At 63.6% G+C, this 50,064-nt stretch carries 44 protein-coding genes and 1 pseudogene; 29 read left to right on the plus strand and 16 right to left on the minus strand.

Annotated elements, in window-relative coordinates; all coding sequences use genetic code 11:
• A partial coding sequence (gene lonB / locus FYC77_RS16085) for an ATP-dependent protease LonB (protein ID WP_394349028.1) occupies positions 1-1,409 on the minus strand: 1,409 nt, incomplete at its 3' end.
• Positions 1,410-2,417: 1,008 nt separating this feature from the next.
• Here lonB and FYC77_RS16090 point away from each other — a divergent pair.
• The 5 genes from FYC77_RS16090 to FYC77_RS16110 all read left to right on the plus strand — a co-directional run bounded on the left by FYC77_RS16090 (position 2,418) and on the right by FYC77_RS16110 (position 7,952).
• The gene (locus FYC77_RS16090) at positions 2,418-2,792 is read left to right on the plus strand and encodes a hypothetical protein (RefSeq protein ID WP_149082517.1); all 375 of its coding nucleotides are present in this window, start codon (positions 2,418-2,420) and stop codon (positions 2,790-2,792) included.
• A 590-nt stretch (positions 2,793-3,382) separates the two neighbouring features.
• Positions 3,383-4,702, plus strand: coding sequence for an ABC transporter substrate-binding protein (locus tag FYC77_RS16095; protein WP_149082518.1), 1,320 nt, complete (start codon positions 3,383-3,385; stop codon positions 4,700-4,702).
• Positions 4,703-4,715: 13 nt separating this feature from the next.
• Positions 4,716-5,765 (plus strand): carbohydrate ABC transporter permease, encoded by a 1,050-nt coding sequence (locus tag FYC77_RS16100; protein ID WP_149082519.1) that lies wholly within the window; start codon positions 4,716-4,718, stop codon positions 5,763-5,765.
• A gap of 83 nt (positions 5,766-5,848) precedes the next feature.
• Positions 5,849-6,760, plus strand: coding sequence for a carbohydrate ABC transporter permease (locus FYC77_RS16105; protein WP_149082520.1), 912 nt, complete (start codon positions 5,849-5,851; stop codon positions 6,758-6,760).
• A 52-nt stretch (positions 6,761-6,812) separates the two neighbouring features.
• Complete coding sequence (locus tag FYC77_RS16110; RefSeq protein WP_149082521.1) at positions 6,813-7,952, plus strand: ABC transporter ATP-binding protein; 1,140 nt, start codon at positions 6,813-6,815, stop codon at positions 7,950-7,952.
• Positions 7,953-8,479: 527 nt separating this feature from the next.
• On the opposite strand, the gene FYC77_RS16115 is transcribed toward FYC77_RS16110, so the two are convergent.
• From FYC77_RS16115 to FYC77_RS16135, 5 genes are all read right to left on the minus strand, one after another.
• On the minus strand, positions 8,480-10,783 hold the full coding sequence (locus FYC77_RS16115; RefSeq protein ID WP_149082522.1) for a methyl-accepting chemotaxis protein: 2,304 nt from the start codon (positions 10,781-10,783) through the stop codon (positions 8,480-8,482).
• A 53-nt stretch (positions 10,784-10,836) separates the two neighbouring features.
• The gene (locus FYC77_RS16120) at positions 10,837-12,156 is read right to left on the minus strand and encodes an ABC transporter substrate-binding protein (RefSeq protein WP_149082523.1); all 1,320 of its coding nucleotides are present in this window, start codon (positions 12,154-12,156) and stop codon (positions 10,837-10,839) included.
• A gap of 78 nt (positions 12,157-12,234) precedes the next feature.
• On the minus strand, positions 12,235-13,128 hold the full coding sequence (locus FYC77_RS16125; RefSeq protein ID WP_149082524.1) for a VOC family protein: 894 nt from the start codon (positions 13,126-13,128) through the stop codon (positions 12,235-12,237).
• Positions 13,129-13,192: 64 nt separating this feature from the next.
• Positions 13,193-13,717 carry an aromatic-ring-hydroxylating dioxygenase subunit beta gene (locus FYC77_RS16130; RefSeq protein ID WP_149082525.1) on the minus strand — a complete coding sequence of 175 codons (525 nt, stop codon included), beginning with the start codon at positions 13,715-13,717 and terminating at the stop codon, positions 13,193-13,195.
• A 2-nt stretch (positions 13,718-13,719) separates the two neighbouring features.
• Positions 13,720-15,153 (minus strand): aromatic ring-hydroxylating oxygenase subunit alpha, encoded by a 1,434-nt coding sequence (locus tag FYC77_RS16135; RefSeq protein ID WP_238387001.1) that lies wholly within the window; start codon positions 15,151-15,153, stop codon positions 13,720-13,722.
• A 104-nt stretch (positions 15,154-15,257) separates the two neighbouring features.
• On the opposite strand from FYC77_RS16135, the gene FYC77_RS16140 reads away from it, so the two are divergent.
• Entirely contained in the window at positions 15,258-15,911 is a 654-nt protein-coding gene (locus FYC77_RS16140; RefSeq protein ID WP_149082526.1) for a helix-turn-helix domain-containing protein, read from the plus strand.
• A gap of 77 nt (positions 15,912-15,988) precedes the next feature.
• On the opposite strand, the gene FYC77_RS16145 is transcribed toward FYC77_RS16140, so the two are convergent.
• Entirely contained in the window at positions 15,989-17,995 is a 2,007-nt protein-coding gene (locus FYC77_RS16145) for a NosD domain-containing protein (protein WP_149082527.1), read from the minus strand.
• 146 nt (positions 17,996-18,141) lie between these two features.
• On the opposite strand from FYC77_RS16145, the gene FYC77_RS16150 reads away from it, so the two are divergent.
• Positions 18,142-18,756 carry a nitrous oxide reductase accessory protein NosL gene (locus tag FYC77_RS16150; protein WP_149082528.1) on the plus strand — a complete coding sequence of 205 codons (615 nt, stop codon included), beginning with the start codon at positions 18,142-18,144 and terminating at the stop codon, positions 18,754-18,756.
• A 52-nt stretch (positions 18,757-18,808) separates the two neighbouring features.
• Here the strand turns inward: FYC77_RS16150 and FYC77_RS16155 are convergent, their stop codons facing one another.
• The gene (locus FYC77_RS16155; RefSeq protein ID WP_149082529.1) at positions 18,809-19,681 is read right to left on the minus strand and encodes a sulfite exporter TauE/SafE family protein; all 873 of its coding nucleotides are present in this window, start codon (positions 19,679-19,681) and stop codon (positions 18,809-18,811) included.
• A 3-nt stretch (positions 19,682-19,684) separates the two neighbouring features.
• On the minus strand, positions 19,685-20,356 hold the full coding sequence (locus FYC77_RS16160; protein WP_149082530.1) for an SCO family protein: 672 nt from the start codon (positions 20,354-20,356) through the stop codon (positions 19,685-19,687).
• A gap of 147 nt (positions 20,357-20,503) precedes the next feature.
• On the opposite strand from FYC77_RS16160, the gene FYC77_RS16165 reads away from it, so the two are divergent.
• Positions 20,504-21,124 carry a nitrous oxide reductase accessory protein NosL gene (locus FYC77_RS16165; RefSeq protein WP_149082531.1) on the plus strand — a complete coding sequence of 207 codons (621 nt, stop codon included), beginning with the start codon at positions 20,504-20,506 and terminating at the stop codon, positions 21,122-21,124.
• Positions 21,125-21,282: 158 nt separating this feature from the next.
• On the opposite strand, the gene FYC77_RS16170 is transcribed toward FYC77_RS16165, so the two are convergent.
• From FYC77_RS16170 to FYC77_RS16190, 5 genes are all read right to left on the minus strand, one after another.
• Positions 21,283-22,176 carry an ABC transporter permease gene (locus FYC77_RS16170; RefSeq protein WP_202911857.1) on the minus strand — a complete coding sequence of 298 codons (894 nt, stop codon included), beginning with the start codon at positions 22,174-22,176 and terminating at the stop codon, positions 21,283-21,285.
• Entirely contained in the window at positions 22,173-23,000 is an 828-nt protein-coding gene (locus FYC77_RS16175; RefSeq protein WP_149082556.1) for an ABC transporter ATP-binding protein, read from the minus strand. The genes FYC77_RS16170 and FYC77_RS16175 overlap by 4 nt, the downstream gene beginning before the upstream one ends.
• Before the next feature lie 146 nt (positions 23,001-23,146).
• Positions 23,147-24,967, minus strand: a complete 1,821-nt coding sequence (locus FYC77_RS16180) for a NosD domain-containing protein (RefSeq protein ID WP_238387008.1) — start codon at positions 24,965-24,967, stop codon at positions 23,147-23,149.
• A 341-nt stretch (positions 24,968-25,308) separates the two neighbouring features.
• Complete coding sequence (locus tag FYC77_RS16185; protein ID WP_149082533.1) at positions 25,309-25,593, minus strand: hypothetical protein; 285 nt, start codon at positions 25,591-25,593, stop codon at positions 25,309-25,311.
• A gap of 223 nt (positions 25,594-25,816) precedes the next feature.
• Positions 25,817-28,063: a VWA domain-containing protein gene (locus FYC77_RS16190; RefSeq protein ID WP_149082534.1), complete on the minus strand. Its 2,247-nt coding sequence runs from the start codon at positions 28,061-28,063 to the stop codon at positions 25,817-25,819.
• A 34-nt stretch (positions 28,064-28,097) separates the two neighbouring features.
• Here FYC77_RS16190 and FYC77_RS16195 point away from each other — a divergent pair, with 34 nt between their 5' ends.
• The 20 genes and pseudogenes from FYC77_RS16195 to FYC77_RS16280 all read left to right on the plus strand — a co-directional run bounded on the left by FYC77_RS16195 (position 28,098) and on the right by FYC77_RS16280 (position 47,196).
• On the plus strand, positions 28,098-32,003 hold the full coding sequence (locus FYC77_RS16195) for a cobaltochelatase subunit CobN (RefSeq protein WP_149082535.1): 3,906 nt from the start codon (positions 28,098-28,100) through the stop codon (positions 32,001-32,003).
• A 69-nt stretch (positions 32,004-32,072) separates the two neighbouring features.
• Positions 32,073-32,837 (plus strand): precorrin-8X methylmutase, encoded by a 765-nt coding sequence (locus FYC77_RS16200; protein WP_149082536.1) that lies wholly within the window; start codon positions 32,073-32,075, stop codon positions 32,835-32,837.
• A gap of 314 nt (positions 32,838-33,151) precedes the next feature.
• Positions 33,152-33,307 carry a hypothetical protein gene (locus FYC77_RS20215; RefSeq protein WP_162354548.1) on the plus strand — a complete coding sequence of 52 codons (156 nt, stop codon included), beginning with the start codon at positions 33,152-33,154 and terminating at the stop codon, positions 33,305-33,307.
• 217 nt (positions 33,308-33,524) lie between these two features.
• Positions 33,525-34,037 (plus strand): winged helix-turn-helix domain-containing protein, encoded by a 513-nt coding sequence (locus FYC77_RS16205; RefSeq protein WP_149082537.1) that lies wholly within the window; start codon positions 33,525-33,527, stop codon positions 34,035-34,037.
• Positions 34,034-34,486: a hypothetical protein gene (locus tag FYC77_RS16210; protein WP_149082538.1), complete on the plus strand. Its 453-nt coding sequence runs from the start codon at positions 34,034-34,036 to the stop codon at positions 34,484-34,486. The genes FYC77_RS16205 and FYC77_RS16210 overlap by 4 nt, the downstream gene beginning before the upstream one ends.
• A 319-nt stretch (positions 34,487-34,805) precedes the next feature.
• Positions 34,806-35,333, plus strand: a complete 528-nt coding sequence (locus tag FYC77_RS16215; protein ID WP_149082539.1) for a DUF7342 family protein — start codon at positions 34,806-34,808, stop codon at positions 35,331-35,333.
• Positions 35,334-35,783 carry a hypothetical protein gene (locus tag FYC77_RS21080; RefSeq protein ID WP_149082540.1) on the plus strand — a complete coding sequence of 150 codons (450 nt, stop codon included), beginning with the start codon at positions 35,334-35,336 and terminating at the stop codon, positions 35,781-35,783.
• A 373-nt stretch (positions 35,784-36,156) separates the two neighbouring features.
• Positions 36,157-36,381, plus strand: a pseudogene (locus FYC77_RS16225) (DUF6735 family protein); the annotation flags it as partial.
• 331 nt (positions 36,382-36,712) lie between these two features.
• Positions 36,713-37,399: a precorrin-6Y C5,15-methyltransferase (decarboxylating) subunit CbiT gene (cbiT, locus tag FYC77_RS16230; RefSeq protein WP_149082541.1), complete on the plus strand. Its 687-nt coding sequence runs from the start codon at positions 36,713-36,715 to the stop codon at positions 37,397-37,399.
• A complete protein-coding gene (locus FYC77_RS16235; RefSeq protein ID WP_149082542.1) occupies positions 37,396-38,256 on the plus strand; it encodes a cobalt-precorrin-4/precorrin-4 C(11)-methyltransferase in 861 nt (286 codons plus the stop codon). Before cbiT ends, FYC77_RS16235 begins: the two co-directional genes overlap by 4 nt.
• Positions 38,257-38,891: 635 nt before the next feature.
• Positions 38,892-39,965, plus strand: a complete 1,074-nt coding sequence (locus FYC77_RS16240; RefSeq protein ID WP_149082543.1) for an ATP-binding protein — start codon at positions 38,892-38,894, stop codon at positions 39,963-39,965.
• A 121-nt stretch (positions 39,966-40,086) separates the two neighbouring features.
• The gene (locus tag FYC77_RS20220) at positions 40,087-40,236 is read left to right on the plus strand and encodes a hypothetical protein (protein ID WP_162354549.1); all 150 of its coding nucleotides are present in this window, start codon (positions 40,087-40,089) and stop codon (positions 40,234-40,236) included.
• 203 nt (positions 40,237-40,439) lie between these two features.
• On the plus strand, positions 40,440-41,408 hold the full coding sequence (cbiG, locus tag FYC77_RS16245) for a cobalt-precorrin 5A hydrolase (protein ID WP_149082544.1): 969 nt from the start codon (positions 40,440-40,442) through the stop codon (positions 41,406-41,408).
• Positions 41,405-42,313, plus strand: a complete 909-nt coding sequence (locus FYC77_RS16250; protein ID WP_149082545.1) for a precorrin-3B C(17)-methyltransferase — start codon at positions 41,405-41,407, stop codon at positions 42,311-42,313. Before cbiG ends, FYC77_RS16250 begins: the two co-directional genes overlap by 4 nt.
• Positions 42,314-42,327: 14 nt before the next feature.
• Positions 42,328-43,263 (plus strand): precorrin-3B C(17)-methyltransferase, encoded by a 936-nt coding sequence (gene cobJ / locus FYC77_RS16255; RefSeq protein ID WP_149082546.1) that lies wholly within the window; start codon positions 42,328-42,330, stop codon positions 43,261-43,263.
• 16 nt (positions 43,264-43,279) lie between these two features.
• Positions 43,280-43,546: a ferredoxin gene (locus FYC77_RS16260; RefSeq protein WP_149082547.1), complete on the plus strand. Its 267-nt coding sequence runs from the start codon at positions 43,280-43,282 to the stop codon at positions 43,544-43,546.
• Positions 43,543-44,262: a cobalamin biosynthesis protein gene (locus FYC77_RS16265; protein WP_149082548.1), complete on the plus strand. Its 720-nt coding sequence runs from the start codon at positions 43,543-43,545 to the stop codon at positions 44,260-44,262. Before FYC77_RS16260 ends, FYC77_RS16265 begins: the two co-directional genes overlap by 4 nt.
• A 97-nt stretch (positions 44,263-44,359) precedes the next feature.
• Complete coding sequence (locus tag FYC77_RS16270) at positions 44,360-45,580, plus strand: CbiX/SirB N-terminal domain-containing protein (protein ID WP_149082549.1); 1,221 nt, start codon at positions 44,360-44,362, stop codon at positions 45,578-45,580.
• A 15-nt stretch (positions 45,581-45,595) separates the two neighbouring features.
• Positions 45,596-45,964 (plus strand): DUF3209 family protein, encoded by a 369-nt coding sequence (locus FYC77_RS16275; RefSeq protein WP_149082550.1) that lies wholly within the window; start codon positions 45,596-45,598, stop codon positions 45,962-45,964.
• 2 nt (positions 45,965-45,966) lie between these two features.
• Positions 45,967-47,196, plus strand: a complete 1,230-nt coding sequence (locus tag FYC77_RS16280; protein WP_238387003.1) for an outer membrane protein assembly factor BamB family protein — start codon at positions 45,967-45,969, stop codon at positions 47,194-47,196.
• A 63-nt stretch (positions 47,197-47,259) separates the two neighbouring features.
• On the opposite strand, the gene FYC77_RS16285 is transcribed toward FYC77_RS16280, so the two are convergent.
• On the minus strand, positions 47,260-48,603 hold the full coding sequence (locus FYC77_RS16285) for a glycerate kinase type-2 family protein (protein ID WP_149082551.1): 1,344 nt from the start codon (positions 48,601-48,603) through the stop codon (positions 47,260-47,262).
• A 121-nt stretch (positions 48,604-48,724) separates the two neighbouring features.
• Positions 48,725-49,210, minus strand: coding sequence for a flavin reductase family protein (locus FYC77_RS16290; RefSeq protein ID WP_149082552.1), 486 nt, complete (start codon positions 49,208-49,210; stop codon positions 48,725-48,727).
• 247 nt (positions 49,211-49,457) lie between these two features.
• Here FYC77_RS16290 and FYC77_RS16295 point away from each other — a divergent pair, with 247 nt between their 5' ends.
• Positions 49,458-49,856 carry a universal stress protein gene (locus FYC77_RS16295; RefSeq protein ID WP_149082553.1) on the plus strand — a complete coding sequence of 133 codons (399 nt, stop codon included), beginning with the start codon at positions 49,458-49,460 and terminating at the stop codon, positions 49,854-49,856.
• Positions 49,857-50,064 lie beyond the last annotated feature (208 nt).

Here is a 50,064-nt window from a genome sequence, read left to right on the forward strand (position 1 = left end):
TCGTAGTCTTTGCGCCGCTCGATGTAGTCGTCGGCGAGCTGTTGTTCGATCGAGCGCGAGCGCTCTTTGGCTTGCAGAACGTCCTCGCGAGTCGTGAACTCGCGATCTTCTGCCCGGGCGATGTCGCCGGCGACGCGAATCAGGCCACCGAGATCCCGGAAGTGTAACGTGAGGTGTTTCTTCCGACCGGCACGGCGTTTCGCTTCGAGAATGAGCTCCTCGACGGCGTCGCGGGTGAAATGGGGCAGACGGCCGTCGCGTTCGACCTCTTGGGCGATAAAACGGACGTACTTCCGGCGCATCTCGGGTGTGGATTCGATGGTATCGTCCATGTAGACCTCGTAGCCGTAGCCTTTGATCCGCGAGCGCAGCGCAGGATGCATATTCTCCATCGCGTCCATATTTCCGGCGGCGATCATGACGAAGTTACAGGGGACGGGTTCGGTCTGGACCATCGCGCCCGAGGAACGTTCGGACTGGCCGGTGATCGAGAACTCGCCTTCCTGGATCGCCGTCATCAGCTTCTGTTGGGTCCGGACGTCGAGGGTGTTGATCTCGTCGACGAACAGCACACCCGTGTGGGACTGGTGGATCGAGCCCGGTTCGACACGCTCGTGACTCGGCGTGCCCATCCCACCGGACTGGAACGGGTCGTGGCGGACGTCACCCAGCAGTGCACCGGCGTGAGCGCCGGTGGCGTCCTCGAAGGGAGCGACGCGCTGTTCGGCGTTGTTGACCAGCAGGTTCGGCACCTGCGCGTCCGATCCCTGTTTCAGGGTCCGGAAGATAAACCAGATAACCGCGGCCGCGAAGATTCCGAGCAGGATGGACGATCCCGACAGAATCGTATAGATGAGAATCGCCGCGATGATGACCCACATCAGGATCGTTTTCCACCGGTTCTCCTTGTTGGCTTCCTCCCTGTGGGCGGCGACGATCTGTTCGCCCTTTCCGGCGGGAACGGTTCGGACCTTCGGCTCGTTCTCGTCGTCCGGATTGTGGTAGAGCAAGACGTCCTGGAGCGTCTCCTGGGGCAACAACTGACTCATCGCCTTGGCCAGCATCGACTTCCCCGTTCCGGGCGAGCCGATCATCATGACGTGGCGACGCTGCTCGGCCGCCTTGATGATGATGTCTCGAGCCTCGTCCTGACCGATGACCTGATCGACGAGTCGGTCGGGGACCTCGATGTCCGCCGTCGAGTCGATCTTCAACCCACCGAGGAGGTCGTCCTCGGCGATGTCTTCGTCGATTTCGACGCCGGGATCGACAGCCACTTCGCTCCCGAGATCGGATTCGGATTCCGTATCGGGATCGGCATGTCCAGTATTTTCGAGAGAATCGTCGCCAGTGGTACTGTCAGTCATTTCGTTCGATTCAATACCTCGTTCGAGGGGATCGTAACGGATATACTTTCTCCATTGTCCATCGACCGAATTCGGAGATAACGGGGGTTACGACGGTGATTCTGGCCAATCGTATAGCGGGCGTTCGTTCTATCCGCTCGTCGTCCGAGCCGTCGATGGTCGTCGTTGCGTTCGTCGTGGATGCGGGAACTTCCTGGCCCAATCACGTGACTGATCGTCCAGTCATACGGACCGCAATAGGTCGGTACCGGTCGATCGCAGACCAGCGGGCAATCGACCGGCAATCGGTCGTCACAGACCGTCCCAGCCCGATCGCTCGAACGACTGGGGTTGAGTTACACTGGTATGAGTGTAAAGTCGCAGCAATATCTCTCTAGTCACCTAGTTAGTCATCAGCCCGTATAAGCCTTACTGACCGTTCAGTCAACTCCGGTTGGGAGGGATAGCGTTGCAGGTCTACAGCAGCTGTGCAAGTCGCGGCTCTTTTCTTTCTCGAAAAGTATTACTGAACGGTGGGTAATAGCAATTCCACATGGATACTTGATAGTATGTCAGGGGCGGTTACCGCCGTGTCGAAACGACTGCCTGTTCGGAGAGTGTATTTTTTAGGGCCGATCAACGAACGACAACAGATACCAGGAGATATCGTACGAACTGGACGGTATAACTGCCACTATAGACCGGATATAGCGTCCACTCCAGGGTTCTGGGAGTGGGTCGTGGTTAACGCTTCCCCGTCGAGGTCAGTTCAGTACTTACCAATTACTATATTAATACTATTATTTGATAATGGTCCGTTGATATTCGTTATATCTATTCGATACGACTATCCTGGGATCGACACCGAGTTTCCGGTGAACTCTCGTCTCCGGTCACTGCGTGTGTCCTCGAGGTATTCCTCACGCCATCTACCCCCGCGTACGAATCGGACGGGATCCAAACAGTTATGATCGAGTCGGACACAGATGCTATCCATGAAAGCATTACGAGTACCGTTCGGGGAGTATCCGACCGGACAGCGATCGACGGATCGATCACGAGGGGAGACCGATGGCTGATGGATCGGAGTCCGACGGCGCTAACGAAGGAGCTGACGACGGCGGTAGCGTCGACCCGGTATTGCCAGGCGTCGATGACACCTCCGGGGACGACGAACCGGAAATCACCTACGACCTCGACGATCTCGGGAACGTCAAAGAAGAGTGGGAGGGGGTAACGATCTATCTGCCGTCGGACCTGCACAACGCGCTCAACCTCTCCTATCGGGAGTTGAGCTACGAGTCAGCACGGACGACGTCCTACGACCTCCAGAAACTACAGGACTTCTATCCGCTTCTCGTCGCCGTCGGATTGAACAATCTCAACCAGTCCGATACCGACGACCTCCTCTCGATGCTCGAATACTTACAAGAGGAGTACGGCTGATCGACCGTCGTGCCGGTTTGGGTTGTCGGTGACGGTCGCTCGCTGTCGCTTCCGTTTGAGCCCATCGGTGGAAAGTTAAACTAGTATTACTAGCAATCCATAGTTGCTGCGGGAGATTCGGGTGAACGAGCTACGCACGCTCGACTCACTCGATCGACTCGACTGACGGAGCAGTCGCTGCGAACGGCTGCTGACGGTCATATTTACAGTCATACTGCCGTAATTTCTCTTCATGGAGACGGGATGAGTCGGTATGGATGGGTGTTGCCTCCCACAATTTACCGGCGTATTTCCCGCCGCCACCGGCCCGTCGTCGCTGGTGTACTGTTAGTAATACTAACGACAGCGAATTCAGTAATTCGAGTAATGCCTTCTAGACTGGTGAGTACCGCGTTCGGAGCGACCGGTTACGACCGACGGTTGAATACCCGTTCCCGCGCGTCAGGCAGCGATAGCCGCAATTTCGGCAGTGTATCTGCACCCATCGCACACCAAATTAGGTCCCGGATTTCGTTCTCCGGCCCCCACGCTCAGCAACACAACGACAAATTTATATAATTGTAATTCTTCACTCGGACTGTCGTAAAGCCATGAGAGAAGACAGCTCAGTATCTCGAAGACGGTACGTTCAGCTCGCCGGAGGGGTCGGCGTGCTAGCGCTCGCAGGGTGTACAGAGGACGAAGATCCGGACGAGATCGATACAGGAAACGGAGCAGACGACGCCGACGACACGGGTGATTCGGATTCCGAGGGTGATCTCGAGATCGTCCACTGGTGGACTGCCGGAGGAGAGGAACAGGCGCTGAACGCCTTGCTCGACGGCTTCGAAGAGGCGTATCCCGAACACAGCGTCGAGAACAATCCAGCACCCGGCGGTGCTGGTGCGGCGATCGATGCGGCGATCCAGACGCGCGTTATCGATCAGGATCCGCCGAGTACGTTCCAGATCTGGCCCGGCGAGGCGGTTCGCCCGTATCTCGAGGCCGACGCGCTGGAATCGATCGACGACGTTTGGGAGGACGAGGATGCCTACGTCGACGGCGTCATCGACGCCGCCGCGCCGGACGGCGACCTCGTCGTGGCACCGATCAACATTCACCGATTGAACAACCTCTTTTACAACGTCGATGTCGTCGAGGACGCAGGTATCGACCCGACCGACGCCGAGAATCCCGAGGATCTTCTCGACTTGCTCGAGGCGGCGGACGACGCGGGCTACGTTGGCCTCGCCCAGCAGACCCAGGAGCCGTGGGGAATTCTCCAGTTCTGGGAGATGGTGTTTCTCGGACAGTACGGGGCCGACACGTACGAGCAGTTCCTCGCGGGCGACGCCGAATCGCTCGAGAGCGAGATCGCCGACTCGCTCGAGCTCGTCGAACGCATAAGCGAGTTCCACAACGAGGACGCCGGGACGGTCGCCTGGGACGAAGCCAACGCCGACGTCATCACCGGTGACGCCGCGTTTCACCACAACGGCGACTGGGCTGCCGGCGAGTATCAAGGTGCCGACGGCTTCGAGTACGGCGAGAACTGGGAGTACATCCCCTTCCCCGGAACCGAAGGGATCTACACGATGGTGATGGATGGCTTCGTCTACCCGGCGAACAATCCGACGCCCGAAGCCACCGAAGCGTTCGTCAGTTACTGTACGACGGCCGACGCCCAGGAACGGTTCAACCCCCACAAGGGCTCGATCCCGCCGCGAACCGACGTGGAGACGGACGGCTTCCCGCCGTTCCTGCAGGATCAGATGGCGGACTTCGAGGCGTCCGACGAACAGACGGTTACGATCTCCCACGGAAGCGGCCTCGAGCCGGCCAGGGCCGACCAGGTCCAGGAAGCGTTCGCCGTCTTCACCGACAACTGGGACGTCGACGAGACGACCCAGGAACTGATCGGTATCTTCTAACTACTACTCCTCTATGGGATTCATCGATCGATTACGTTCCCGCACAGGCCGACGTGACCGTGAGGACCGAAGCGAGCGATCACGGACCGACGGCCAAAGCGAGGAGCCACAGACCGACGGCCAACGCGGGGAACTACGGACCGATGGCGGGAGTGACGTGAGGACACGCGGCGGCCTCTCCAGACTCAAACACAGCGACGCGGTCCAGGCAGTGCCGTTCTGGCTGCCGCCGGCGCTGTTAATGGGGTGGTTCGTCTACGGCGCGGTCGGCTGGAATCTCCTCATCTCGCTGACCGACTGGAGCGGCCTGAGCCAGCCGGATTACACGAATCTCACGCTCGAGATGTACACCCAGATGCCGAACGACCCGTCGTTCGTCGCGGCATTTCGAAACACGGTGGTCCTGCTGGTCGCCTTCACCGTGGTCTCGCTGGTGATCGGGCTCGTACTCGCGATTCTGGTCGACCAGAACATCCGCTTCGAGAACACGCTCCGGACGATTTACCTGTTGCCGATGGCGCTGTCGTTCGTCGTGACGGCGATTTTCTGGTCGTGGATGTACAATCCGAGTACGGGGACGATCAACGTCGTTCTGAGCACGATCGGGCTGGATTTCCTCACGATGGACTGGATCGGCGATCCGCGGACGAGACTGGCGGCGATCATCTTCGCGCTCACGTGGCAGTTCAGCGGCTACGCGATGGTCGTCTATCTCGCGGGTCTGCGGGCGATCCCCGACTCGCACTACGAGGCGGCGAAAGTCGACGGCGCGGGTTCGCTGCGGATGTACTGGCGGGTAATCGTCCCGCAGTTGAGCGCGTCGACGACCTCCGCTGCGGTCGTGTTGATGGTGTTCGCGCTGAAGGCGTTCGACTTCATCTTCATCATGTTCGGGGACAACCCCGGCCGCTCGGCCGACATCCTCGCGGTGATGATGTTCCGCGTCGCCTTCTCGCGAACCCAGTGGGCCTACGGGGCCGCGGTGGCGACCATTCTCTTCCTGATGGCGCTCTCGGTCGTCGCCCCCTACCTGTACCTGCAGTACAAACGAGGTGATCTCTGATGATGGACACGACGGACGAACCGGCCGACGAACCGACAGCTCCTATCCCCATCGGGCCGACGCTGGCCGGAGGTGATCGATAGATGGCGACCGCAGACGGAACCGGACGATCGGTCGGCGATCGGATCGCCGAGCACCGAGCGGAACTCGACACCCAGCGCGTCGTGCTGTACGCCGTCCTCGTCGGGCTCGTCGGCTTCTACCTCTCGCCGCTGTGGGCCGGGCTGACGACGGCGTTTAAGTCCCAGGCCGGGTTCATCAACACGTCGCCACTCGAGCCGCCGACGCCCGCCTGGTTCACCGTCGAGCCGTGGGAACTCGCGTTCGCGACGCTCCAGGGTGGGCTAGTCAACAGCGTGATGTTCGTCGTTCCGGCGACGATCCTCTCGGCGTTGTTCGGCAGTTTCGCCGCCTACGGGCTGACGAAGCTGTCCTGGCGCGGCCAGGTCGGTATTCTCGTGATCTTCCTCGCGGGAGTATTCTTGCCGTACCAGTCGGTGCTCGTCCCACTGCGCCAGTTCTGGTCGATTGTCGACCTCGCCGGATTGCTCGCGTTCGCGCCGGTTCTCGCGAACCGTGCGGACCTGCTCGAGTTGACGATCACCCACACCGCCTACGGGATCCCGATCTGTACGATCCTCTTTCGGTCGTACTACAAGACGTTGGGCGACGAGATGATCGAGGCAGCGAAGATAGACGGTGCCAACGCGTTCGGCATCTACAAACGGATCGTACTCCCGTTATCGTTGCCGATGTTCGCGGTAACGCTGATCTACCAGTTCACGCAGGTCTGGAACGACCTGCTGTTCGCGCTGGTGTTGGTCACGTCCCGATCGAACTACGTCGTCACCCAGTCGTTAAACGAGTTACAGGGGTCGATGGCACAGGAGTACAACATCCAGATGGCCGGCGCGTTCATCGCCGCCTTGCCGACGATCATCATCTACATCGTCTTCGGTCGACAGTTCGCGAAAGGAATCACCGGTGCATCGTAATGGAACAGAGACAACCCAACCCTTCGAAACCGCAGATACTGAGGACATACGTATGGCTGAACTCACGCTCGGAAACGTAACGAAACGCTTCGACGACGTCGTCGCCGTCGACGACGTCTCGATCGAGATCGACGACGGCGAATTTCTCGTCCTCGTGGGCCCCTCGGGGTGTGGCAAGTCGACCACACTCCGGATGATCGCCGGCCTCGAGACGATCTCGGACGGACGGATCGCGATCGACGGCGACGTCGTCAACGACGCGCCAGCCCAGCAGCGGGACATCGCGATGGTGTTCCAGAGCTACGCGCTGTACCCGCACATGACCGTCCGTGAGAACATGCGCTTCGGTCTCGAGGAGTCGACGACTCTCGAGAAAGCAGAGATGGACAGTCGCGTCGAAGACGCCGCAGAGACACTCGAGATCGACGACCTCCTCGAGCGCAAGCCGGGGGAGCTCTCGGGCGGCCAGCAACAGCGCGTCGCGCTGGGGCGAGCAATCGTTCGCGATCCAGCCGTCTTCCTGATGGACGAGCCGCTGTCGAATCTCGACGCCAAACTCCGTTCGGGTATGCGGACCGAACTCCAGCGCCTCCAGGAGGAACTCGGCGTGACGACCGTCTACGTCACCCACGACCAGACCGAGGCGATGACGATGAGCGACCGGATCGCCATCCTGGACGGTGGCGAACTCCAGCAGGTCGCTACCCCACTCGAGTGTTATCACCGACCGACGAATCGCTTCGTCGCTGGCTTCATCGGCGAGCCGTCGATGAACTTCTTCGACGTCAGCCTCGAGGACGGCCGACTGGTGGATTCCGACATCGAATTCGAGTATCCGCTTTCTTCGGTGGTTCGTGACTCCGTCGGAGAGACGACCGAGTTGGTCCTCGGAATCCGACCCGAGGATGTCGAACTCCTCGACGCCCGGGAAACGGCACACGACTTCCCTGTCGTCGTCGACGTCGTCGAACCGATGGGTAACGAGAACAACCTCCTCGTGCGGTTCCCGGACACCGATACCGAGTCGACGTTCAACGTGATCGTCGACGGGATGTGCCACGTGGAGGCCGGAAAGCGGTACGTGATCCGCATTCCGGAATCGGCGATACACGTCTTCGACCGCGAGACCGGCGCTGCGTTACACAACCGCGAGATCGAGGACGAAACCGAACTGCTCGCCTCTCGCGTCTGATACGGATTGCTGTCCCTGTGTACTGGCGCATCCGGAGAACGGTCCCGTATGCGGCGGTACTGACGGACAGCCGATCGTATAACTCATCTGTTCCCCTCGACGATCCACCGAACGTCCGTTTTTCCCGGGTCGAACCGACTCGAGCGCCGCCGCCCCGTCGCTGTCTCTCGACAGACCGACAATCATCTCGAAACTAATACTCGAAGAAATAGACGATTGGCTAAAACATCATATACCTTATTGTATAAAATATACTATGTTTATACGGTCGATAATGGTCGACCGTAAGTTAGGCCACGAAACAGGCCGTAAACTGCCTTTCCGAACGGTTCAGAAACTATTTTCCTCGCCAATATTGATTTACCGGATAGATCTATCATCTGCGAGGATATCTGGAGCGTTGGTGGTTCGGTATTTTGCTACTTTGCTGATTAGTTATATATCTCTCTATAACAGCATCACAAACGAATCATTTAGAGCAATAGTAGTATTATCAGATAGGAACGTGGACCAGACGAGCGGCGTCGCTACTCGTTTTCGAACGGGGTGACAGCGTCGTCGGGGCTGTCAGTCTCGAACCGGTCGAGGGCCCTCGAGAGGCGGTTTGCACGCTCGGCGAGATCCGACATCGATCCCGTTACTTCGGTGAGCGCGCTCGTCTGCTCTTCGGTCGCGGCGGCGACCGTGTCGGCCCCGGTCGCCGTCTCCTGGCTGATCGTCGCGATCTCGCTTACCTGCGAGACGACCTCGTGAGTGGAGTTCATCTGTTGTTCGGTTGCGGTGGAAATCTCCTGAACGCCGGAACTGGTCTCATCGGCGTACTCGGCGATATCTTCCAGGGCGTCGGCCGCGTGTTCGACGCGACGAGCCGTCACGTCGATCTCGTCGCTGGTCTGCTCGACCGCACTCACCGATTGCTGGGTTTGCTCTCGGATCCGCTCGAGGTGAGTTTCGACCTCCGAGGCGGCCTCTTTGGCGCTTGCCGAGAGTTCCTTGACCTCCTCGGCGACGGCCGCGAAGTCCTCGCTGTCGCCACTCGAGGGACGGACCGCCTCGAGATTCGTGTTCAACGCCAGCATGTTCGTTCGGTCGGCGATCACCTGGATTCGGTCGATCAGGGTATCGATCTTCGCGACTTCCTGCTCCAGTTTCCCAATCTCATCGACGGCTCGCCCGGACTCGGTTTCGATCGACGCCATCCCGGCGATCGCATCCCGAGCGGCCTCGCGACCCGCGTCACCGGTCGATGCAGTCTCCTTAGCGAGTTCTGCAACCTCGTTCGACGACTCCGTGATCTCCCTCGTCGTTCGCGAAAGCTCCGAGAGCTCCTCGGTTACGTCCTGTAACGAGTCGTTCTGTTCGACTGCGCCGTCGGAGATTCGCTGAACGGAGCCGGCCACGTTCTCCGACGCTTCGCGGACCGCCCTGCTCGAGTCGGCGACCTGTTCGCTCGCCGTTGCGACTTCCCCCGCGAAATAGTTCAGCCGCGCGATCGTCTCCTCGAGTTGCTCGAGGGTTCCGTTGAACTCCGTCGCGACCTCACGCATCGGTTCGGTGTCCGTCGCGTCGGGGTCCATGCGCACCGTGAGATCTCCCTCCGCGGCCGCCTGCATCACGTCCGCGTAGCGATTCGCAGCACGTGTAAGGTCCTCGTTCATGTGCTGGGTGTGGCGTCGCTCGCGTTCGGCTTCCTCCCGGGCACGCCGTGTCTCCTCCATCCGATCACGAAGTGAGAGGCGCATGTTGTCGAACGCCACGTACAGCTGACCGATCTCGTCGACGCGGTTCGTCTCGAGGTCGACGTCCAGGTCGCCCGCTTCCATGCGGGAAGCCTCGTGGCTGAGTCTGTTGACCGACCGGGCCGTGTTCCGTCCGAGGATCGCCCCCATCGCCGTGATCAGGAGAACAAGCCCGGCGGTCGCCGTGAAGCCGAGCCACTGGACGGTGGTGACGAACCCGTAGGCGTCGGCCGTCGGCTCGTGGACGAGAACGATCCAGTCGGTCCCCTCGACGGGGGCGGAGCCGACGACGTGTTCCTCCTCGGGGAACCCGTAGGCCGTGAGGGTATCCGATGTTTCCGCTGACGCGACCGTCCGGGAGCCGGGTCCGGCCGAATCGGCGAGGGCGTCGGAATCGCCGCCGTACGTCTGCCCGAAGTGGCGCAACTCATCGCCGTATCCCTCGTCACCGAACACCAGACGCTTCTCGCCGTCGAGGACGAGCGTCGACGATCGATCGTCGCCGTGCGTGCTGAACTGTTCCGTGTACTGCTCGAGTTCGACGGTGTAGACGACGCCGATTGCGCCGTCGCCGGTGGTCTGAGCGTAGGTGACGGCCGGCTGTCCGTCGCCTTCCTCGAGGAGGTACGGACTCGACCGATAGACCGAGAACGGATCGATCCCCTCGATCAGGCTCTCTGAGTCGGGAATCGAGAGTTCTTCGACGGAGTCGCCGGTGAGCGTCCGATCAGTGCTGGCGATGATCTCACCGTCACCGGTGTCGACGATGTGAATCGCGTTCGCTCGATCGGGATGTTGTGTGTACTGTCGAAGCTCCGTCGTCGTGAGGCTTCGAAGCTCGGGGCTCCGGATGAGCGTCTCGACCCGTTGTTCGTTGCTCTCGGACCACGCCTGGAGACTCTTGGCTTCTTGTTCTGCGAGAGTTGCGTACTCCTCGTCGGCGTTGTCCTGGACGTGCGCCCGGATCTCCTCGGTGGCGAAGAATCCGATCATCCCGACGGAGGCACCGATCAACAGGAGGACGATCCCGAATTTCAGCGCGTAGTTTCTCCGGATGACCGAAGGCACGTTTCGGCGAAGCCTGTCCAGCATCGTCCGGATACAGGGAAAACACTGACATTAGCGTTTTGTATACTGTATCGTGCTCAGGGTCCGACGATCTCGAGGAGTCGCTCCGCCGTCGTCTCGACGTTCCACGACTCGAGAAACGAGGCGAACGCCTCCTCGAGTTGGTTTTTCGTCGCGGGATGGATGGCGGAACCGTGGGTGATCGTCGGGAGTTGGTCGCCAGAGGCGTCGAAGTCGGCCATCTGATCTTGTAAGAAGGGAGGGAACTCCTCGGCGGGAACGTCGGTCCGCGGCGGAATGGAGCCTTTTGGCTGGTTAAACCGACGTTGTGCGTCGACGGATCCGCAGTACTGAAGAAACGCGCTGGTCAGCTCTGGAGAGGGATTGGGGTCCGGCATCACGAACGAGTCGAGAACCATCGTATACACCCCGTCGGTTCCGGGGAAGGCCACGTGACTCCACTCTTCGCCGTACGTGAGTTCCGCGGAACTGTAGTGGCCGGCCGCCCAGTCACCCTGGTGGGTAAAGGCCGCATCGCCAGTGATGACCTGTGCGTTCGCCTCGTCCCAGGCGATCGAACTCGCATCCGGGCTGACGTGCTCGCGATAGCGTTCGATCAGCGACAGCGACTCGGCGACGGGCTCCGCCAGTCCGTCCACGTCGCCGTCGAGAAACGACTGGAACGTCTCGAGGCCATGCTGACCGAGGAAGACGGTTTCCCAGAGTTGGACCGTCGGCCAGGCGTCCTGAGTTTGGTGGGCGAGCGGCGTGTACCCGGCGTCGGCAACCGCCTCGAACACCTCGAGTAATGTTTCGGGATCGTCGACCGATCTGGGGTCGACGCCGACGTCCTCGACGATGTCGACGTTGTAAAAGAGGTTGTTCAGCCGGTGGATATTGACCGGCACCGCGACGTACACGCCGTTGCGTTGGGAGAGTTCTCGGACGCTATCGATGTACGCCTCGCGCATGTCATCGGACCAGATATCGTCGAGAGCCGCGAGCACGTTCGAGTCGGTGAACGGTCGAAGCGCCTCACCGGGCCAGATCTGGAACGTACTCGGCGGCTCCTCGTCGATGAGCCGTGACTGAACCGCGGCGTTGAGCGCCGATCCAGCGCCACCCGGCGCGGGATTCTCCTCGATTACGCCTTCCTCGTGCTCCTCGAGAAATCCGTCGAGGAGCGCCTCGAGTGCGTCTTCCTCGCCGCCAGCGGTCCACCAGTGGATGAGTTCGAGCCGAGAGGTGTCGTCCGGATCGTTGGCGTCGCCGTCGTCGCTCGCGTGTCCGTCCGATGTACACCCTGCGAGGACGACCGCCGCCCCGCCGATCATCCCGACCCGACGGAGCACTGTCCGCCGAGACGCGTTCGAACCGTCGGTTTCTCCCCACCCCATCGTACACTGGTCAGTCGTTCCAACCGAGCATATGTGTTTCTACCGATCGCCGTCCGATCCGGTCGTCGGAGAGCCGTTCTAGGACCCCTTTTCGAGGAACTCCTGTTTCGGTGGTGAGCCGCCCCACGAAGAGACCGTGTTCGACTCCTCCTCGAGGACGCGGACGCCCGTCTCGGTGTCGGGGTCCAGCGTCGCCATCTCGGCGCTCAGCTCGATCCGGTTGCCGCCGGGCCCCCAGAAGTACGCGAAGAGGTTCGAACCCGCGTTGTGTCGACTCGGGCCGTACTCGAGCTGGTAGCCGTGTTGTGCCAGCCGGTCACAGAAGAGCTTGATGTGGTCGAACGATTCGAACTGGAACGCGATATGGTGGAGCGTTTCCGCTGGATCGTCGGTCCTGGTGAAGCCGGCGTCGTGGTGAAACCGGCCGTGGCGCATCCAGGACTGCACCGTCGAGCCGTCTTCCTCGACGATCTCGTCCGAGACGTCGAAATCGAGGTGGTCCTCGAGGAAAGCGACGTCTTCCTCGATCGCGTCGCTCATCAGATTGATGTGATCGAGATCCAGCGGTGCGACGCCGAGGCGATCGGCGGTTGCCTTCGTCGGGTGGAGATAACGCGTATCCGCGACGCTGACCAGTTCGACGTCGATACCGCTCGGGAGGCTGACTCGGACGCCGCTTTCCTGTCCCGGTTCGGCTCCGTCGGTTCGTCGGACGTCAGCTTCGGTATCGGCGAGGCGGCGTTCGTAGGCGTCGATCTCCGCGTCGGTGAGGCGGATTGCGAAGTGTTCGATCCCCGTCCCGCCCTCGGTCAGAGCGAGATCGTAGTTCTCGTCGAGGCCACAGCCGAGGTAGACGACGCCGTCACGTCGGTCGAGTTCGTCGAGGCCGAAGACGTCGGTATAACAGTCGACGGACTCCTCGAGGTCGGTCACTGCCATCGTTGCGTGTTCGAGTTTGCGGACTCCAGTCATGGGTAATGTGTCGAGTTGTGTGTTCGGTTTTCGCGTGTCGAGTGTGTTCGTTGGTCGATACGTCTCAGAAGAACACCGAGATGTTTTTCATCGGAAGGACGGTGTGATCGAGGCGAATATCTCGTTCGGCCAGTTTGAGCTCGCCGTCGACCCGGCGTAACACGTCGTGGCGTTCTGCGGAAATCGTCGTTCCGTCGGCCTCTTCTCCCTGGGCCAGGAACAACAGCAGGTTGTTCTTCACCGAGAGCTCGTCGCCGTCGACGTCTTTCACCCGGACGTTGGTCACGAAGTGGCGGGTTCGCGTCGGCGGGTCCTCCGACCACGCGAACTCCGACTGGAAGCGCTCGATGCGGGCGTCCAGCGTCGACCAATCTTCCCGGTAGTTGAAGCCCTCGTCGCTGAACTCCGAGCGGTCCGAGCCACGGTCGCGCGTGACTCGCAGCGGCATGTCGTATCTGATGTCCTCGGTCATCAGCTCGAGCCACTGCTCGAGTTCTTTGGTGTCGAGCAGTTCGGCTTCGTGGTTGTAAAACGATACACACTCGTAGTGGAGTTCGTGATCCGGTTTCTGCGTCGCGCGTTGGCTCATGGTTAGATGTGGTCCTCCGGGTAACTCATCCCGATCTCCTGGTCGGTCATCGCCTTGTACCAGTTGCCGTGGAACGTCCGGCAGGTCCCCTCCTCGAGGTTGTCGTCCCAGGCGGTACCGGGACCGTGCCAGTCCTCGTCGATGGATGCCTTACTCATGCCGGGCATTCCCATCTGATAGTTGTAACCGACCCCGTTTTTCTCCGCGTAGACGGATCCGGCTGCCTCGGCGATGCCGTCCCAGACGGCGAGGTCGTCCTGCTCGAAGTTCCCGGACGGGCTGAACGTTCCGACGGCCACGTCGTAGGCCCGCTGTTTGTACTCCTCGGAGGCTTCTGCAGGCACGAGCACCCAGCTCCAGAACTCCATCTCGCCGGGGGCGACCGGTTGCCACTTCCGGAGGCTGAAGAAGCCGTCGAGCTCCTTGTCCGGATCGTTGGTCGCAGCGAGGTGGATAAACGAGAGGTTCGGGAAGATTGTCCCCGTCGCCGCTCCGCAGGCGGCGGCGAGATCGTACTGTTCGTCGCTCAGGTTCTCGTCGGTGACGTACTCCTCCGGGTAGCCAAAGAAGACCTCGTCTTCGGGCTCGAGCAGCCGGAGACTCGTCGAGCCCGAATCGGCGTGGGTGACGTGGCGCTGGGTCTCCTGGCCCGGCGTCCCCGAGATCTCGTTGGCGGCGAAGCCGACCTCGATCACCGATCGGTGGGCGAAGCCGGTGTGGTAGCTGTCGGCCGAGAAGTTGTCGGCTCCCGACTTCCAGTCGCTGTCCGCTCGCCAGCGGTGGGGCTCGCCGATGACCTCGAGTCCACCTTCCGCGATGTCGAGGTGGACGTCGAGATACCACTTGAAATCGCCGAGATACTCCTCGAGGGAGGGGCCCTCGTCGGCGATGGACGCGAAGACGAGGCCTTTGTAGTTTTCGACGCGGGACGCTTCGTGGAGTCCCCACTCGTCGGTATCGAGCCCTTGGAAGGCCTGATCGCGAAGGGGGATCCCGGCGAGATCGCCGGTGTTTTTGAACGTCCAGCCGTGGTACGGACACCGGAAGTGAGACGTGTTACCCTGTTCGGCCTTGCACACCTTGGCTCCATGGTGTGTACAGGAGTCGAACAGGACGCGGATCTCACCGTCCTCGTCCCGAACGAAGATAAACGGGTCCTTGCCGATGTATCTCCGGGCGTAGTCTCCGGGTTCGGAAACCTCGCTCTCGTGGCCGATAAACACCCAGCACTGCCCGAAAATTCGGCGGAGTTCGGCCTCGAATATCTCTTCGTCGTTGAAGACCTTTGCTGGAAGGACCCCCTCCTCGAGCGACTCGCCGACGCCATCGACGATACGCTCTGCCCGTGGCGTCATTTCGTGCTCGAGTGTGGGAACCCGCTCGCAGGCTCGTTCACACGGTGTTCCGTGTGTCTGGTCACCGTCGTCGAGTGACATGGATATAGATAGGGGCGAGATCGTTGCCAATCGTGTCCATAAATATCGAGGGTCTTTATACGGCAATGGGGAAAGTTAAGGGTTCACGCGGTGTACACCCCGATATGGGTGAGGGGATTCGAACGGAGATTCGCATCGACGAGCCCGACGACTGTCCGGTCGCCACCGCCTCGGCGGAAGCCGGTGCAGTCTGTCATCACGCCTCGAGAACGACGAACGCGGCCGGCGTCACGGAGGAGTTTCTGGTCGACGCCGAGGCGTCGGAGGGACTCGAAGAGAGCGTCCCGGACGCCGACCTCGACGAGGTGTTTACGTACGCGATAAATAGCGTCTATCGGTTCGACCGCGAGGCCGACCGTGGCTGCCCGTGTGAAGTCATAGAGGGGTTAGAGTGTCCGATATTCGACATCTACGCTCGAAACGGCTCACTGTTCGTCTCCTTTCACGTCGCCGACGCGGAGGGCGTCCGCGAGGTGGTCTCGACGCTCAGAGATCAGTACGCGAACGTCGAAGTCGAGAACCTCATCCGTTCCCAGCAGGCCTCCGGGGACGAGGCTCTGGCGTTTATCGACCGCACCGAACTCACCGACAGACAGTGGGAGGTCCTGCGAATGGCCTACGAGATGGGGTATTTCGACCATCCCAAGCAGGCAAACGCCAGCGACGTCGCCGAGGTTTTAGACATTGCACCGGCAACGCTCTCGGAACACCTCGCGGCCGCTCAAACCAAGGTCTTCGAGTCGATTCTCGACGAGTAACCCCACGCTGTCGGCTCTCGAGAACGAACCGACGACAACCCCCTGGGCAGTCGTGGCCGACTCCGAGCGGGTCTGGGTTAACAGGCTCGCTCCGGCGACTCCCACTCGGTGCGCTCGAGCAGCTCCGGATTCGCCGGCTCACAAAGCGGTGCGGGGTCGACGATGCTCTCGGATCGCATACCCGAGACCGTTCCCTCGAGTGCCGAGAGGGCGTCGGTCGCCGGTGCGCGAGCGAGCGTCGGGGTTCCGTCGACGCGGTGGAGGCGCTCGTCGACCGGATCCGTCGGGGAGTGTGAACGCTCGAGGGTGGAGGCGTCCGTCCCCACCTCTCCGTCGGCATCCGGCGTGCCGATCGCCCCGTGCCAGAAGTTCCCCTCGCCGTCCTCGCTCCAGACCCGGAGCGTCCCGAGTCGGGCGTTGGCGTGCTCGTAGTTTCCGACGAAGTCGTTCCCGGTTACCTCGTTGGTCGGAAGGATCTGGTTCGCCTGCACACCCTCGACGTTGCCCGCGAGGACGTTGCCTTCGTAGATCGAGTTGCCTGCACCGGTCGTCAGGCCGACCGACGTGTCCGTGACGAGGTTGTCGGCGACGTACGAGCGCGATCCGGCCATGAGAATTCCCTGTGAGCCGTTTCGAATCTCGTTGCCGACGATAGCGTTGTGTTCGGGAGCGGTCATCACGTCGATCCCCGTCGAGACCGGATCCTCGATCCGGTTGTCCGCGATCAGCGTACGCGAGGTGTACATCAGGTGAACGCCGATCCGGTTGTTCTCGAGGACGTTGTCCCGGAAGACGACGCCGTCCGAGCGGTGGAGGTAGATCCCGTCGCGGCCGTCGACGAGCGTCGAGTCCTCGACGACGGCATCCGGCGACCGGATCGTCGTGACGGCCATGTAACCGTCGCCCCAGTCGTCGCTGCCTTCGACGGTGACGTTCCGGACGACGCTTTCGGGCGCGTCGCGAAGCAAGACGCCGGTCGCCGGCGACTCGATCGTCACGTTCTCGACCAGCGCGCCCGGGGCCTCGTCGAGTTCGATACCGGCGTCGCTCTGTCCGTACGCCATCTCGAGGACGTCGTCACCGTCCTGTTCGTCGTCGTCGGGTGATGTCACGTCGCCGACGCCGTCGATTCGCAGGTCAGTGACGGCCGCGCGCTCGGACTCGAGGACGAGGACGGAGCCGTTGCCGTCGCCGCGGAGAGTCGTGGCGTCGGTGGCGGCTTCGGTTCCGTCGTCGCCGTTACCGTGCCTCTCACCTTGCCCCTGTCCGACGATGGTGATCGGCCGATCCACCGCGACTTCCTCCGGTACCTCGTGGACGCCCTCGGGGACGACGACCGTCGACTCGGCCGGCGCGGTCTCGACTGCCTCCTCGAGCGTCGCTGCGTCCTCGCCGACGACGACCTCGACCGGGCGATCCCGCATCGGCGTCGCCCCCGCGACCAGGTCGTCGGCGTGGGCGTGGCGCTGGTCGACGCGGTCCCGGACCACGTCAGCGTCGTCGATCTCGAACTCGCGTTCGAGCAGGCCCTCCCAGCCGACGACGGTCCCACCGTGGTCGGCGGCGAACGCGTCTGCGTCCTCGCGATCGCCGAAGGGGATGGCCGTCTCGCCTGCGGGCGTTCGGGCCTCGCTGTCGACGACGAACACCGCCGATTCGGCGTCGATCCAGTCTGCGGTCTCGCCCTCGAGGGTCGGATAGCCGTCTTCGGTGAGTCGAACGTCGCCGCCGCTCGCGCCGTAGTCCGTGACGTACACCGTAAGCGGGTAGCCGAACCGTTCCTCGTGGCCCGGCGCGCCGTGGGCGTCGACGAAGCGTTCGACGCCGCGGTAGCCGACGACGTACTCGTACTGGGAGTAGAACACCTGTGCTTTCGGCACGTCGACCTCGCTCAGTTCGTCGTCGTCACCCGCGTTCTCGAGAACGACGCCCGTGGTGACGGTGTCGTGAAACGGGACGGGCTCCGTCGTCTCGGCCCCCGAGCCCGCGTCGACGGCGAAGAGGCCGACGACTCCGACGAGGACGACGACGCCCACGACTCCGAGAACGACCCAAAGCGAACGGCGGCGACGGGAGTCTGCCATCGGTATCGACGTCTCCATCTGGGTGGACCGACACAATAGGTAGTCTGGTACGACTATCGAACGATCGAGCCCCTCGAGCGTTCGAATTCGTCGCTTCGTGGCGTTCGACCGTGGTGGTTTTACGCCGGGGGACCCTTGTGTCGGTAATGGCAGACCGAACCCCGTCCGCGCGGTGGCGTCGACGCCGCGTGCTCAGCGCGGTCGGCGCCGGAACGCTCGTCGGCGTCGCCGGCTGCGTCGGCAGCGACGGCGAAGACGGAGAGGGTGACGTCGTGGACCCCGACGACGGCGGCGAGCCCTCTCCCTTTCTCGTCGACCACTCCGGCGACGGCCCCAAAACGTTTGCGGGCGAGCACATGTGTGGCGTCTGTTCGATGGCCGTGACCGACTACTCCGATCGAAACGCACAGCTGGCCCACGAGAACGGCGACGGCATGATGTTCTGTAGCCCCGGCTGTCTGTTCGCGTACGCCGTTGCCCCCGGTCACTTCGATGGCCCCGACAGCGACATCGCCGGCGTCTGGGTGACCGACTTCGAGACCGGCGAGCTGATCGACGGCTTCGAGGCCTTCTACGCGCTCGAGCACGACGAGATGCGGGTCGACGACCCGATGGGCATCGACCCCCGCGTCTACGAGGACGAAGCGGCGGCACTCGAGTACGTCGACCAGTACGACGACCTCGGGGCGGACGACGTCATCACGTTCGCCGAGGTTGACGAAGACGTGGCGCGGCTCTACCGGAGCGCGAGACTTCCGTAGTGAGACGGATCGGGTGTTCGGCCGGCGTCCCGGGAATCCGTTCTGGGGCGATTTACAGCGGCTGGTAGTACGGCAGCGGCACGTGCGGGAGGGGAACGCCGAGCGTCGCGAGGCCGTGTTGCAGCGGAATGTATCCGAGCAGGACGAACGCGACGCCGAGCACCCGATGCAGTTTCATCCTCGTCTCGAGGCTGAGCGACTGGAACACGGTGGCGTACAGAAACATCGCCGGGACGGTCCCGAGCCCGAGTGCGGCCAGTGCGAGGAGCCCACCCGACGGGGATCCTTGCACGAACGCGTAGAGAAACGCTGGGTACAGCAACGGACAGGGGAGCAAGCCGTGTACTGCGCCGAGCCCGGCGATCCGACTATCGCCGACCCAGCTGTCGATTCGCGAGCGAAGGCCGTCGTGAACCCGCTGGAGGAGCGGCTGAACGAGCGGTAGATCGATCGAGCCACCGACGACACCCCGTCCGGCGAGGTAGTGAAGCCCCATCGCGACGATGAGGGCACCGACGACGATGCCGGCGATCGCGTGAACGTCGGTCGCGACGGCCGTCACCGCCTGCGGGGAGACGAAGACCAGCGACCCCGCGAGGCCGAACAGCCCGCCGATGAGTGCGTAGCTGACCGTCCGACCGAGGTTGAACAGCGCGTGCTGTTTGACCATGCCCACCGTCAGTTCGGTGCGAGCCGATGGTCCGTCGTTCTGGGCACGCAACCGATCCGAGTACGCCGTCACCAGCGGACCACACATTCCCAGACAGTGTGCGCCACCCAGAAGTCCGATCAGTGCGAAGACGACGAGACTGACCGGTTCGATCGCCGTCGGATCGAGCGCCGGATCGTAACACTGCTGGAGGACGACCTGCGAGATCCGCGGTGAAGACGACGCCAGTTCGAACGCGAGACCGAACCCCACCATCGGTCACTCGAGACCGTCGAGCACGCCCTCGAGGTCGTCTGCGATCTGTACCGGGTCGGGGTCTTCTCCCCGGTAGGCCCGTTCGACGTAGCCGTCGGGATTGACGAGGAACGTGACCGTGATGTGTATGAAATCGTACTCGTCGCCGAGCTCCTCGCGCTCGAACGGAATGCCGAGATCCTCGTAGACGACGGCCGTGGCCGTCTCGTCGTCCTCGGGACGGAGGTAGTGCCAGTTGTCCGCCTCGTAGTCGATGTCGAGCATGTCGGCGTGCTCTCGAAGCGCGTCGGCGGTGTCTCGTTCGGGATCGAACGTCACCGCGAGGATCCGGGTCTCGTCCTCGAATCCACGGTCGGCGGCAATCGACTGAACCCTGGATATCGAGTTCATCAGCGGGATACACTCCGCTGGACAGGACGCGAAGAAGGCGGTCACGACGAGTGCGTCGTCGAGAGCGTCCACGTCGACGGACGTCTCGGCGATCGGATCCTCGAGTTCGAACGTCGGTAACGGCTCGCCGTAGGTCGGATACGAGGTGTCTCCATGAACGCCCTCTTCCGGTGGCTCGAGAACGGCGTGGTCAGCCGAATCGTCGTCTAACAGACCGGTCAGACAGCCGGCGGTAGCCGTCAGACCGGCCGTCGCTCCGAGGCTCAACGCGCGGCGGCGGTGCATTAGAAGTACCTTGCCATCGGATCGGCAAGTAGCGTCTGGTGTGTCTGTCGAAAACGGGCCGTGAAATCCACCGATCCGACGGATGGAACTGCTCCGATTCGGAGCGTGTACCAGACGGAACTTATCCGTCGAGAGCGTAGGGCCGATATGGACGAGCAGACACATACGGAAAGTCGGGGCGGAATCGTCGCCGGTGCCGGAGAGACCCTCACTCGTCGCACGGTGCTCGTCGGTGCGGCCGGCGTCGGCGTCGCCGCGCTCGCCGGTTGTCTCGGCGAGGACGACGAGGACGCACCCGATCCGATCACGATCGACGCCGATCAGGCCTGCGATCAGTGTACGATGCAGATCGGGCAACATCCCGGCCCGGTCGGACAGACCCACTACGACGATCCCGACGACGTCGTCGGCGAAGATCGACCGGCCCAGTTCTGTAGTTCGACCTGCACCTACAGCCACACGTTCGAACAGGAAAACGCCGGTCACGACCCGACTGCGACGTACCTGACCGATTACTCGATCGTCGACTACGACATCGAACTCGACGACGACATCGAAGAGATCAGCAGCCACCTCGAGGCAGACGCGTTCGCGGGCGTCGAGGGCCTCACGCTGGTCGTCGATAGCGATGTCCAGGGAGCCATGGGACCGTCGATGATCGGGTTCGGCGACGCCGACGAGGCCGAGGAGTTCCAGACCGAGTACGGCGGCGACCTGTACGAACACGAGGACGTGACCTCCGAACTGGTCATGTCCCTGATGGGCTGAGTTTCGGTCGGTATCGCACCGTCTCGACGTGGTAGTTTCCTACGTATCTACAGCGGCCGGTCGTCAGTCGCGGCCGCCCGGATCTGACTCGAGGGTGAGCCGTCTACCAGTCGACTACCGCCGGACAACTGGTCGACAACCGCCCGACGCCTGGCCGGCTATCGCCGAACGCCCCAGATCGCGACCGCGAGCGAACCGACCGTCCACGCGGCCAGCCCGGCGAGACTCGCAAGCGGCGACGCCACCTGCGGCCCCGTTCCCGTCGCGACGACGACCGTCGTCTCGAGGACGAGCCCGCGATAGGCGCTCAGCGGGCTGATCGCCAGCGAGTACAGCAGGTCGGCGTCGCCGAGTATGCCCTCGGCGAGTCCGTAGACGATGGCGAGATCGAACCCGACGAGCAACGCGACGAGGGCGACGACGGAGAGCCCCAGTGCGCTGCGAGTAGCGCTAACCAGCGACGAAATCGCGATCGCGACGGCGAGGACGACCAGTCCGAACAGCACCGTCAGGACGAGAAACCGGGCGAACAGCACCGGCGAGTCGGCACCGGCGTGTGTCGCGTAGATCGCGACGGTGTCGTCGCCCGTGAGGGCGATCGCGACCGCAGCCACCGCAAGTGGAAGCGCGATTGCGGCTGCAAGTCCCACGGCTCGGCCCGCGTAGACGCCGAGAACGATCTCCCGGGGCGAGACGGGATACGTCTCGAGGACGTCGAGTTCCCCTCGCTGCTCGTCGGCGAGGATCGCCCGGTAGCCGAAGGCGACGGCGACGATCGGCACGAGCAACTCGAGCGGCGTCAGCAGGTCGACCGCCGTCGGGAGATAGCCCGCAGTGTAGCCGCCGCCGATCCAGGTGATCCCGAGGACGACCGCCGCGAGTGCCGCCGCCAGCAGGTAGAACGTTCGCGTCCGGCTTACGGTGCGGAGTTCGCGGCCGACGATCGTCCACAGGAGGTGTGCGGTCCCAGGCGTTCGTGCCTGCATCGGTGCCTCGACCTCGCCGCCGGTATCGGCACCAGCATCGGACTCGAGATTAGCCTGATCGGTCATTCGTCGGTCACCCCCTGTACCCGGACGGTGCCCGCGTCGGCCGCGACCGACTCCTCGTAGACCGCCCGCAACGAGTCGACCTCGAGCGTCGCCCGCATTGTGGCTGGCGGCCCCTGGCGGACGATCCGCCCCTCGTCGAGCACCGCGACCTCGTCGGCGGTGCGATCGACCAGCGCCAGATCGTGGGAACTCAACAGAACGGCCGTCCCCTCGGCGGCCAGTTCGGACGCGATCTCGAAGACGTGCCTGCTCATCCCGGGGTCGAGGCCGCTTGCGGGTTCGTCGAGGACGACCACCGGCGGATCGCCGATCGTCGCCTGGGCGATCCCCACCAGTCGGGTCATCCCGCCCGACAGCGCCTCGACGGGACGGTCGGCAGCGTCGGCGAGGCCAACGGTCTCGAGTCGATCCACGGCGTCAGTTTCGGCCTCGTCCGCGCCGACCAGCGACGAGTAAAAGCGCAGCGTCTCGAGCACGGTGAACCCGGGTCGGAACGCGGGCTGTTGTGGGAGGTAGCCGATTCGGCGGGCGGCCGCGTCGCCGCGGTAGATAACCGAGCCCGCGGTCGGCTCGAGCAGGCCGGCGAGCACCCGAAGCAGGGTCGTCTTCCCGGAACCGTTCGGGCCGATCAGCGCCGTGACGGCCCCGGCGTCGACGGTCGTCGAGACGTTCTCGAGGACCGAGACCGTTCCGTAGGCGTGATCGATGTCGTCGGCCTCGAGGACGGCCGGTCGATCCGACACGTCGTCCGACTGCGTCGTCTCGGCGTCGCTCGATTTCGATTCCGCGTCCGTACTCGGTGTGGTGGGTGTGTTCGTGCTCATATTCGGATTCGCGCTCGGGTTTCGATCCGGGGCCGACTCCGCCCCCAGTTGCGTCTCCGTCTCCGTCTCCGTCTCCGTCTCCGTCTCCGTCGTCTCGGTTTCCGTGGCCGGTCGGTCCGTTCCGTCTGAACTCGGCGTATCCTCGCTCATGGCGAATCGTGGAGCGTCGTCGCCCGGTCACAGGACCACGCTCGATCCTCCCACTCGGTTCCCTCGAGTAAGTCCGGGTTGTTCGGTTCGCAGGTCGGTGCCAGGTCGACGATGCTGCCGGTTCGCATCCCGGGAACCGTGCCCTGAAGTCCGGACAGGGCCTCGAGTCCCGGCGCGCGTGACAGCGTCGGCGTGCCGTCGACGCGGTGGAGTCGCTGGTCGACGGGGGCCGTCGGCGAGTAGGCTCGATCGACGGTCCCGCCGGGACCGCGCTCGCCGGCGAGACTCGTCACACCTTGCCAGTAGTTCCCCGTGCCGTCGCTCCAGATTCGGAGCGGGCCGGTGCCGGCTTCAGCGTGAACATCGTTGTCGACGAAATCGTTTCCGACGACCTGGTTCGTGGGCAACATCGCCCGCGTCTGGGCCCCGATTTCGTTGTCGGCGATGACGTTTCGCTCGTAGAGTGTGTCAGTCGCGTCGACGCGCAGTCCGACCTGGCTGTCAGCGAGAACGTTCCCCGCGACGTACGAGGAACTCCCGCTGGGGAACAGCGCAAAGTCGTCGGCGTTGCGAATCTCGTTGTCGACGACGGCGTTTCGCTCGGGACCGGTCATGATGTAGATCCCCGTATTCGATTGGTTCGACAGCTGATTGTCCGCAAGGAGCGAATCCGACGTGTGCATCAGGTGAATTCCCAGCCGGTTCCCCTCGATGCGGTTGTCCCTGACGACGGAGTCGTGAGAGCGGTGGGTGTAGATGGCGTCCTGTCCGTCGTACACCGTCGACTGCTCGACGACGAGCGGTGAACGAAACGAGAGGATCCCCGCGTGACCATCCTCCGGGCTCTCCGGACTGGAGACGGTCACGTTTCGGACGACCGAGTCGCCGCTTCGCCGAAGGATGATTCCGCTGGCCGAGGAGTCGACCGTGACGTCTTCGACCAGCGATCCGGGAGCGGTGTGCAAGCCGATACCGGCGTCACCACCCGCGTAGTTCCCCTCGAACGTCTCGTCCCACTCGTCGCCCGCCTCGTCGTCGCCGGGAAGGTCGCCCGTTCCGAGTCGTTCGGAGCCGGAGCCGACGATCTCGAGGCCGACGATTGCGGTCCCCTCGGCGGTCGACGTAATCACCGTTCCGTTCCCGCCGCCATCGATCGTCACGTTGCCCTCACCGACGAGGGTGAGCGGGCGATCGATCTCGAGGCGTTCCTCGTACGTTCCGTCGGGGACGAGGACTGTCGTGTTCGCCGGCGCCTCGTCGATTGCCGCCTGAACGGTGTCGGTGTCCTCGCCAACGACGGTCGAGGTCGGGCGATCCCGGAGGACGGCGGCGTCCTCGACTCGCTGGTCCGCGTCGCGGTGTTGATCGTCGACGCGATCGCGAACCGCCGTCGCCTCGTCGGCCCCGAACTCGGCCTCGAGGAGGGCCTCCCACGTCAACACGGTGCCGTCGTGGTTGTCGGCGAACGCTTCGGCGTCATCGCGCTCGGAGAACGGGACGACGGTCTCGCCGCCGGGTGCGACGGCATCGCTCCCGTAGACGTACCAGGCGTCCTCGGCGTCGTGCCAGGCCGGCTGGCGGTCGACCGTCGGCTGCCCCGCCTCGTCGAGTTCGATATCGGTCGACGAGTAATCGCTGACATAGACCGTCAGTGGATAGCCAAAACGTTGGGTGTGTCCCGGCGACCGCTGGGCCTCGACGAAAGTCTCGACGCCGTAGTAGCCGACGACGTACTCGTACTGGGAGTAAAACACCTGGGCCTTCGGAAGTTCGACCTCCTGCTCGAGGGCGCGCTCGTCTGCCAGGGCAAGTCCCATCGAGACGGTGTCGTCGAAGATGGCGGGCTCGGGATCGGTGGATTCGACATCGACCACGAACAGCCCAACCGCGACCGCTGCGACGACGAGGACGGCGCTCACGACGACGAGAGACAACGAACGCTTCACAGCGATTGTAGAACGGGAAACTACGTATAACGTTTGGTTCAGCCATCGAACGTCGGTGAGCGGTGCTTACGACCTGGTTTTCGACGTGAAACGGTCGAGACGCTCGAAGCGGCGCTCACCCCACCCCGGATCAGGCGGACCGTTGTCGTCCGATACCGATGATCGCTCGGACGGGGTTTGCGATCACCGGCCAAACGATCCAACGATCCCTCTCAGTTGTTGCGACAGCAATCCTGGTCCGGCATCGTCACCCGGAGTTCGTCGTCGACCTCGTAGAAGTAGCCACGCTCGAGCAGTCTGGCGAGTGCGTACTTTGCGTCCTCGCGCTCGAGCATCAACTTGCGGCTCGCGGACAGCGAATCGACGGCGGCTTCGTACTCGATCGACCGACCGGAACCCACCTCATCGGCTCGCTCGTCGGCGTGGCTCCGCAGATACTCGTAACACTCGAGGATCCACTCGGGAAGCGGCGGGCGTGGTCCGTCGAGGCCGGGCATTTCGGTTCTCGGTATCGGCTTCAATATCGACTCGGTTAAGTGTATTCCCCGGTTGTCCAGTCGTCTTCGGGACGCGCTAGCGGTGGTGGCGGGCGGCCGCGAATGATCTAATCGAACAGACGCGAGCCATTTGAGTGGCCGACCACGCGTACGGATTGTTGTCCCTGTGTCCCGCCGCTCCCGACGAACGGGTCCCAGGAGCGACGGTACTGACAGACAGTAACTATCGATCGCCGACGGCTCGATCCACAGCCGATCGAACCCGTTCGGCCGTCAGAGCCGACAAGCCAACGAGAGTACCGTCTGTTTCGTCGACGATCATCGGGATGAGATCGACGCGGGAGTCGTCCCCTGCGTCGACGACGACGACCGACTCTACAGATCTCGCGAGTTTGAACGCGGCCTCGCGGGTCGTTTCGGTGGGGCTGGCGTCAGCGACAGTGGCTCGGCCGTCGGTGACGAGGACGACGACAGCCGCATCCGTCTCCGTGCGTTCGACGACCGTTCGTGCTGTTTCGAGTCCGGCCGGAAGCGGCGTCCGGTCACCCGACGGTAGGTCCTTCAAGTGTCGCGCCGCGAGCCCCACGCTCTCCGTTGGCGGGAGCAAGACGTCGGCGTCCTCGCCCGCGAAGGCCACGAACGCGACCCGGTCTCGTCGCTCGTAGCTCTCATGCAGGAGTTCGAGGACGACGCCTTTCGCCGCTCGCATCGCCGGGCGCATCGAGGCGCTGGCGTCGACGGCGAAGACGATCGTAGTCGACGTCTCGCCGGTTCGAACGGACCGTCTGAGATCCCGTTTTTCGACCTGTGATCTCCCTCGAGCGGCGGCCGAACGAATCGACGCCGCAGCGTCGATCGGATCGCCCTCCGAAGCGGGTTCAGTCCTGACGCGCGCGCCGCGGTTGTCGACAGTAGGGACCGCACTCACCCGATCACCGCCGGTCGCCGGTGAGTCGTGACTGTCCGCGGTCGGCGTCTCGAGGTCGGGTGCCCTCGCCTCGCCGACGCCGGCGACCTCGCCCCGTCGCTGGCCCGGCACGAGTGGTCGGCCGTCCTCGCCGCCGGCGGATTCGTCGTCATCGTCGCTGTCGCCGTTACCGACATTGTCGGATTCGGACCCACGCGAGTCGTCTCCGCCGAACGTCCCGGCACCGCTGGCTTCCTGCGGTTCGGGCTCGTCGACGGGTTCATCCGCGGTTTCGGATCGGCGGTCGGAACCGTCCGAGTCACGGTCGGAGTGATCGGGGGAGGTCCCTGGGCGACCGTCCGAATCGCTCGAGTCGCGACCGTCGGAATCGGCGTCGCCGGCGGTATCCTCGCCACTATCTCGACTGGTTCCGTCGCCCGTCTCGTCGGAGTCGTCTCCCATCTCGTCGTCCTCGTCGCCATCACCCGTCTCAGCTTCGGTCTCCTGTCTTTCGGACCCGTTGGACGCGCTCTCGTCGAACCGATCCTCGAGCAGGTCGTCGAGGTCGGGTTCGTCCTCGAACGGCGTCGCTCGCAGACGATGCGGGAGTGCGTAGCTCGCGGCCTCGTGGACATCGGGTTCGATCACCGTCGTCCGGCCCTCGAGTGTGGCGAGCGTCATCGCCGTCCTGGCGATCGCGACGTCGCCACGGTGGCCGTCGACGCCGGCCTCGAGACAGAGGTCGGCGATCTCTCGTTTGAACTCGGTCGGGAGGTCGACCCGGGGGAGGCGCTCGCGGGCCTCGAGAAGGCCGGTCCGGAGTCGGTCGACGTCGTCGGCGTACTCGGCTCGGAGGTCGGCGTCGCCGGACCCGTCCTCGAGTGCGCGGTCGATCACCTCGACGCGGTCGTCGATCTCGCGACAGCCCGTCACGCTGGCCTGGAGGGCGAACCGATCGCGCAGTTGCGGGCGAAGGTCGCCCTCCTCGGGGTTCATCGTACCGACCAGGGTAAACTCCGCAGGGTGAGAAACGCTGACCCCGTCGCGTTCGACGGTGTTGACGCCGCTCGCTGCCGCATCGAGAAGGACGTCCACGAGGTGGTCCTCGAGCAGGTTGACTTCGTCGACGTAGAGAATACCGCGGTTGGCTCGAGCGAGAAGACCCGGATCGAACTCGGCTTCGCCCGCCAGGGCGTCCTTGACCGAGAGCGTGCCGACGACCCGATCCCTGGTCGCCCCGAGCGGGAGGGTAACGAGCGGAACGGGACGGGTTTCGACCGGCAGGTCGTCCGGATCGCGGTTCCGACACGATGCACACTGCGAGGCGCGGTCGTCCGGATCGCAGCCGTACGGACAGTCCGCGACGGCTCGTTGTTGGGGGAGCAGATCGACCAGCCCGCGGACGGCGGTCGACTTCGCGGTCCCCTTCTCACCGACGATCAGCGCGCCGTCGAGGGCGTCGTTGGCCGCGACGGACAGCAGAACGCGTTTTAATTCGTCCTGCTCGACGATGGCGGGAAAGGGGAGTGACGACAGTTTTTTGCCGCCACGCTCTGCAACCATACTTGAGCTAATACAATAGAGGTTTAAAAATTCGATGACACGCATCGGGATCTACACCGCGACGGAGAACGAACTCGGCTCGATCGGGCAGGCCGCCGAGCGCCTGCACGAGGTCGAACTGGTCGTCCGCTCGGAGAGCGATCTGGACGGCGAACCCGAGATCGAGGCGTTCGTCGAGGAACTGCGCGGCGCCGACGCGGCAGTCTTCTGGCTGCACGGCGCCGAAGAGAGCATGCCCGGCTACGAGTACGCGACCGGGGCACTAAGCGAGGTGAACGTCCCACTGATCGTCAAATCGACGGGCGACGCGTTCGCCCTCGAGGACACGACGGTCGCCGACGACCACCGTGATCGGGTATACGAGTACCTCGAGCGCGGCGGGACGGTAAACGTCGAGAACTGCTGTCGATTCCTCGCGGCGGAGTACACGGGCCAGAACCACGCGTACGACGACCCCACACGCCTGCCGACGGAGGACGTCTACCACCCCGACTATCCGGGGATCGGGTACGAGGAACTGCTCGAGACACACGACCCCGGGAAGCCGACGGTCGCAATCTGGTTCTACGAATCCCACTGGACCCACGAGAACGTCCGGTATGTCGACGCACAGGTCCGTGCACTCGAGGACCAGGGCGCAAACGCCCTGCCGATCTTCTGCAACCCCGCCACGGACACAGAGGAGCAAGAGGACGCCGAGTGGGTGACCGACAACTGGCTGGTCGGCGACGATGGCGAACCGATCGTCGACGCCGTCCTCTCTTCGTTCATGTTCTCGCTCTCGATGGACGAACGCGGTCGCTCGGCCAGCGGGGAGGGCGACTCCGCGGAGGATGTCTTCCTCGATCGTCTCGGGGTGCCTGTGCTCCAGACGATCACGACGATGCGATCCCGGTCGCGCTACGAGGCCAGCGATACGGGCGTGATGGGGTTCGAACTCGCCCTTTCCGTGGCGCTACCGGAGTTCGATGGCAACGTCATCACACACCCCGTTTCCGGTAAAGAGCGAACGGACGACGAGGCCGGCATGGGCAGCGCGCCGAAACACCACTTTCCGATCGCAGACCGGATCGACCACGCCACCCGGCTTGCGGTCAACTGGGCGACCCTCCGGCACACGCCGAACGAGGAGAAGAACGTGGCCGTCGTCCTCCACAACTACCCGCCGAGCGACGACGGGATCGGGACGGCGTTCGGGCTCGACTCCCCTGAGTCGACCGTGAACCTGCTCTCCGAACTCGAGGCGCGTGGGTACGATCTCGGCGGAGAAATGCCGGAAGACGGACAGACCCTCGTCGAGAAACTTACCTCGCAACTCACCCTCGAGGACCGGTGGGTCGCTCCCGAGGACGTCCGAGATCTCTCGGTCGACGTCGTTTCGACGGCGCAATACGAGGACTGGTTTTCGGCGGCCGACGAACGGTTCCAGGAGAATATCGTCGGGGAGTGGGGCGAGGTTCCGGATCGGCCGTTCGCGATCCCCGGAACCCGATTCGGCAACGTCCTCGTCACCGTCCAGCCCCCGCGCGGGTTCGGGATGGACCCCTCGAAAGTCTACCACGACTCCGACCTCCAGCCGCCCCACGACTACTACGCGTTCTACGGCTGGCTCCGGAATACGTTCGAGGCCGACGCCGTCGTCCACCTGGGTACCCACGGCAGCCTCGAGTGGCTCCCCGGCAAGACGGTCGGTCTCAACGGGGAAAGCGCACCCGACCAACTGGTCGACGACATCCCGAACGTCTACCCCTACATCGTGAACAACCCCGGCGAAGGGACACAGGCCAAACGCCGGTCGTACGCCGCCATCGTCGATTACCTGACGCCCGTGATGCGGTCGGCGGGAACGTACGACGAACTCGCGGAACTCGAGGAGCTCGCGAATCAGTACCGGGAAGCCGGGATGGAAGACGCCCGCGCGGACGACGGCGAGGGACTCGAGACATTGATTCGGGAAACAGTCGACGAACTGGATCTCGCCGTCGAACTCGGCATTTCGGGCACAATCGACGAGAAGGCGGACGTTCGCGGCCCCGACGAGGCCGGCACCACGCTCGCCGAGGGAGAGGTCGACGGTGACGTGATCGGTGCGGACCTCGACATCGACGCTCTCGTCGAACGCATCCACGGGTACCTCACGGACGTCAAGACGACTCAGATTCGCCTCGGACTGCACACCATGTCAGAGCCGCCCGAGGGCGAGCGACTGGTCGAGTACCTCGTCGCCCTAACGCGCCTCGAGAACCCCGGCGCGCCGAGTCTGCGCGAGAGCGTCGCCGGCACGTTGGGCGTCGACTACGAGACGATGCTGAACGCACCCGGCGAGTACGACGAGGCGCTCGGGATGACCTACGCCCAGGCCGCCGATGTGGTCCACGAGACGAGCCTCGAGTTGGTCGAAACGCTCGCGGAACACGACTTCGACGTCCCCGAATCGGAACGCGAAGCCGGACCTGACGTTGAGGTCAACATGAACCTGCTCGTGGTCGACCTCGAGACGATCGGCAACGGGCGAGCCAAATCGGGTGCCCACGACGACCTGCGCGACGTCCTCGCGTACATCTGCGAAGAGGCGAAACCGCGCGTCCAGGGGGCCGAGGACGAGGTTCCGCGCACCGCGGACGCCCTCTCGGGAGAGTACGTGCCGCCCGGAGGATCGGGTGCCCCCACGCGAGGCGGCGTCGACCTGCTACCCACGGCGCGGAACTTCTACACGCTGGACCCGCGGAAGGTGCCGGCCAAGCCAGCGTGGCAAGTCGGGAAGGAGGTGGCGGAGGGGGTGCTCGAGCGCCACTACAGTGAAAACGGCGACTATCCGGAGGAGATCGGCGTCGTGGCCTGGGGGACCCCAACCGTGCGCACCCGCGGCGAGACCATCGCGCAGGTGCTCGCGATGATGGGCGTCGAACCGCAGTGGACTGATGCAGGCCGGATCGACGACGTCGAGCCGATCCCGCTCGAGGAACTCGACCGACCCCGGATCGACGTCACTACGCGCGTCTCCGGGCTCTTCCGTGATGCCTTCCCGGCCGCGGCGGGCGTGGTACACGACGCCGTGGACGCGGTCGTCGATCTGGACGAGCCCCACGAGATGAACTACGTGAAAAAACACGTCGAGGAGGAAACCGAACAGCTACAGGAGGAAGGACTCGAGGAATCCGACGCCCGCAAAGCCGCGAAACACCGCGTCTTCACCACGAAACCCGGCGGCTACGGCGCCGGGACGAACAAGGCCGTCGACGAGGGCAACTGGGAGGATCGCTCGGATCTCGCCTCCGTCTACGTCCAGTGGGGCGGCTACGCGATGGGCTCGAGAGGGCGCGTCTCGGACGCCCACGCATCCTTCGAACGGCGTCTCTCGAGCGTCGACGCGACCGTCAAGATCGAGGACACGATGGAACAGGACGAGTTCGACTCCTCGGATTGGTATGCCTTCCACGGCGGCTTCATCTCCGCCGTGAGCGAGATTTCGGGCGCGGAACCCGCCTCCTACGTCGGCGACTCCTCGGACCCCGACAACGTGGACGTCTACACCAACGAGGAGAAGGTCCGAAAGGCGATGCGTGCTCGCGTGCTGAATCCGGACTGGCTCGAGTCGATGGAAGAACACGGCTACAAAGGCGCCGGCGACCTCTCGACGACCGTCGACGTGACGCTGGGCTGGGACGCGACGACGGGCGTCGTCTCCGACCGGCTCTGGGAAGAAGTCGCCGAGAAGTTCGTCTTCGACGAGGATCGTCAGGCGTGGATGCGCGAGGTCAATCCCTGGGCGCTCGAGTCGATCACCGACACCCTACTCGAGGCGATCGATCGCGACCTCTGGGATGCCGACGAGGCCACGATCGATCGGCTTCGCGACCTGAATCTCGAGGTCGAAGGCGACCTCGAAGCGCGGACGACTAACGACGCCGTCGGCGCGGGGGTGTCGACCGATGACTGACGTCGGCCGCGTCGCCACTGAACGTGTTCGCCCGAGAGACGATGGTCGCGGCCCGGAGAGTGATCGACGATGAGCGAGAGCAACGGAGCAATCGAGGAGGAGTACGCCGACCTCGGTGCGACGACGACCGAGGCGATGGAGATCGCCGAGACGAGCATGGACATCGTCCGCCAGTTCGTCCCCGACGAGACGCTGGCCGACCGCGTCCGCCAGAAGTCGGTCCACTCGATGGGCGACATCGAGTTCCAGCACCTCCTCGAGTTCACCGGCCGGGACGAGATCGGCAACGACGAGGATGCACCCATTCGGGCAGGCGCACGTGCCGTCCTCGAGTTCGCCGACATCGTCACGGACATCACGATGGCCAAAGCGGGCGTCACGAGCAGGGGCCACGACTGCGAACGACGCAAGGCGATCGGCCACGGAAGCGAACTCGCGAAAGAGACGGGGATGACCCGGACCGCGGCGTCGGTGCTCGAACTCGACAAGCGAGGCGTCTACGACGGGGCCATTGCGGTGGTCGGCAACGCGCCGACAGCCGCGTTCGCGCTGGCCGATTGCATCGAAAACGGGACCAGGCCCGCCGCCGTCGTCGCCACGCCGGTCGGCTTCGTCAAGGCCTCCGAAAGTCGGGAACGGATTCGCGAGGTGAGCGACGAGTACGGCGTCCCGGCGATCACCAACGTCGGCCGCCGAGGCGGAAGCGGCCTCGCCGCCGCGTTGACGAACGAACTGATCCACGTCGCAAGCGACGTCCGTAACGGCGACCTCGAGTTGGATCTCGCGGCCGAGACTCGAGTCGCCCAGAACGAGGCTGGGGACGCGGATCGATGAGTCGATAGCGGTCGGCGATCGATCCGAGAAACGCTCCCATGTCGACGCGGATGTTCCGAAACGACACTACCGGAGCTGTAGACTCGGTGTAGTTGGTCTGACGATCGCCGCTGTGGCCGTGATAGTATCGTCTGCCGGCCTCGAGTTGGCTGGCCAGCTATCTTTGAACAGCGAGAGAATCCCACCGTTTACGGTGGGCGTGAATCGCGTCGCTGGACGACACAATACTGGGTCGGACTCGTACTCTCGATCGGGAGCGTTGCCTGGGAGCAGTTCGTGGCGCACAACACTCGAGTGGCTGGTACGGAGGTGGAGTGATCTCGGCACTTGTGGGCGTGATCGTGGTTGGCTACGGCGTCGAAAACGAGGTCATGTTGGCGACGATGGTCGGTGTCCTCGCAGTCGCCGGCGGTGTTGGTGCGGTGGTCGTTACGGAAAATTCGAGGCGAAAGCCTCGCCCTTCACAGTAGACAACCTCACCAGCAGTGTCGTGAATTAGGTTCGGCGTCTACTGTTTAGCGCGGGGAGGATGTCAACTTAGTGAACCTCCTCGGGGTCAAGCCCCGAGGCACTCGCCTTGAACCGCCTGTAGAGTAACAGGGAGCCCGACAATACTCCTGTACAACCACATAGAAAGAAATAGTTTTCTTAGGAAATTATTTGCCCATAGAGTCCGTAGCACCCGGTATGGCCGAGACGTGGGATAACATCAACGAGCAGGTCAAAGCGGACTGGAAAGACGAGACCACGCCATTCGAGCGGGTGTACGAAATCGTTGAGCAAACCCACGACGGGCAGTCGGCAGCCGAGATCGCCGACCGCGCCCTCGTGAGCGAACCGACGGCACGCCGACACTGCAAGGCGCTCGTGAACACGGGCTTCGCCGAGACGGAGCAGGACGGCCAAACAACGCTGTACAAGCGAAACAGCGACCGGGTGTTGATGTCCCGGATCCGCGAACTTCGTGAGGAGGTTAATCGACCGGAGTTGCTCGATAGCATCAAGGAAATGAAAGGCGAGATCCGACGCTTTGAGGATCGCTACGACGTGGTGTCACCCGAAGAGCTCAGCCAGCAGCTCGACGCCGACGAGACGGAGGGCTGGGACGACCTCACCGCATGGCGAACGACGCGGCAGAACCTCGCCGTTGCCCAAGCAGCACTTGCCTACGACGAAGCCAGACACCAGCTCGCTGTATGAGCGAGGACGACCGAGCCGGCGAGTTCGGACCGATCTATCTCCCGGCGCTCCAGCGGATTCGTGACCGCTGGCTCGAGCTCGAGCCGGTAGTCGACGCAACCTCGTACGATGACGTCGTCGCACCCACGGAATTGCAGATCAGTCTCAGCGACGGCCTTGGAGACGCCGACGCTGCGAGACTCGATATCCAGTGGAGCGAACTGGGGATGTACTCGTTTCATTACGTCGATAGCGAAGACGTCAACTGGCGATTCGATCGCCACCCGAATACACACTCACCCGAAACCCACTTTCATCCCCCACCGGCCGCAACCACGACGGCCGCCGAACCGTCCTGTATCGACGTGACCGAGGTATCACTCGTCACTCGTGCAGTCCATTCGATGTGGCGAGCGGCGTACGATAACGATGACCTGGATCGGCTGAATAGTGCGTCAAACCCACCGTGAATGACTACCACGAGGGTCTAGAAGGGATCTTGCCATTGAAACACGGCGGTAGCGGTATCCCGTCGCGCCCGTAGTGTTACTCCCAAAGCACACCGATGGTGCTCGCGAGTTCCAAGAGCCGGCGGTCACCGGACTCGGTGACGAAGTCGCGCAGACTCTCGGTGAGACCGGCACGTTGAACGAAGCGCGTATTCGATGCGTCGGGACTTACCACCCAGTAGCATCACTGAACCTGCCTTTTCAGGGACCCGAACTCAGTATTCTCACACATATATGAATTGTCCAAAGATATATTGAGAGTGGCCGCCTACAGCCAGGTATGACCGAGTTCGATCCGGCCCCAGAGTCCGACGATAGCCAGAGACGGTGGCAGACGGGAACAGATACGTTCGGTCGTGTCTACGATGTCGTTCTCGGAATTACGTCCCCGACTGCGTACACCGAGATCGCGGAGCTTGCGGACTGCTCTCCAAACGCCGCGAAAAAGCACCTCGATCGCTTAGCAGAGATGGGTATCGCTCGAGCCGATAGAGACAGCCGCCCAGCGACATACGAACGAAATGAGGGGTATCTCGAATGGCAGGAAGCCAGTCGAATTGCAACCGAGCTCTCCCTCGAAGAGATCATCGACCGCGTGGAGACGCTTGAGGCGCAGCGGACGGAATACGAAGCCCGGTTCGAAACCAGGGACCCCACAGCCGTCACTGTGTTTGATCACGACAGTCACGACACTATTCACGAGCGGATGACCGCAGTCAGCGAGTGGCAGGGTGTGATTCGGGATATCAGGCTGTACGAACTTGCTCGCCAGCTCTCCCAGAACGACGGGCATTTGATTCCGGCGTAAATGAGCCAACCACCGAAGGATTCGGTGCCACACTCGACAGGACCACCGGATCGACAGACACTGCGCCTGCTGGAGCGACACCTTTCGTCGGATTCACTCGTGGCGGAGACTGCGTTCGATCCGGATTCATACGCACCTCGACTGCTCCGTGGACTGCTCGACGCTAGACGATACCCAGACTCAGTGAATGCAACCCGTCTCGACATTCGGTGGTTCACGACTGGCGATTTCTCGGTCCACTACGTCGAAGAGCACGAGAACGGGGAACGCTGGGAGTGTCGCTGGGACCGGCACCCGAACACGCATAACGCCCGGTTGCACTTCCACAAGCCACCGTCTGCCAGCGAAATCACCGACCTCGAACTCCCGTCACTCCATCCACTCGAAGTATATTCTACTGTCCTCACGGCGATAGAGCAACGCATTAAGACACTGTGGTCGTCACAGTGATCTCGTAAAGAAGGGGAGCATGAATTCCGCCGTCGCGAAAGGTGCTGGTCAGCCACGCTCCTCACGAAGGTTGACAGGGACTCTGCGGTCGGCGACTGCCAGCTAATCTATGACCTCGATACAGAGCCCTTGTGACACACGAGTTCCTCCGAACAGTCGTCGGCTATCTCGAGCCTAACGAAGAACTCAACATCCAGACAGCCGGGTTCACGAAATGTCGGTTCCCCGCCCTCACAAAGCGGTACGTTCTTCACGACGGCGAAGTCCTTCACGCGGACCTCTGTTCCCCGAACCGATCGACGAGTAGGGTTGTTCGTCCTCCGGGAGGGGTGTTGACGATCCAGTTGCGGTCGCCCCACAAGGTGATTGCTCGATGGGATATCGCGCACTCGTTGCGTATGAACGGACCGATGGACAGTACACACTCCACTACAGCCACTGGGGCGCAGCGAACCTCAATCTCAAACACCGAATCTCGGCTGAGTCGCCGTTCGGTGGCGAGAGCACCGATTCCACGTGGGCGAACCAGCTACTCGCAGAACTAGCGGATGGCCTCGAGGCAGACGCCGTCAACAGCTACCTCGCCGGCGTGAACCGGTTCGAGATGGGCGACATACTGCGAGCGGAGGGAGTCGAACTGCGAATGTCATTCAAGGTATCTGATTGGAATTAGTAGAATAGGTGCCTATTGGAACTATTCTACAGGAACGTGCGAGACAAGAGGGATAGCTGATGTAACGGCTCCGAGACTATGCTGTCCGCTCACCCCCCGGCTGTTCGCTCCTCGGTTCCGACAGGGTGTCGGAACACTCGTCGCTCACGGGAAGGCGGGGGTATGCGCTCGTATCTCTATCACGACCCGCATCACAACTGGTATTGTTCTACTCCCAGCGAAATTGTTTTAGTAGTGGCGGCAGTTGCCACGGCTGATGCCACCTAACGCGTTGCCACACGATGCGAAGGCCGGACCGACGAAATCGGAGGTCCGGGCGATCGTCGGCTCGAAGCTCGCACTCGAGTCCGACGACCACTTCGCGGAGGTCGGCTCCTGTACGGGAGCCGTCACCATCGACGCGGCCCAACGGGCCGGTCGAGTCACCGCACTCGAGCGAAAGCCGGAACGCCTCGAGACGACTGAACGGAATCTCGCCGCGAACGAGGAGTCGATACGGGCGACGGTCGACCTCCGCAACGCGGAGGCGCCGGATGGACTGCCCGCGGACGCCGACGCGCTGTTCGTCGGCGGGAGCCGCAACTTCGAGGCGGTGCTCGATCACGCCGTCGAGACCGAAATCGACCGCATCGTGATGAACGTCTCGCGTCTCGAGGTCGCCGGGCGGGCGACGGCGGCGTTTCGCGAGCGCAACATACTCGAGGAGGTCCTCCAGGTCCAGGTCAGTCGCGGCTACGAACTCGCCGGTGCGACGAGTTTCGACTCGGAGAACCCTGTCTACGTGCTAGTCGGGAGCGCAACGCCGGAGTCGAGCGGGGAGAGACAGCCGGCCACCGACGGCGGTCGGTCGGACCCGATCGTCGACGGCGGCGAACGCGACGGTGCGGACCTCGAGCGCGCCGAAGCGTGTGAGAGCGGCGACTGCGGAGGGCACCAACGATGACCGACCGGGATGGCGATCCCCAGGACGCGATCGACGCACGAGGCGAGCGCCGCCGTGACGGACTCGACGACCGCGTCTTCGAGCGAAGCGCCGGCGACGGCGAGGGCGTCCCCTTCGTCGGTGCCGGTCCCGGCGATCCGCGCTTGCTTACCATCGCCGGGAAGGAACTGCTCGAGGGGGCCGACCTCGTCGTCCACGCGGGGTCGCTGGTCAATAGCGAACTACTCGAGGCCTACTGCGCCCACGCGGAACTCGTCAACTCCGTCGGAAAGGATCTCGAGGAGCTAATCCCGCTGATGCGGGACGCCTACGAGGACGGAAAGCGCGTCGTCCGCTTACACAGCGGCGATCCCGCCATCTACGGGGCGGCCCTCGAGCAGATGGACGCCCTCGAGAGCGAAGGGGTGCCGACGTACGTCGTTCCGGGCGTCACGTCGGCGTTTGCGGCCAGTGCGACCCTGCGAACGCAGTTGACGTTGAACGAGGTCGCAAACCACGTCGCGTTCACCCGTCCACAGGGGAAGACGCTGAGCGAGGCGGAAGACCACATCTCGGAGTTTGTCGGCATGGGCGACGTGACGACGTGCATCTACCTCGGAACCCACGCCGTTCGAGAGACGATGGATCGACTGCTCAAGGACGGTCACGATCCGGAGACACCGGTCGCCGTGGTCTATCACGCCTCCTGGCCGGACGAGGACGTGATCGTCGGGACGATCGGTGACGTTGCCGACCGGGTAGAAGAGGCGGGCTACCGGGCGTCGGCGCTGGTCGTCGTCGGCGACGCCGTGACGGGTGCGGGGTACGAGCGGTCGTACCTCTACGGCGATTGGGCGAGCAAAAGCACGTCCGACTGACCGAGACTGCACGTCAGCGACCGAGACGGTCGCTACCGTCGAACCGTGACCACGCGTTTCGCTCCCCGCAGTTTCCTAAACGCCAGTGTCTCGGGTCCCCACGGCGAGGAGGGGTGTAACGGCTGCGCGGTGGTTCGAGAGATCTGATTACTCGTCATCACGAAAGGCGTCCTGTGCCTTTCGAACGACACAGCCATCGGTACACCTGGTCGACCGCGAGAGCGGGGCGTTTCGGACGAGAGAACAGGTCGTGTCGTAGACAGGCACATATCCCAATCTGCAGGACGGGAAGCCGTGTCCTCCAGGGTGCGGAGGATGTCACCTGGTTATCTTCGAACTCCACGTCGACTTCGGTGGTGCCTTCGAACGTATCGACGCCGCCGAGGATCCGTAACATAATCCTAAGCGACATGACACCGATGATTAACGCGATCACGAGCCCGATCGGCGATCCCTCGATTGCACGATCGTCGTCGGCGAACGAATGGGTCAGGCCAGACCCGACAGAGATCGTCTTCGGGTTGCCATTCCGATCCATACCCCACTTGATGCTCTTTCCAGTTCAAACTTTTATAGCAAGCATATCTTAAACTATTGTACTAACACTCAAATAGGAAGGTGGCCGAACCAGAACTATGAGCTTCGTCATCGGTCGCGGTTCCGACGCTGAGACGACACAGACGGGCCACCTCGGCCGGTATCGTGCGCTCGACGGCAGCGAAGGTGCGAAGCTGTTTGTCGACCTCGACGGGCCACACGCCATGTTGATCGTCGGAAAACGCGGCTACGGAAAGTCGTTCACGCTCGGCGTCGTCGCCGAGGAACTGGCGCGTTCGCCGGGCGTCGCACCCGTCATCGTCGACCCGATGGGCGTCTTCGCGACGCTCGCCGAACCCGCTGACGGCGAGTCGGTTCCGATCGAGGTCGTCGATCGCCCGGCGGTCGCAGCGAGCGTGCTCGATCCCCGCTCGTGGTGTTCCCTGCTCGGACTCTCACCGGAAAGCGGTGCCGGCGGACTCGTCTGGCAAGCCGCCCAGGAGGCCGACACCCTCGAGGCGATGTCCCGACGGGTCGAAGCGATCGACGCGCCGACGACCGACACGCGTGCGGCGACCAATCACCTGTCGCTCGCCGAGTCGTGGGAGGTGTTCGATCCCGAGGGCCTCGACGCGGCCGACCTCGCCAGCACGGCGGCCACGGTCGTCGACGTCTCCGGGTTGGACGCAGCGCCGATGAACGCCGTCTGTCGCGGTATCGGAGAGGCGCTCTACCGGGCCCGCATCGACGAGACGATCGATCGTCTCCCGTGGCTGATGATCGACGAGGCACACACCTTCTTCGACGGCGTCGCCGAAGCGGCGCTCCACACGATCCTCACCCGCGGCCGTGCGCCGGGAGTCAGCCTCGTCTTCGCGACCCAGCGCCCGAGCGCCGTCACGGACACCGCCATCTCCCAGTCCGACGTGTTGATCTCCCATCGACTGACCGCCGAAGCCGACCTCGAGGCGCTCGAGGCGGCCCAGCCGACGTACATGAACGAGTCACTCGACGAACGGCTCCCGACCGAACCGGGACAGGTGGTCGTCATCGACGACGCGACGGAGACGATTCACGCGGCACAGATACGGTTCCGGGACACTCCCCACGGCGGCGGGAGTCCGAGCGCGCGTGAGATCGCTGGTCTCGAGGAGACGTCGACCGACGACTGAGACGGATTGCTGAAACGGATCCTCGGCGAAACCCGACGCTGTGTTCGGCGAGACCGCTCGACAGTGATGGGTCTACAGTAGTCGTTAATACGATTTATCGAGAAGCCGTGACCGTTCCCGGTTGAAACGAAAGCGGTCGTCACCGACGGACGCCGTCCTCGGCGACGGGATCGACGTCGACTCGAGCGAGCGAAGTCGCCGCCGACGGATCGACGAGACGGAACAAACGCTCGTCACCTGCCCCTCCGCCACGTTCTCCCATCCTGCGTAGCGTCCACTGAGCGTGACTCGAGTGACGAAGTCACCAACGCGTCGAGAGTATCCCGCTCGAGATGGGGGCCTCGCGTCGACAGGGCCGTCTCCACAGAAACTAAACCTATATTGCACATGAGAAACGTAGCTTGTATTAGTGATGGCAAACATCGTCTCAGCCGTGAGCGTTCGATCGACACTGAACCGACACGGAGGAAGCCGATGAGCTCCGGGACGGACAACGACGACGGCAGCCACTGTTCGACGCCGGATTCCGACGGCGAGGTCGCCGAGGAGATCGCGATCGTCGCCTTCGAGCGGAAGATGGAGACCGCCGAGGAGATCAGCGACGAACTCGCGGACCGCTACGAGACGATCGACATCCTCGAGTACCACGGCGATGTCTTCGAGGAGTTCTGGGGCGAGTACGACTGTTTCGTCGGGCTCATGGCGTCTGGGATCGCGATGCGCAAAACCGCACATCTGCTCGACGACAAGTGGGACGATCCGGCGATCTGCGTCGTCGACGAGGAGTTGACGTGGGCGATTCCGATCACCGGCGGCCACCACGGGGCAAACCAGGTCGCACAGGACCTGGCAACGATGGGAGCCGTTCCGGCGATGACCACCGCCTCGGAGGCTGCCGGCAAACAGGGCGTCGAGTCGCGTGCGAAGGCGATGGACGCCCACGTCGTCAACGGCGACTCGACGGTCAAAACGAACCTCGCCGTCCTCGACGACGATCTGGGGCCGGTCGCCCGACTCGAGGGGCCACGGGCGGTGTTGGTCGGCGACGACGTGACCGTCCTCAAGCGGAACACGCAAAACGGTATCGTCGTCGGCACCGGAAGCGTCTCCGGGGCGGACACGGAGGCGTTTCTCGCCGCGTGGGAGGAGGCCCTCGAGCAGACCGAATACGGCTTCGCCGATGTGGAGTTCGTCGCCACCGCGACCCGCAAGGCCGAGGAGGAGGGACTGCTCGAGGCGGCCCGGGAACTCGACCTCGGCGTCGTCACCTTCGACAGGGAGACGCTGCTCGACCACGAGGGGCCGACACCCTCCAAATCGAAGGAGCTGATCGGCTGGCCCGGCGTCTCCGAGGCGTCGGCGATCGCCGGCGGGGCAAAACAGGAACTCGTCCTCGAGAAACGAAGTTACGAGAACGAAGTGACGGTGGCGATCGGCCGATGAGTTCCGACGCCGAATCCGCGGAGACGAGTGCGGACGACGGGGCGGTCGCGGACGAACCGACCACCGGCACACCCGACGATCACGGCACCCTCTCCGTCGTCGGCATCGGCCCCGGCCTCCCGGATCAGATGACCGCGAAGGCCAAGCGAGTGATCGAGTCCGCCGACGTCGTGATCGCCTCGAGTCTCTACCAGGCGTTCCTCCGAGAGGACGGGACGCTCCCGCCCGAAGACGCGGTCGACGACGATGGAGTCGCGACTCGAGACGGTGGGTTCGAACAAGAGATCGTGCGATCGACGATGGGCCGACAGATCGAACTCACCCGCGCGGCGTTCGATCACGTCCGCGAGGGGAAAGACGTCGCCCACGTCTCGGGCGGCGACCCCTCCGTCTACGGCAAGTCCGATCTCGTCTTCGCGATGGCCGAAGAGGACGACGCGACGGACGTGCCGATCGAGATCGTTCCCGGTATAACGGCGGCATTGGGCGGTGCGGCCAACGTCGGCGCGCCGCTGTGTAACGACTTCTGTACCGTCTCGCTGTCGGACAAGTGGCGGGGCTGGGAGGAGATCGAGGAGAAGTTGCGGGCGGCGGCGGTCTCGGAGTTCGTGATCGTCCTCTACAACTGCTGGCGCAACTACGAGCGGGCGCTCGAGATCGTCCGCGAGGAACGCACCGACGACGCTCTCGTCGCGATCGTCAACGACGCCGGCCGCGCGGACGCCGGCCGCAACGGCGAGAGCGAGTTCATCACGACCCTCGGCGAGGCCGGAGACCACGACGAGAAGGTGTCGGGAATGGGCACCTCGCTGATCATCGGTACCCACGAGACGAAGACCTGGTGCAACGACGACCGAACCTACCTCGTCACCCCGCGAGGCGGGCGTGACGTCGACGACTTCTGAGAGAGCGAACTTCAATGAGCACGGATACCAACGCCGACGCGACCGACGAATCGACTTCGAACTGCGGTGCCTCGAGTTCCGACGACACCGAGTCCTCGAGCACGTGTGGCGCCTCGAGTTCCGACGACGACTCGACCGAACAGGAGGTCGGCGCGACGGTCGACGAGTTCGACGCCGACCCAGGCCAACTGCTCGCGGTCGGTCTCGGTCCCGGCCATCCGGGGGGAATGACCGACCGCGCGAAGACGGCCCTGCTCGAGGCCGAGCACATCGTCGGCTACACGACCTACATCGACCTCATCCCCGACGAGATCACCGAGGCGGCCGACGAACTGTACGACACGCCGATGTGTGGCGAAGTCTCACGCACCGAGGAGGCGATCGACCGCACGCTCGCGGGCAACGACGTGGCGATCGTCGGCAGCGGCGATCCGAACGTCTACGCGCTCGCCGGTCTGGCCCTCGAGATCCTCGAGTCGAAAGGCGCGACGGCGTCGATGGTCGACTTCGAGGTCGTCCCGGGCGTTCCGGCCGCCCAGTCGTGTGGGGCGCGTCTGGGCGCACCGCTGGTCAACGACACCGTCTCGATCTCGCTGTCCGATCATCTGGTGGCGATGCCCGAGATCGAGTCGCGCCTGCACGCCGCCGCAAAGGAGAAGTTCACGATCGCGATCTACAACCCCTGGAGTCGCAAGCGTCGCGAAAACTTCCAGAAGTGCTGTGAGATCCTCCTGGCCCACCGCGATCCCGACACGCCGGTCGGCATCGTCCACGGCGCCGGCCGGGAGGACGAACGCGTGTTGCTGACCGAACTCGGGGAACTCGAGCCCCTCGGCGAGGACGAGATCGTCGATATGACGACGACGATCATCGTCGGCAACGAGGAGACGTACGTCTGGGACGACCGGATGGTGACCCCGCGAGGCTACGAGACGAAGTACGACTACTGACCGTTACAGATCCACCATGTCACGATACGAACTCACGGTCGAAAAGGACGCCTGCGACGGCATCTTCGCCTGTCTCACCCGCGATCCCCGCTTCGTCGAGGGGGCTGACGGTCTGGCGACGATCGATCCGGACGCCGACCCGATCTACGACTGCGACGGCGACGTCGTCGATACCGCCGAACGGGTCGTCGCGACGTTCGACGACGACCGGATCGACGAGGCGCGACAGGCCGCGGCGGCCTGTCCGACGGACGCAATCGCGGTCAGGGAGGTAAACGAATGAGCCCCGACAACGGTGACCAGTCGGACGAACGGGAACCACTCTTGAGCGTCCAGTCGCCCGCAGACGTACTCGCCGGCCATCCGACGACGGCGTACTTCTGGGGCCACGTCGCCGCGAGCGGAGCCGTTTCTGACGGGAGCCTCGAGGTCGTGACGAGCGACGAACGATCCGCCGAGACGCTTTCGGCGATCGCCGGCGGCGACGTCGCACGCGAGACGACGAGTCGGGAGTACGCCCACGATACGTCGATCACGAGAACGGCCGAGGAGTACACGCTAACCCTCGACGGAGATCGCGGGTCGGAGGAGGGGCTGTTCGGCCGATCGACGACGGCTGGACTGCCCGTCGACGGCCGCGGAAACTATCGGTTCGGAGCGTTCTCGAGTCACGACCGGGAACTCCTTCGAGGCCTGCTCGAGGGCTGTGGAACGGTCTGTTTCAAGTCCTCGCAGGGGACGGTCGGGATCTCGTTCGTCCACGACGACCGCGACCTGCTCGAGACCGTTCGAGATCTGCTCGGGGACTGTCCGGTGGACCCACCGCTTGGCGACCTCTCGGAGACCTCCTCGGGTGGCTACTGGTTCGGCGTCGACGACGACGCCGCACCCGAACTCGGTCGCTGGCTGTACGACGACTGCGAGGAGACCGGGCTGTACGCCCCCAGCCGCCGGCGAAAGCTCGAGCGCAGCCTCGAGCAGGCGGAAGGCCTCGAGTGATCCGCGCTGCGGTGCGCGTGGCGCGCCGTTGGAGCGTAGAGGATGAGAGGGAGAGAGGAGTGAGGGAGAACACGGATACCCGAACGAGTTACGAACCATGCACCACACGATCGACGACGGACCCGCGTTCGACGACGAGGCTGTCCTGCTGGTCGGCCACGGCTCGCGTCGCGAACGCTCGAACGAACAGGTTCGCGAGTTAGCCGCCGGCCTCGAGTCACGTCTCGAGATCCCGGTCGATGCGGCGTTTCTCGAGCTAGCGGAGCCGTCGATCGAGGCGGCGTTCGACGGACTGGCGGGCGTCGTCGATCGAGTGACCGTCGTCCACTGTTCGCTGTTCGCGGCCAGTCACGTCAAAAACGACGTGCCACTGGCCGTCGAGCAGGTGCGAACTGAGCACGACCTCGAGATCGACGTCGGCGCACACCTTGGAGTCCACCCCGCGATCCTCGAGATTCTCGACGAGCGGGCGGCCGCCGTCGAGCGGATGATCGGGGTCGATCGGGAGGTCGACGACGTCGCCGTCGTCTGCTGTGGACGCGGCTCGAGCGATCCGGACGCCAACGGCGACGTCCACAAGCTCGCCCGACTGTTCTACGAAGGGCGGTCGTTCTCGCGCGTCGAGGCGTCGTTCGTCGGCGTCACCGAGCCGACACTCGAGGAGAGTCTTCACGGGCTGGCGAAACACCGACCCGACGCCGTGGTCGTCCTGCCGTACATGCTCGGCGACGGCGTTCTCACCCAACGCGTCCGGGACTGGACCGACGAGTTCGACGCCGACTACCCCTACGTGGCGGCCGCCGCAGGTGATCCACTCGGGACCGACCCGCGGCTGCTCGAGGTCTTTGCGGACCGCTGGCAGGAGGCGCGGTCCGGAAGCGTCGAAATGTCCTGTGACACCTGTAAGTACAAGGTCGACCTGCAGGGCTACGAGGACGACCTCGGCGGCGCACGTGCGATGGTGCGGGCGCTGGCCCATCGAGCGAGTCACGCGGACCGCGAGGACGTCGACGACGAGCCACACGTCCACGACGGGCCGAATCGACACGTCGCGGTCTGTACGAACCGGACCTGTACCGAGATGGGATCGTCGGCGGTCCTCGAGCGACTACGACAGGCCACTCGAGACGCCGACGGCTGTGACGTTCGTATCACGCGGTCGTCCTGTCTCGGCCGCTGTGGCGACGGACCGATGGTCGCCGTCTACCCCGACGGCGTCTGGTACGGCGACGTCGACGACGCGGACGCCGAACGAATCGTTTCGTCCCACCTGGAACGGGACCGCATCGTAAGCGACATCGTCGACCGGACGCTCTAAGCCCGGTCTGTATCCATGAGCTGTTACGAAATTGAAGCGCTGAAACTCGGATTGATGAACGTCCTCGGCGGTGGGGACCGACACGCCCGCGAACACGCGGAGAAAGAACTGGACGGTCACCTCGAGGGGCCGATCGGGGCCCTCGCCGAAGCGAAGACCGTGGCCGGTATCGAGCGCCACCTCGATGCGGCGCTGGTGGATCTCGAGGAGGAGATCGCGGCGATGGATCCCGACGATCCAGAATACGACTACGCGCGCGGCCGGTTGCTCGCCGTCCGCGACGCCGAGCGGGCCGTCCGACGGCTGTCCGTACAGGGAGAGCACGTCGTCGACGGCCTCGGCGACGCCCACGACCTGCTCCACGAAACGTTTCCGGAGGAGTAACGGTGACGGAATCCAGTTTCGGCACCGACCGAATCGACCTGGGCGAGATCGACAGTGCACGGAGCCGTCACATGTGGACGCGCTCGAGCGTCCGCCTGACCGACGACCTCGTCGTCGTCGGACGGGAAAACGGGACGGTGACGGCTTACGACCGAGAATCCCTCGCGGAGCGATGGGCGGTCGACCATCCCGGGAGCGCAACCGGAATCGAGTCGGCCGGCGGTACGGTCGTCGTCGCCGGGCGAGGCGAACGTGGATCGGTCGCAGCCTACGATCTCGAGTCGGGCGAGCACAAGTGGGACTACGAGACCGCACTCGACGTCGGCGAACCCGAAAGCGACGACCGATTCGCACTCCCGTACGTCGTCGACCTCGCTACCGACACGGACCGCGAAGTCGTCTACGCCGCCGCCAGACGGTACGAACGGAACGGGCAAGATCGACGCTGGCACAGTACGGTCTACGCAATCGAGTTCGGTGGACGGGTTCGCTGGCGGTACGAAACCGACGCCTCGCCGATCGCGATCGACGTCGACGACGCCGGCGACCGTCTCGCAGTGGGTTTCAACCGCTGTCTGGGCGACCACGACGTCGGACTCGTCGTTCTCGAGCCCGAAACCGGCGAGCCCCACTGGCAGTGGGATCCTGGAACTGACGGGGATCGGCGGGTCGGCGACGTGGCGTTCGACGGCGATCGTCTCGCCGTCGCGAGCCACGGTGACAAGCGTGGCTACCTCCTCGGTCCAGGTGGCGAGGAACGCTGGCGGATCGATCTCGCGGTCGAGACCGAGATCGGCGACGAGACGCTGTACGCCTACCCGAATCACGTCCACGCAAGCGACGGCCACGTCGCGTTCGTGACCGGAAACACGTACGCCCTCGAGAGCCGCGAGACCGAGAGTCGGCATCCGAACGAACATCGGATCGCCGTCTTCGACGCCGACGGCGAACGTCGGTGGGCCGAACCCGTCCGCGGCTTCGTACACGAACTCGCCGCAGATGGCGGGACGGTCGTCGTCCCCTGTGCACAGAACTTCCGGGTTCGCGATCCGGCAACCCACGCCATCCACCGGTTCGACCTCGAGACTGGCGACGTCGTAACACGACGCCTCGATGGAATCGCGACAGCCGTATCCCTCGACGGTGAGACTGTCGCGGCGATCGAAGAGCCAGTCGTCTATCACGACGAAGAACGTGTCCGCGGCGAGTACGCACTCCAGATCCGATCGTAACCGAACGAATACGGTCTAACTATAGGGAAAATTACAGTTCGATCGGTCGCTCGAGTCGAGAGGTTACTCACCGACGACGAACAGTCGAAGATCGTTGACGTTCGTTCCGCTCGGCCCCGTTCGGAGAAGTGCGTCGACATCGGCGAGGAGAGCCCCTGCGTCGTTTCGCGCCAGCACATCCCTGGCGTCGTCGGAGTCGATCTCTGCGGGGGCCACGATAGCGCCGGCGGCGTCCGACGCGCCGTCGATTCCGTCCGTGTCGACGCTAGCGACGACGACCGGTTCGTCGTCGAGTTCAGCCGCGGCGCTCACCACGAACTCCTGGTTCGGCCCGCCCTGGCCCGGATCGTCGACGAGCGTCACCGTCGTCTCACCGCCCGAGAGGAGAACGACGGGCGGGGACGCCGGATTCCCCGTTTCGACACACTCCCGTGCGATGGCCGCGTGGGTTCTACCCGCTTCGCTGGCCTCGCCCTCGACGCTCGAGGAGAGAACGAGGGCGTCGTACCCGCGTGCGGTCGCAGCCTCCCGTGCGGCATCGAGTGCGGTCCAACCGTTTGCCAGCACGGTCGTAACAACGTCGTCGAACACCGGCTCGTCCGCAGTCGGCGTCTCGGAGTGTGTACCGGCGGCGCCAGCCTCGAGACGATCGGAGACGGCCGTCGGTGCGTCGATCCCGTATCGGTCGAGGACCGCGAGTGCGTCGGCGTAGGTCGTCGGATCGGCCACGAGCGGCCCGCTGGCGATCACCGAGAGGTCGTCGCCGACGACGTCGCTGATCGTCACCCCGACGACGGTCGCCGGCGCGAGAGTCTGTGCGAGTCGCCCACCTTTGATCATCGAGAGATGCTTTCTAACCGCGTTTATCTCGTCGATCGAGGCACCGCTCGAGAGCAACGCCTCCGTCGTCGACTGAAGATCCGACAGCGCGAGGTCGGCTGGCGGTGCCGCGAGCAAGGCGCTTGCACCCCCTGTGATACAGGCGACGACGAGATCGTCCGCCGTCGCGGATTCGGCGACCGACAACACCCGCCGGGCACCATCGACGCAGCGCTCGGTCGGAACCGGGTGGTCGCCCTCGATCACCTCGATGATGTCCGTCGGTTCGACGTCGTCGGTGACGACGACGCCGCCGGAGAGGTGATCACCGAGCACCCCCTCGAGTTCGCGTGCGAACTGTCCGGCAGCGTTCCCACCCCCGAGAACGAGCACCCGGTCGTACGACTCGAGGTCGTAGACGAGATCGTCCACGTTGGATCCGGACGAGACGACGAGCCTGCCCTCTTCGACGGAGAGCGAACTCTCGGAGACCAAAGACGGGTGGGCCGCGCGAATACCGCGCTCGAGACACGCGAGTGCAACCGAGTGCGCCGTCGATTCCGCACCGGCCCACGCATCATCGAACATATACTCCGGTGGTTCCGGGGACCTCTTGTAACTACCGTCGAAGAGGAGTCATCCGCGAACCGATCGAAGCGAAACGAGGCGGCCAGTTCGTCCGGTGTGACCGGTCCGGGTGTCCGGGAGACTACTCGGCGAGTTCCTCGTAATTCCCCCGGAAGAAGATCAGTGGCTGTTCGTCGGGGTTCTGTACCGCAGCGTCTTCGACGCGACCAACGAAGATCGTGTGGTCACCACCCTCGTGACGGGCATCGATGGTGCAATCGAGGTACGCGAGCGTATCCTCGAAGATGGGTGCCCCCGTCTCGGACCGGAAGAGATCGATCCCTTCGAACGGGTCGTCCATCTCGTGGTGCTGGCCCGCAAAGCGCGTCGAGAGTTCCTCCTGATCCTCTGTGAGGATGTTGACCGCATAGTTATCCGCCTTCTCGAGGAGATCGTGAGAGCTCGCGTCGACGTCACAGTTCCACAACACTAGCGGGGGATCTAACGACAGCGATGTAAAGGAGTTGACCGTCAACGCGTGGTCGTCCCCGTCGAGTGTAAACGTCACGACCGTGACGCCGGTGGCAAAGGTACCGAGAGTCGTCCTGAAATCGTCACCAGAAACCATTGTACTGGATGTGTCACAGCCTCGTAATAAATAGCTTACTGTGCGGGTCGTCGCCCCTTCTGTGATCGCAGTTGCACAGTCGCCGAGCGGACGTGGATACCCCAGAGACCGTTGTACGTCGATGTATGGCCCTGTTCGATCCGTTCCAGCGTAAACGGCCCAGCGGTTGCTGGCGGGCACGGCGATCGAAAGCCGATCAGTCCAACGGTCGATACTATTATTTGCCAGCGACGAATTGATTCGATTGATGTTTACAGTTGTCGCCGGAATCGACAAAAACGAGAACCGTGCCGCGGCGGTCGCCGACGCGATCGAATCGCTTCCCGGGGAAGACGAGACGGAGGTCGTCCTCGTTCACTCGTTTACCGACAATCCCGAAGGGGCGTCGGTCGACCAGATCGGAACCATTCGCCGAGTGAGAGAACGTCTCGAGGCGGAAGAGATCGACGTACAACTCGACGGGCGGAGCGGCGATCCGGCGACGACACTCCTCGAGGCCGCCACAGAGTACGATGCGGACCTCGTTGCAGTCGGGGCACGAGAACGGTCGCCCGCTGGAAAGGCCGTCTTCGGGAGTGTCACCCAGAGCGTTATTCTCGAGGGTGATCGATCGGTGCTCGTCTGTACAGCCGGCGATTTCGAGTGATATTCTCAGCACTGTAGCCGGGCGGATTCTCTCAGACGGATTGCTGTAACAATACACCGCGGAACTCGCGACCTGTCTGCGGGTTCGACGGTAACGACTTACTGAGAGTCAAGGAGAAAGCCCCGCCCTTCACAGTAGTTGCCGAAACAACGGACCAAACCACCTGAAACTCTTTGATTCGTTACGGTAGTTGGTGGCACTAGCGTAC

Origin of the sequence: Natrialba swarupiae, from assembly GCF_008245225.1 — an archaeon.
Lineage (GTDB): Archaea > Halobacteriota > Halobacteria > Halobacteriales > Natrialbaceae > Natrarchaeobius > Natrarchaeobius swarupiae.

Bases quoted from the DNA above. Each gene is read 5' to 3' on its own strand.
- FYC77_RS16090 (WP_149082517.1), top strand. From the start codon at position 2,418: ATGGCTGATGGATCGGAGTCCGACGGCGCTAACGAAGGAGCTGACGAC.
- FYC77_RS16095 (WP_149082518.1), top strand. From the start codon at position 3,383: ATGAGAGAAGACAGCTCAGTATCTCGAAGACGGTACGTTCAGCTCGCC.
- FYC77_RS16100 (WP_149082519.1), top strand. From the start codon at position 4,716: ATGGGATTCATCGATCGATTACGTTCCCGCACAGGCCGACGTGACCGT.
- FYC77_RS16105 (WP_149082520.1), top strand. From the start codon at position 5,849: ATGGCGACCGCAGACGGAACCGGACGATCGGTCGGCGATCGGATCGCC.
- FYC77_RS16110 (WP_149082521.1), top strand. From the start codon at position 6,813: ATGGCTGAACTCACGCTCGGAAACGTAACGAAACGCTTCGACGACGTC.
- FYC77_RS16115 (WP_149082522.1), bottom strand. From the start codon at position 10,783: ATGCTGGACAGGCTTCGCCGAAACGTGCCTTCGGTCATCCGGAGAAAC.
- FYC77_RS16120 (WP_149082523.1), bottom strand. From the start codon at position 12,156: ATGGGGTGGGGAGAAACCGACGGTTCGAACGCGTCTCGGCGGACAGTG.
- FYC77_RS16125 (WP_149082524.1), bottom strand. From the start codon at position 13,128: ATGACTGGAGTCCGCAAACTCGAACACGCAACGATGGCAGTGACCGAC.
- FYC77_RS16130 (WP_149082525.1), bottom strand. From the start codon at position 13,717: ATGAGCCAACGCGCGACGCAGAAACCGGATCACGAACTCCACTACGAG.
- FYC77_RS16135 (WP_238387001.1), bottom strand. From the start codon at position 15,153: ATGTCACTCGACGACGGTGACCAGACACACGGAACACCGTGTGAACGA.
- FYC77_RS16140 (WP_149082526.1), top strand. From the start codon at position 15,258: ATGGGTGAGGGGATTCGAACGGAGATTCGCATCGACGAGCCCGACGAC.
- FYC77_RS16145 (WP_149082527.1), bottom strand. From the start codon at position 17,995: ATGGCAGACTCCCGTCGCCGCCGTTCGCTTTGGGTCGTTCTCGGAGTC.
- FYC77_RS16150 (WP_149082528.1), top strand. From the start codon at position 18,142: ATGGCAGACCGAACCCCGTCCGCGCGGTGGCGTCGACGCCGCGTGCTC.
- FYC77_RS16155 (WP_149082529.1), bottom strand. From the start codon at position 19,681: ATGGTGGGGTTCGGTCTCGCGTTCGAACTGGCGTCGTCTTCACCGCGG.
- FYC77_RS16160 (WP_149082530.1), bottom strand. From the start codon at position 20,356: ATGCACCGCCGCCGCGCGTTGAGCCTCGGAGCGACGGCCGGTCTGACG.
- FYC77_RS16165 (WP_149082531.1), top strand. From the start codon at position 20,504: ATGGACGAGCAGACACATACGGAAAGTCGGGGCGGAATCGTCGCCGGT.
- FYC77_RS16170 (WP_202911857.1), bottom strand. From the start codon at position 22,176: ATGACCGATCAGGCTAATCTCGAGTCCGATGCTGGTGCCGATACCGGC.
- FYC77_RS16175 (WP_149082556.1), bottom strand. From the start codon at position 23,000: ATGAGCACGAACACACCCACCACACCGAGTACGGACGCGGAATCGAAA.
- FYC77_RS16180 (WP_238387008.1), bottom strand. From the start codon at position 24,967: ATGGGACTTGCCCTGGCAGACGAGCGCGCCCTCGAGCAGGAGGTCGAA.
- FYC77_RS16185 (WP_149082533.1), bottom strand. From the start codon at position 25,593: ATGCCCGGCCTCGACGGACCACGCCCGCCGCTTCCCGAGTGGATCCTC.
- FYC77_RS16190 (WP_149082534.1), bottom strand. From the start codon at position 28,063: ATGGTTGCAGAGCGTGGCGGCAAAAAACTGTCGTCACTCCCCTTTCCC.
- FYC77_RS16195 (WP_149082535.1), top strand. From the start codon at position 28,098: ATGACACGCATCGGGATCTACACCGCGACGGAGAACGAACTCGGCTCG.
- FYC77_RS16200 (WP_149082536.1), top strand. From the start codon at position 32,073: ATGAGCGAGAGCAACGGAGCAATCGAGGAGGAGTACGCCGACCTCGGT.
- FYC77_RS16205 (WP_149082537.1), top strand. From the start codon at position 33,525: ATGGCCGAGACGTGGGATAACATCAACGAGCAGGTCAAAGCGGACTGG.
- FYC77_RS16210 (WP_149082538.1), top strand. From the start codon at position 34,034: ATGAGCGAGGACGACCGAGCCGGCGAGTTCGGACCGATCTATCTCCCG.
- FYC77_RS16215 (WP_149082539.1), top strand. From the start codon at position 34,806: ATGACCGAGTTCGATCCGGCCCCAGAGTCCGACGATAGCCAGAGACGG.
- FYC77_RS21080 (WP_149082540.1), top strand. From the start codon at position 35,334: ATGAGCCAACCACCGAAGGATTCGGTGCCACACTCGACAGGACCACCG.
- cbiT (WP_149082541.1), top strand. From the start codon at position 36,713: ATGCCACCTAACGCGTTGCCACACGATGCGAAGGCCGGACCGACGAAA.
- FYC77_RS16235 (WP_149082542.1), top strand. From the start codon at position 37,396: ATGACCGACCGGGATGGCGATCCCCAGGACGCGATCGACGCACGAGGC.
- FYC77_RS16240 (WP_149082543.1), top strand. From the start codon at position 38,892: ATGAGCTTCGTCATCGGTCGCGGTTCCGACGCTGAGACGACACAGACG.
- cbiG (WP_149082544.1), top strand. From the start codon at position 40,440: ATGAGCTCCGGGACGGACAACGACGACGGCAGCCACTGTTCGACGCCG.
- FYC77_RS16250 (WP_149082545.1), top strand. From the start codon at position 41,405: ATGAGTTCCGACGCCGAATCCGCGGAGACGAGTGCGGACGACGGGGCG.
- cobJ (WP_149082546.1), top strand. From the start codon at position 42,328: ATGAGCACGGATACCAACGCCGACGCGACCGACGAATCGACTTCGAAC.
- FYC77_RS16260 (WP_149082547.1), top strand. From the start codon at position 43,280: ATGTCACGATACGAACTCACGGTCGAAAAGGACGCCTGCGACGGCATC.
- FYC77_RS16265 (WP_149082548.1), top strand. From the start codon at position 43,543: ATGAGCCCCGACAACGGTGACCAGTCGGACGAACGGGAACCACTCTTG.
- FYC77_RS16270 (WP_149082549.1), top strand. From the start codon at position 44,360: ATGCACCACACGATCGACGACGGACCCGCGTTCGACGACGAGGCTGTC.
- FYC77_RS16275 (WP_149082550.1), top strand. From the start codon at position 45,596: ATGAGCTGTTACGAAATTGAAGCGCTGAAACTCGGATTGATGAACGTC.
- FYC77_RS16285 (WP_149082551.1), bottom strand. From the start codon at position 48,603: ATGTTCGATGATGCGTGGGCCGGTGCGGAATCGACGGCGCACTCGGTT.
- FYC77_RS16290 (WP_149082552.1), bottom strand. From the start codon at position 49,210: ATGGTTTCTGGTGACGATTTCAGGACGACTCTCGGTACCTTTGCCACC.
- FYC77_RS16295 (WP_149082553.1), top strand. From the start codon at position 49,458: ATGTTTACAGTTGTCGCCGGAATCGACAAAAACGAGAACCGTGCCGCG.